Source organism: Lysinibacillus odysseyi 34hs-1 = NBRC 100172 (assembly GCF_001591965.1).
Lineage (GTDB): Bacteria > Bacillota > Bacilli > Bacillales_A > Planococcaceae > Lysinibacillus_B > Lysinibacillus_B odysseyi.
Genome location: NZ_BCVX01000004.1, coordinates 288,358 through 346,028 on the forward strand (window position 1 = coordinate 288,358; position 57,671 = coordinate 346,028).

Annotated in this window: 48 protein-coding genes and 1 riboswitch (2 of these 49 only partly in view); of the genes, 33 read left to right on the forward strand and 15 right to left on the reverse strand. The window is 41.9% G+C overall.

All coding sequences use genetic code 11. The features are described 5' to 3' along the window. The 4 genes from BOD01S_RS08655 to BOD01S_RS08675 all read left to right on the forward strand — a co-directional run. Positions 1–1,116 carry the end of a YheC/YheD family protein gene (locus BOD01S_RS08655; protein ID WP_052124939.1) on the forward strand. It extends 1,290 nt beyond the left edge of the window, so 1,116 of the gene's 2,406 nt are visible here — the last part of the coding sequence; the start codon falls outside the window, past its left edge; the stop codon is at positions 1,114–1,116. A 144-nt stretch (positions 1,117–1,260) separates the two neighbouring features. Continuing rightward, on the forward strand, positions 1,261–2,103 hold the full coding sequence (locus BOD01S_RS08660) for a hypothetical protein (RefSeq protein WP_036157052.1): 843 nt from the start codon (positions 1,261–1,263) through the stop codon (positions 2,101–2,103). Between the two features lie 641 nt (positions 2,104–2,744). Further along, on the forward strand, positions 2,745–3,242 hold the full coding sequence (locus BOD01S_RS08670; protein ID WP_036157047.1) for an RNA polymerase sigma factor: 498 nt from the start codon (positions 2,745–2,747) through the stop codon (positions 3,240–3,242). Beyond that, a complete protein-coding gene (locus BOD01S_RS08675; RefSeq protein ID WP_036157044.1) occupies positions 3,242–4,114 on the forward strand; it encodes an RsiV family protein in 873 nt (290 codons plus the stop codon). Before BOD01S_RS08670 ends, BOD01S_RS08675 begins: the two co-directional genes overlap by 1 nt. A 96-nt stretch (positions 4,115–4,210) precedes the next feature. Here the strand turns inward: BOD01S_RS08675 and BOD01S_RS08680 are convergent, their stop codons facing one another. The 5 genes from BOD01S_RS08680 to qoxA all read right to left on the reverse strand — a co-directional run bounded on the left by BOD01S_RS08680 (position 4,211) and on the right by qoxA (position 9,215). Beyond that, entirely contained in the window at positions 4,211–5,131 is a 921-nt protein-coding gene (locus tag BOD01S_RS08680) for a hypothetical protein (protein WP_036157042.1), read from the reverse strand. Between the two features lie 233 nt (positions 5,132–5,364). Continuing rightward, complete coding sequence (gene qoxD / locus BOD01S_RS08690) at positions 5,365–5,646, reverse strand: cytochrome aa3 quinol oxidase subunit IV (protein WP_036157038.1); 282 nt, start codon at positions 5,644–5,646, stop codon at positions 5,365–5,367. 1 nt (position 5,647) lies between these two features. Next, positions 5,648–6,247: a cytochrome (ubi)quinol oxidase subunit III gene (locus BOD01S_RS08695; RefSeq protein WP_036157036.1), complete on the reverse strand. Its 600-nt coding sequence runs from the start codon at positions 6,245–6,247 to the stop codon at positions 5,648–5,650. Continuing rightward, positions 6,247–8,205 carry a cytochrome aa3 quinol oxidase subunit I gene (qoxB, locus tag BOD01S_RS08700; RefSeq protein ID WP_036157034.1) on the reverse strand — a complete coding sequence of 653 codons (1,959 nt, stop codon included), beginning with the start codon at positions 8,203–8,205 and terminating at the stop codon, positions 6,247–6,249. The genes BOD01S_RS08695 and qoxB overlap by 1 nt, the downstream gene beginning before the upstream one ends. A 47-nt stretch (positions 8,206–8,252) precedes the next feature. Further along, positions 8,253–9,215 carry a cytochrome aa3 quinol oxidase subunit II gene (qoxA, locus tag BOD01S_RS08705; RefSeq protein WP_052124938.1) on the reverse strand — a complete coding sequence of 321 codons (963 nt, stop codon included), beginning with the start codon at positions 9,213–9,215 and terminating at the stop codon, positions 8,253–8,255. A gap of 1,291 nt (positions 9,216–10,506) precedes the next feature. Here qoxA and BOD01S_RS23825 point away from each other — a divergent pair. The 5 genes from BOD01S_RS23825 to BOD01S_RS08730 all read left to right on the forward strand — a co-directional run bounded on the left by BOD01S_RS23825 (position 10,507) and on the right by BOD01S_RS08730 (position 16,824). Then, positions 10,507–11,247, forward strand: a complete 741-nt coding sequence (locus BOD01S_RS23825; protein WP_052124937.1) for a 3D domain-containing protein — start codon at positions 10,507–10,509, stop codon at positions 11,245–11,247. 410 nt (positions 11,248–11,657) lie between these two features. Continuing rightward, a complete protein-coding gene (locus tag BOD01S_RS08715; protein WP_036157032.1) occupies positions 11,658–12,125 on the forward strand; it encodes an NUDIX hydrolase in 468 nt (155 codons plus the stop codon). Positions 12,126–12,383: 258 nt separating this feature from the next. After that, positions 12,384–13,598 (forward strand): serine/threonine transporter SstT, encoded by a 1,215-nt coding sequence (gene sstT / locus BOD01S_RS08720; protein WP_036157030.1) that lies wholly within the window; start codon positions 12,384–12,386, stop codon positions 13,596–13,598. A 324-nt stretch (positions 13,599–13,922) separates the two neighbouring features. After that, on the forward strand, positions 13,923–14,765 hold the full coding sequence (locus BOD01S_RS08725) for a hypothetical protein (RefSeq protein ID WP_036157028.1): 843 nt from the start codon (positions 13,923–13,925) through the stop codon (positions 14,763–14,765). 364 nt (positions 14,766–15,129) lie between these two features. Next, positions 15,130–16,824 carry a methyl-accepting chemotaxis protein gene (locus BOD01S_RS08730; protein ID WP_036157026.1) on the forward strand — a complete coding sequence of 565 codons (1,695 nt, stop codon included), beginning with the start codon at positions 15,130–15,132 and terminating at the stop codon, positions 16,822–16,824. Between the two features lie 532 nt (positions 16,825–17,356). Here BOD01S_RS08730 and BOD01S_RS08735 read toward each other — a convergent pair. Next, positions 17,357–19,348 carry a methyl-accepting chemotaxis protein gene (locus BOD01S_RS08735; RefSeq protein ID WP_036157024.1) on the reverse strand — a complete coding sequence of 664 codons (1,992 nt, stop codon included), beginning with the start codon at positions 19,346–19,348 and terminating at the stop codon, positions 17,357–17,359. Positions 19,349–19,711: 363 nt separating this feature from the next. Here BOD01S_RS08735 and BOD01S_RS22920 point away from each other — a divergent pair, with 363 nt between their 5' ends. Both BOD01S_RS22920 and BOD01S_RS08740 read left to right on the forward strand, forming a co-directional pair. Continuing rightward, complete coding sequence (locus tag BOD01S_RS22920; RefSeq protein WP_088321720.1) at positions 19,712–19,885, forward strand: Zn-dependent hydrolase; 174 nt, start codon at positions 19,712–19,714, stop codon at positions 19,883–19,885. After that, positions 19,872–20,444: a Fic/DOC family protein gene (locus BOD01S_RS08740; RefSeq protein WP_036157022.1), complete on the forward strand. Its 573-nt coding sequence runs from the start codon at positions 19,872–19,874 to the stop codon at positions 20,442–20,444. Before BOD01S_RS22920 ends, BOD01S_RS08740 begins: the two co-directional genes overlap by 14 nt. A gap of 94 nt (positions 20,445–20,538) precedes the next feature. On the opposite strand, the gene BOD01S_RS08745 is transcribed toward BOD01S_RS08740, so the two are convergent. The 3 genes from BOD01S_RS08745 to BOD01S_RS08755 are packed head-to-tail and all read right to left on the reverse strand — an operon-like array spanning position 20,539 to position 25,283. After that, entirely contained in the window at positions 20,539–22,353 is a 1,815-nt protein-coding gene (locus BOD01S_RS08745) for an ABC transporter substrate-binding protein (protein ID WP_036157021.1), read from the reverse strand. Positions 22,354–22,373: 20 nt separating this feature from the next. Next, positions 22,374–23,870: an ABC transporter permease gene (locus BOD01S_RS08750; protein ID WP_036157019.1), complete on the reverse strand. Its 1,497-nt coding sequence runs from the start codon at positions 23,868–23,870 to the stop codon at positions 22,374–22,376. 12 nt (positions 23,871–23,882) lie between these two features. After that, positions 23,883–25,283 carry an ABC transporter permease gene (locus tag BOD01S_RS08755; protein WP_036157017.1) on the reverse strand — a complete coding sequence of 467 codons (1,401 nt, stop codon included), beginning with the start codon at positions 25,281–25,283 and terminating at the stop codon, positions 23,883–23,885. A gap of 123 nt (positions 25,284–25,406) precedes the next feature. Between BOD01S_RS08755 and BOD01S_RS08760 the strand changes: the two genes are divergently transcribed. Then, complete coding sequence (locus BOD01S_RS08760) at positions 25,407–27,143, forward strand: ABC transporter ATP-binding protein (protein WP_036157014.1); 1,737 nt, start codon at positions 25,407–25,409, stop codon at positions 27,141–27,143. A gap of 407 nt (positions 27,144–27,550) precedes the next feature. Beyond that, positions 27,551–28,171: an NAD(P)-dependent oxidoreductase gene (locus BOD01S_RS08765; RefSeq protein ID WP_036157012.1), complete on the forward strand. Its 621-nt coding sequence runs from the start codon at positions 27,551–27,553 to the stop codon at positions 28,169–28,171. On the opposite strand, the gene BOD01S_RS23830 is transcribed toward BOD01S_RS08765, so the two are convergent. Further along, the gene (locus BOD01S_RS23830; RefSeq protein ID WP_280520958.1) at positions 28,168–28,299 is read right to left on the reverse strand and encodes a hypothetical protein; all 132 of its coding nucleotides are present in this window, start codon (positions 28,297–28,299) and stop codon (positions 28,168–28,170) included. The genes BOD01S_RS08765 and BOD01S_RS23830 overlap by 4 nt on opposite strands. 277 nt (positions 28,300–28,576) lie before the next feature. On the opposite strand from BOD01S_RS23830, the gene BOD01S_RS08770 reads away from it, so the two are divergent. From BOD01S_RS08770 to BOD01S_RS23255, 3 genes are all read left to right on the forward strand, one after another. Next, complete coding sequence (locus BOD01S_RS08770; protein ID WP_036157659.1) at positions 28,577–29,026, forward strand: hypothetical protein; 450 nt, start codon at positions 28,577–28,579, stop codon at positions 29,024–29,026. 122 nt (positions 29,027–29,148) lie between these two features. Continuing rightward, positions 29,149–29,784, forward strand: coding sequence for a hypothetical protein (locus BOD01S_RS08775; RefSeq protein WP_036157010.1), 636 nt, complete (start codon positions 29,149–29,151; stop codon positions 29,782–29,784). 11 nt (positions 29,785–29,795) lie between these two features. Continuing rightward, positions 29,796–29,951: a hypothetical protein gene (locus BOD01S_RS23255; RefSeq protein ID WP_169745627.1), complete on the forward strand. Its 156-nt coding sequence runs from the start codon at positions 29,796–29,798 to the stop codon at positions 29,949–29,951. On the opposite strand, the gene BOD01S_RS08780 is transcribed toward BOD01S_RS23255, so the two are convergent. Next, entirely contained in the window at positions 29,940–30,893 is a 954-nt protein-coding gene (locus tag BOD01S_RS08780; RefSeq protein WP_036157008.1) for a TRM11 family SAM-dependent methyltransferase, read from the reverse strand. The two genes, BOD01S_RS23255 and BOD01S_RS08780, sit on opposite strands and share 12 nt — an antisense overlap. Before the next feature lie 302 nt (positions 30,894–31,195). On the opposite strand from BOD01S_RS08780, the gene BOD01S_RS08785 reads away from it, so the two are divergent. From BOD01S_RS08785 to hutH, 4 genes are all read left to right on the forward strand, one after another. Further along, the gene (locus BOD01S_RS08785) at positions 31,196–31,945 is read left to right on the forward strand and encodes a metallophosphoesterase family protein (RefSeq protein WP_052124935.1); all 750 of its coding nucleotides are present in this window, start codon (positions 31,196–31,198) and stop codon (positions 31,943–31,945) included. 152 nt (positions 31,946–32,097) lie between these two features. Next, on the forward strand, positions 32,098–32,532 hold the full coding sequence (locus BOD01S_RS08790) for an SACOL1771 family peroxiredoxin (RefSeq protein ID WP_036157006.1): 435 nt from the start codon (positions 32,098–32,100) through the stop codon (positions 32,530–32,532). Positions 32,533–32,546: 14 nt separating this feature from the next. Beyond that, positions 32,547–34,544 carry an AarF/UbiB family protein gene (locus BOD01S_RS08795; protein WP_036157004.1) on the forward strand — a complete coding sequence of 666 codons (1,998 nt, stop codon included), beginning with the start codon at positions 32,547–32,549 and terminating at the stop codon, positions 34,542–34,544. 271 nt (positions 34,545–34,815) lie between these two features. Next, the gene (gene hutH / locus BOD01S_RS08800) at positions 34,816–36,291 is read left to right on the forward strand and encodes a histidine ammonia-lyase (protein ID WP_036157002.1); all 1,476 of its coding nucleotides are present in this window, start codon (positions 34,816–34,818) and stop codon (positions 36,289–36,291) included. A 49-nt stretch (positions 36,292–36,340) separates the two neighbouring features. Here hutH and BOD01S_RS08805 read toward each other — a convergent pair whose 3' ends face one another. Beyond that, positions 36,341–37,552: an NAD(P)/FAD-dependent oxidoreductase gene (locus tag BOD01S_RS08805; protein ID WP_036157000.1), complete on the reverse strand. Its 1,212-nt coding sequence runs from the start codon at positions 37,550–37,552 to the stop codon at positions 36,341–36,343. A 114-nt stretch (positions 37,553–37,666) separates the two neighbouring features. Here BOD01S_RS08805 and BOD01S_RS08810 point away from each other — a divergent pair, with 114 nt between their 5' ends. Then, positions 37,667–38,542 carry a 5'-3' exonuclease gene (locus tag BOD01S_RS08810; protein ID WP_036156998.1) on the forward strand — a complete coding sequence of 292 codons (876 nt, stop codon included), beginning with the start codon at positions 37,667–37,669 and terminating at the stop codon, positions 38,540–38,542. 13 nt (positions 38,543–38,555) lie between these two features. On the opposite strand, the gene BOD01S_RS08815 is transcribed toward BOD01S_RS08810, so the two are convergent. Both BOD01S_RS08815 and BOD01S_RS08820 read right to left on the reverse strand, forming a co-directional pair. Then, positions 38,556–39,080: a C39 family peptidase gene (locus BOD01S_RS08815; RefSeq protein ID WP_036156996.1), complete on the reverse strand. Its 525-nt coding sequence runs from the start codon at positions 39,078–39,080 to the stop codon at positions 38,556–38,558. A 246-nt stretch (positions 39,081–39,326) separates the two neighbouring features. After that, positions 39,327–39,644, reverse strand: coding sequence for a thioredoxin family protein (locus BOD01S_RS08820; RefSeq protein ID WP_036156994.1), 318 nt, complete (start codon positions 39,642–39,644; stop codon positions 39,327–39,329). A gap of 308 nt (positions 39,645–39,952) precedes the next feature. On the opposite strand from BOD01S_RS08820, the gene BOD01S_RS08825 reads away from it, so the two are divergent. From BOD01S_RS08825 to BOD01S_RS08870, 10 genes are all read left to right on the forward strand, one after another. Next, positions 39,953–42,343, forward strand: a complete 2,391-nt coding sequence (locus BOD01S_RS08825) for a 3-hydroxyacyl-CoA dehydrogenase/enoyl-CoA hydratase family protein (protein ID WP_036156992.1) — start codon at positions 39,953–39,955, stop codon at positions 42,341–42,343. A 142-nt stretch (positions 42,344–42,485) separates the two neighbouring features. Next, complete coding sequence (locus BOD01S_RS08830; protein WP_036156990.1) at positions 42,486–43,658, forward strand: acetyl-CoA C-acetyltransferase; 1,173 nt, start codon at positions 42,486–42,488, stop codon at positions 43,656–43,658. A gap of 154 nt (positions 43,659–43,812) precedes the next feature. Next, positions 43,813–45,594 carry an acyl-CoA dehydrogenase family protein gene (locus BOD01S_RS08835; RefSeq protein WP_036156988.1) on the forward strand — a complete coding sequence of 594 codons (1,782 nt, stop codon included), beginning with the start codon at positions 43,813–43,815 and terminating at the stop codon, positions 45,592–45,594. Between the two features lie 238 nt (positions 45,595–45,832). Further along, a complete protein-coding gene (locus BOD01S_RS08840; protein ID WP_036156986.1) occupies positions 45,833–46,189 on the forward strand; it encodes an arsenate reductase family protein in 357 nt (118 codons plus the stop codon). Between the two features lie 82 nt (positions 46,190–46,271). Continuing rightward, positions 46,272–46,652 (forward strand): glycine cleavage system protein GcvH, encoded by a 381-nt coding sequence (gene gcvH / locus BOD01S_RS08845; RefSeq protein ID WP_036156984.1) that lies wholly within the window; start codon positions 46,272–46,274, stop codon positions 46,650–46,652. Between the two features lie 220 nt (positions 46,653–46,872). Next, on the forward strand, positions 46,873–47,196 hold the full coding sequence (locus tag BOD01S_RS08850; RefSeq protein ID WP_036156982.1) for a toprim domain-containing protein: 324 nt from the start codon (positions 46,873–46,875) through the stop codon (positions 47,194–47,196). A gap of 12 nt (positions 47,197–47,208) precedes the next feature. Further along, the gene (locus tag BOD01S_RS08855) at positions 47,209–47,511 is read left to right on the forward strand and encodes a thioredoxin family protein (protein WP_036156980.1); all 303 of its coding nucleotides are present in this window, start codon (positions 47,209–47,211) and stop codon (positions 47,509–47,511) included. Positions 47,512–47,572: 61 nt separating this feature from the next. Beyond that, positions 47,573–47,676, forward strand: a riboswitch (SAM riboswitch). Positions 47,677–47,754: 78 nt separating this feature from the next. Then, positions 47,755–48,780, forward strand: a complete 1,026-nt coding sequence (locus tag BOD01S_RS08860; protein ID WP_036156978.1) for a methionine ABC transporter ATP-binding protein — start codon at positions 47,755–47,757, stop codon at positions 48,778–48,780. Then, positions 48,773–49,441: a methionine ABC transporter permease gene (locus BOD01S_RS08865; RefSeq protein WP_036156975.1), complete on the forward strand. Its 669-nt coding sequence runs from the start codon at positions 48,773–48,775 to the stop codon at positions 49,439–49,441. Before BOD01S_RS08860 ends, BOD01S_RS08865 begins: the two co-directional genes overlap by 8 nt. 58 nt (positions 49,442–49,499) lie before the next feature. Further along, positions 49,500–50,366 carry a MetQ/NlpA family ABC transporter substrate-binding protein gene (locus BOD01S_RS08870; protein ID WP_036156973.1) on the forward strand — a complete coding sequence of 289 codons (867 nt, stop codon included), beginning with the start codon at positions 49,500–49,502 and terminating at the stop codon, positions 50,364–50,366. A gap of 233 nt (positions 50,367–50,599) precedes the next feature. Here the strand turns inward: BOD01S_RS08870 and BOD01S_RS08875 are convergent, their stop codons facing one another. Further along, entirely contained in the window at positions 50,600–51,502 is a 903-nt protein-coding gene (locus BOD01S_RS08875) for a LysR family transcriptional regulator (protein ID WP_036156971.1), read from the reverse strand. A 118-nt stretch (positions 51,503–51,620) separates the two neighbouring features. Here BOD01S_RS08875 and gltB point away from each other — a divergent pair, with 118 nt between their 5' ends. Next, a complete protein-coding gene (gene gltB / locus BOD01S_RS08880) occupies positions 51,621–56,111 on the forward strand; it encodes a glutamate synthase large subunit (RefSeq protein ID WP_036156969.1) in 4,491 nt (1,496 codons plus the stop codon). Between the two features lie 162 nt (positions 56,112–56,273). Continuing rightward, positions 56,274–57,671, forward strand: the 5' portion of a protein-coding gene (locus tag BOD01S_RS08885; protein ID WP_036156966.1) for a glutamate synthase subunit beta. Its footprint extends 84 nt past the window's final position; only the first 1,398 of its 1,482 coding nucleotides appear in the window; it begins with the start codon at positions 56,274–56,276; its stop codon lies off the right edge, out of view.

Genomic DNA, 57,671 nt, shown 5'->3' on the forward strand with positions numbered 1-57,671 from the left:
ATCTCCATTCCTTCCTTACCTTACGAATATTATTTTATAAATAACCACTTACATCTAGGGCCGGTTATCGGGATGATTGTATACACCCGGTATATGAATGACCCTAGTCAGCAGCTGCAGCGCTTTGCCGACTATGAAAATATAAAAGGACTAATCTATCTCTTTTTCCCTAAAACAATCGACAAATGGAATAAAACGATTTCCGGTTGTTACTATGATCCTGAAAAAAACTCATTTGTAGACGGTGTCTTTCCATTCCCTAATGTTATTTTTAACCGAATTCCTTTGCGGAAATCCAGATATGATTATCTTAAGAAAGAAATAGGAGATAAAATTTTTAATTATCCTTATGGGAACACCGATAAATTTGACTTTTGGAAATTAATGTACAAACAACCTGTAATAAAAAATTACTTACCTAAAACAAAAAAACTCGAAAATGTAACCGGAGTGTTAAAAGCATTGGAATATAGTGACTCTGTCTATTTAAAGCCTGTCTCCATGGCAGGGGGGAACGGCATCTTTCACCTGAAGAAAATGGATGATGGCTATAAATGGACAGATATAGAAGGCAAGACAGTTGATGTAAAGGATAAGAAGGGGCTATCTGAAATTCTCCGAAAACAATTGATACCGAAGAAGGAGTATATCATTCAAGAGGAAATCCTTACATTTAATAAAGACCAAAATAAGCTTGATTTTAGAATTTATCTTCAAAAAGATTACTCAAAAAAATGGCGGTACTCCGGCCTTGAAACAAAGGTTGGGAAAAAAGACAGTATCATTGCAAACTCGCAGAATAGGGAGAAAATTATCCCGGGAGAACAGGCTTTACGGGAGTTTTACGGATTAAGTAAGGAAGAAGCAAAAAGAAAAGTGGAAGAGATAACGAATGTATGCATCTTGACATTGAAAGTCATGGAGGCAAAAGGGTACAAATTAGGGGACGCTTGTTTGGACTTAGTAATGGATAAGAATAAAAAGTTTTGGATATTAGAAGTGCAAATTAATTATGCTGCTGAAATAAAGGCATTTAGGGATGAAGGAGAACGCAGAATCCTTCCGTTTATCCTCCCGACTCCTTTTGAATATGCAAAAGCCCTTGCGGATTTCTAAGGAAAATAGCAATTAAAGCATTGTGATGAATAAAAGAGAAACCAGCCTGTATCCTTTTTTGCTTCCCCTGTTTTTTTGGACAGTACACGCTGCCTTTTTCCAAACATATGATATAGAACAGGGGAATTTGGAGGGAGGATGTAAATGGGTTTATATAAGAATGACGACAAACACCCGCGTGTGTTTATAAATAATGGGCAGCTGGTTGACAATAACCAAGCGGAGTATAAAAGTGATTATTTGGCGGAGTTTGTAAAGGAGCAGCAGGCATCAAATGAACTGCTTCACCGCACGATCCGGATGCTGAAGCAGAACCAGACAAATGTAACGGTCAGGCATATGAACAAATGGCGGGTCATTGACAAGCAGCTGGGAGAGCTGAATGGTCAGCATGAAAAAGTGGAGCAGCATATTATAGGCTGGCTGGAAAAGCTGGAGCATCAAAATGAGGAGCTCCAAGCGACGGTGACAGTGGAGCAGCAGGAGATTAAAAGGCTGCTGGAGCAAATGGAGCATGTAGGGGAAGTATATGCGGAGCTTGAACAGAAGATAGGGGACATAACAGGCATCAATCATCAAATGACAGATCGTCTGGATCAGCACGCATCGGTCAATGAGGAGATGATTAGTCGTCTGGACCGGTATCAAGATCTGCAGGAGGAAATCTCCCAGCAGCTTGATCAGTTTACGATCGTAACCAATGAAGTAATGAATCAGCTAAACCAGCTTGGCGGTTCACATCAAGAAGTAATGAGTAAAATGGATGAACATCATAAGCTACAGCAAACAATGGCTGATCAAGTATCTACGATTGAAGAAACACAAAAAGAACTGGTGGGGCAGGTAGAAGGCCAAGAGGGAGTAATGGACAAATTAACACGCCAAGTAAATCACTTGCGCTCTATTCTCTATGAGCGCACCAATTTCTTGGAGGAAAAGATAGAAAAGGCATATGAACAATTCAATCAAATTTACATGAAAAATTAAAGGCGGACAGAGAAATCAGAAGCCCTGTGTAACTTTATAGAAAGTTTGACTGACCTTAAGCAATTAAGGTCATTTTTTTAGGTAGAGGAGAAACTACGAGGTGAATAATTGAAGCTATTGACATGGACAATAAAAATATTTACCGCCCAAATAGAGTTACCAAGCACAGTAATCGCAATCCCTAAAGCCATGTCTGAAGTCCCCAGACACGTGGATTTTCTGCTGCACGACAGTGTTGAATGTATTGCCCGGGCAATAGTAAGGGAGCTTGGAGGCCATGATAATGTAAGACCCAATATCAGCGCTTAATCCTTTCTTAACAGTGTATATTGTAGCCGGTTTACAAAGGGATATTTCCGGTGCTTCTGGGTTAAATGGATAAAGGGTTTCTATACTTTTGAGACATAGGCTATAACGGTACTATTGTATACAGAGAAGCATCTCAAAGGGAAAGCCGATTTCATATTTGCAGGATAGTACAGAGCGTTTTGATAGAATAATCTTTTATATTACCTATAGCGGCTTTTTGAGGAGCAATCCGGCGAAGGAAAAAAATATCGTTCATTTTCAACTTTTTCGATCCAGTTATTCGTCTATCATATGTATATACAAACAAATGCTGAAAAAGGAGCCCTCAGGAGATGAAGCATCAACATGTTGAACAATTATTTGTGGCATTCATCCGCGCAAACAAAGAGCGATTTTATTTGCTCGCTTATAGCTATACAAAAAATGAACAGGATGCCCTTGATATTGTCCAGGACAGTATTCAAAAGGCACTGCAGTCCCTTCATACATTGCAAAACGAACAGCAGCTGAAAAGCTGGTTTTATAAAATTGTCGTAAGGACAGCGATTGACTTTTTACGGAAACATAAGCGCATACAAGTAACGGATGATGAGCAGCTCATGTTTTTATCGCCGCCCCAGAATGATACATATGAAAATATGGATTTAGACAGTGCACTTGATACATTGCCACCCGCTTACCGGGAAGTAATCATTCTGCGTTACTTTGAGGATCTGAAAATCGAAGATGTGGCACAGATCGTAGATGCCAATGTCAATACAGTGAAGTCAAGAATTTATAAAGCATTGAAGCTGTTGAAAATAGAACTGACGAAAGAGGAGCTGTCATAATGGATAAGTTAAAAGAGCTGGAGAAGCAATACAGGAATATCCCAATTCCGGAAAAACTGGATGCTGTAGTAGAAGCAAGTTTGAAAAAGGGGCGTAAAAAACGCGCACCAAAATGGCTGATAGGTGCGGCAGCGGCAGCCGCGATATTTACAGCAAGTGTAAATATGAGCCCGGCTATGGCAAAGGCACTAGGAGATGTGCCGGTGTTAGGAAACGTTGTAGAAGTATTAACATTTGTACAATATGAAACAGACAAGGACACGTATTCCGCTGCAATTGATGTACCGAAAATTACCGGTAATTCGGACGAGATCCGTGCCCTGAATGAAAAATATGCAGCAGAAGGAAAAGCACTCTATGAACAGTTCCAGCAGGATATGAAAGGAATGGAGCAGGCTGCTGGTGGACATTTAGGAGTAGACAGCGGCTATATTGTTGCTACAGATACAGAGCAGCTGTTATCGATTGGACGCTATGTGGTGGAAACAGTAGGCTCTTCTTCAACTGTCATGCACTACGATACAATCGACAAGCAAAAAGAAATCGTTCTGACATTGCCGAGCCTGTTTAAGGATGACCAGTATATTCAGGTAATCAGCGATTATCTTATTAAAAAAATGCAGGAAGAAATGCTGACGACAAATCAGGAAAAAATCTACTGGGTAAAAGGCGGAGGCATGCCTGAAGAAGAATTAACCGATGCCTTTACGGCCATCCGCCCGGATCAAAATTTCTATATTACAGCTGATCATAAGCTTGTCATGGTCTTTGATAAATACGAAGTAGCCCCTGGCTATATGGGCGTTGTTGAGTTTGAAATCCCGACAGATCTTATTAAGGATCTTCGGATGAGTGATGAATATATAAAGTAAGGCTAGAGCTGATAAAAGGAGGAGCAGGACGCTAGTAAGTGTCCTGCTCCTCCTTTCATATATACATTACTGTTAGTAATACTCTTTTTTAGAACCTTATAAAAAATCAGCAGGCAATAGCTCTATAAATCTATCCAACTGCTCTTGGGAAACGCCTGCTGCCTTCATAAGCTTTCCTTTTGTTTGAGCGAGTTGCTTTGTATAATCGGTGAATTGCTCCTCTTCCCAAAAGTTCCGTAACTGATCTTTTTTGATGACCCTTCTCTCTACATGAATCAGCTCGATAGTCGCTTTATTTACCGGCCAGGGGAGGCTGGGTTGCAGACTGAGTTTGATGCGGTTATCATTATGTTTTTTCTGGATAGACCTGAGCAGCACGAGTGGATCACCAATATATTTTAATAGATTGGACTGCTCAATTTCATATAATGCTAAAACATCTTCTACTTCAAAATAGTCTAGTAAACGCTGGCGGCAGTACTGGACATGCTTCTCGGATGCTTCAATCGTTTCCAACCCTTCGAATTTTTCGAGGTCAAATTTTAAATCTATTGGATACTGTAAAAGGCTGAGGATGTTTTTATCAGAAAATCCAATGGAGGATTGATGGATTTTCTTTTCCTTTTCTGCAGCATCAAGCTCGATAACCCAAAATAACTCCTTTTTTAAAAATGAATCATATGCTATCGGAGAATATAAAAAGTATGCTTTCGAGTCAATATGGGAGTAATAGGTCAGCCCGGAAAAAGAAAAGGACTTTTGAGGAAAAAGTGTTTCCTCATTAATATATATAATCAGCTCATCCAATTGTTTGTGGATTAATTTTATCGATGAAATGACGATTTGAATATGGTTTTTAAGCTGGGATGAATAATCCAGGTCACATGCTGCGCCCTTCGCAACGGGCATATGGTTTGCAATCAAAGCGAGTTCTCTTTGTCTTGATGTTAAATAAGCATCAAGCTGTGACTCTGCACTGGGATGAAGCGTAAAGAGCGGGTGAAAGAGATGATCCATACATTCAGCTCCTTTAGAAAATTCCCCTTTTCTACAACATGCCCAAAGGGGAGAAATGGTTAAACATGCAGACATAAAAAAGAGGAGACTTCTGGCGGTGCTGATAAAAATAAAAAATCCGCAGGGCGATAACCCTGCGGATAATAGTATGCGTATTTTATTTTCTAACCGTAATGTCACAAACATGCAAATTACGTTCCCAAGCCATAAAAGTCGCATGATTTATAGATTGTTTACATATCCCAAAGAAGGATAAGAAGTGTCCCTAGAATTGTGATGATTACCATCGCAAATCCATAAACGATGTTAGAGTAAATGGACCACTTGTCTTTTGTCTCACCGGCATGCATGAAGATGGCAAACTGCAGGCCAGCTTGCAGGAAAGCTGTAACTAACAGGACAATCATTCCTGTCTTCATGGACATATCCGTGAAGTGAACAAGCAATGCCAAGCCTGTTAATATAAGTGAGAAGACGAATCCCATTACTTGACCTAAAGGAAAGTATTTCGCCATATTACATCATTCCTTTCAAGTAAATGAAACTGAAGATGAAAATCCATACAACGTCTAGGAAGTGCCAGTATAGCGAGAAGATGAAAGCCTTATTCGCTGTAGCAGAATTTATGCCGCGTTTGGCAATCTGGATCATAATGAATAATCCCCAGAAGAAACCGACTGTTACGTGCAGACCGTGTGTGCCCAATGTAGTTAATAAACTTGATGTAAAGGCACTTACTGTAATACCAGCGCCGATATGCACATAGTGTACGAATTCAAAAATCTCATAGCCAAGGAAGGCTAAACCTAATGCCAGTGTGACACCCATGAATGATAGTGTCGCTTTTTTACTGCCAAGGCGCATTGCATGGACAGCAAGGCCAATTGTAAAACTACTTGTCAATAGGATGAACGTTTCAGCAAGGACCGGTGTGATTTCAAACATTTCTGCACCAGTCGGACCGCTGCCAGTACGATCTACTAATGTAAAGTACGCGGCGAATAATGTCCCAAACAGCATAATCTCCGCACCAAGGAATACCCAGAAACCAAAGATCTTTAGGTCGTTTTCCTCTGTACTATACTCTAGTGGTACTGAGTGATCTACTTTAGCCATTATTTCGCACCTCGCTTTTCATATTGTTTTTCTGTTGCTTTTACATCCTCTTCAGGAATGTAGTAACCATGATCTTTCTCGAATGAACGATGTGCCATACCAGCAAGGATGACGATCAAGCCGACGATTGCCGGAATCCACATGCTGAAGATCAGCGAGAATCCTAATAGGAAGAAGCCGCAACTCATAATGAATGGAACACCAGAGTAGTTTGGCATATGAATCTTTTTAATCTCGCCCTTAAAGATTTGTGTACCTTTTTTCTTCATATCCCAGAATGCTTCAGAAGTGCTGTCTGTTACATCCGGAGTAATGGCAAAGTTATACGCTGGAATTGGCGTATGTGTTGCCCATTCTAAACCACGTGCATCCCATGGATCTGAGCCGATGTTGCGTGGTGAGTTTTTGAAGCTGTACCAAATGTTCCAAACCAACATGATGAAGGATACAGCCATGATGCCGGCACCAACGAATGACACCATGTTCAATGTGCTGAAGCCAGTTGATTCTGAATAAGTGTACATACGACGAGCTTGTCCATCTAAACCAGTGATATACATTGGCATGAAGGCAAGTAAGAAACCAGTCGACATTACCCAAACAGTTGCTTTACCGATTTTTTCATTTAACATGAAGCCAAACATTTTTGGCCAGTAGAATGTGAAGCCGGCTAACATCGCGTAAACAACCCCAGGGATGATTACGTTATGGAAGTGGGCAACTAAGAACATTGTGTTGTGGTATTGGTAGTCTGCTGCAGACATCGCAAGCATAACCCCTGTTACACCACCAAGTGTGAATAATGGGATAAAGTGAACTGCATACAACATTGGCGTTGTAAATTCAATTTTCCCTTTATAAAGCGTAAACAGCCAGTTGAAAATCTTAACCCCAGTCGGAACGGCAATCGCCATTGTTGTAATGGAGAAGATTGAGTTTGTGAAAGCACCTTGTCCCATTGTAAAGAAGTGGTGCGTCCATACTGTGAACGCAAAGACAGAGATGACGATCATTGACCATACCATTGACTTATAGCCATATAGGTTACGGCGTGCAAATGTCGAAATAACTTCAGAGAATATACCGAATGCCGGTAAAATTAAGATATATACTTCAGGGTGACCCCAAACCCAGAATAGGTTGGCCCATAGCATATCCATACCGCCGTTGCCGATCGCGAAGAACTTCGTATCAAACAGACGGTCCATCGTACCCATTGCCAGCGCTACAGTAAGAACAGGGAAGGCGAATACAATGATTAAGTTCGCGATTAAAGCGGACCAAGTAAACATTGGCATTTTGAATAATGTCATGCCTGGTGCACGCATTTTCATGATTGTCGTAATGAAGTTAATACCTGTCATTAACGTACCGATCCCCGCGATTTGGATGGCAATCATGTAGTAGTTCGTACCAACTGATGTACTGAACTCATTGTCTGCTAATGGGAAGTATGAAGTCCAACCTGCATCAGGAGATCCCCCGACAACGAATGAAAGGTTGAATAGCATCGCACCCATAAAGAATAGCCAGAAGCTTAAGTTGTTTAAGCGTGGGAACGCAACGTCACGCGCCCCGATTTGTAACGGTACTAAATAGTTAAAGAAGAATGTAATGAAAGGCATCGCCATGAATAGGATCATGACTACCCCGTGTGTTGTGAAAACTTCATTATAGTGCTGTGCATCTAAAAATGTATTTTCCGGCATTGATAGTTGATAACGTAACATAATCGCATCAACACCACCGCGGAATAACATCAATAGGGCCATCAGCAAGTACATAATACCGATTTTTTTATGGTCAACCGTTGTGATCCATTCACGCCATAAATAGCCCCATAGCTTGAAGTATGTGATCACGGCAACCAATGCAACCGATACAAGCACAATCAATACCATCGAAACGTAAATTAGGAAACTTGGATGTGGTATCATAAAGCGCTCAAAAAATTCCATACTGTTGTAACTCCTTTCAGACTAATAAAGTCTTTCTGTTTACATCATTAATGAGAAGAATGATCTTCGTGTTCAGTGTCTTGATGATCTCCGTGCTCGTTTTGGTCCATGTTTTCATGGTTCATGTTTTCCATATCCATGTTTTCGTGGTCCATCGTATCTGAATCTGAGCTGCCATGATTATGCTCTGGCGCCGGCGAGAACTCCAGGTGTGTACCTGTATAAGTAGAACGGCCAAGGTGACCAGGCTCAAGTAGCTCTTCAAATTTCTGTTCTGTAAGTGGTTCAGCAGTATCTTTTACTTCGTCAACCCACTCATCAAATTCATCTTGTGTAAGAGCTGTTACATCAAATGTTTGTTCTGCTGTACCAGCACCGGCAAAGTTTGCGTTACGTCCCCAGTATTCGCCTACCTCATCAGCTGCTAAGTGAAGTGTTGTTACCATGTCTGCCATGGCATATTTTTGTCCACCAAGCTGAGGAATCCAGAAACTTGTAATTGGTCCGTAAGAGTAAAGCTTGAACTCAATGTTGCGGTTTGCTGGAATGTATAGATAGTTGACTGTTTCAATCCCTTGCTCTGGGTAACTAAAATGCCATTTCCAGTCCGAAGAAGATGCGTAAATGACTAATGGCTCCTCTTCCTTATAAGCATCTGGAGCGCTTTCTACTAAATAGTTACTTCCTATTGATCTTACACCTAGGAAAATAACGATGATGATCGGAATCCCGATACAAATTGTTTCCACCAGCCAGTGACCGTGGATATGCGGCGGTTCATAATCAGGGCTTTGCTTTGAAGCACGATATTTAACTAACATAAATATCAACATGGCAAATACAGCTAAGACAATTCCGCTCATCATAAAGATTAACATCATTGTGTCATTTGCCTGTACCTCTGCCTGAGGGCCTTTTGGGTCAAGCACAAGTAATGAATCACACCCGCCAAGAAGCAGCGTGCCGAAGACTATAGATGCTAGTAAAGTCCCTTTAAAATTCACTTTCATAGTTGGACTCCTTTCAATTCAATTAGATACAGCTATTTAATACCACATTTACCTATTTAAAGATTTCCAAAAGGAATATTAAAACAAAAATTGCCGATAACTATTCCCCCTGTTCCCTAGTTTTCGTTGTATGAACCTCATAATCCGGCAAAACGTACAAGAAGTAGCATGGACGATTCAAAAAACACGCCAAAAACTTAAAATCTCCGCAACAGTTTATAAGCCGATCTTTTGCTATAGCTGACAGCGGCTTATAAATAGGAAGAAGTTTTCTGCTCCGTGTCTACTGCTTTTTCCTTTGGATTTCTGCATGAGAGTCCATCGCTCTATAACGGGCAGGAAAACTAATAAATAAAATTAAAACCGGGAATAAAAATAGGTATATATGATAGTTGTGAGCGGAGGTAAATCGTTACTATAAAATCATGCTTTCTAGTCAACCAACATTCTTTTTTTCTTATTTCGAAAGTTGTAATTTAATATATTAAGCATAATTTTAGCCGTAACATTTTGCTTATCTCTGGCTCCAAGTAAATTGTAGTGAAAACCAAAATTGAAGTCAAAAAAATGTTATTCAAACTGAGGAGAAAAAAATGATGGGTGTGTAAAGTCTGTAATATAGACTTAGACATTAAAGAGAAGAATGTTGATTTTTAAGGTTTTTTAACGGTTTTTCGAGCGGAAATACCAGGCGCAAATTGTGGCATTTTTATGACGCTGAGTAAATAACGTAATAGTTCGATAATTCGGCAATTGCTTGTAAAATGGTGCATTAACAATGTTTTTCCAAAAAAGTATAAAGAGTGGATAAAGGCAGTGATTCCTTTAAGAAAGATAAAATAGTAAAGCGGGATAGAAGATGGAATAGTAGAGAAGGTGACAACCATGTTCTTCCCGCTCAGAGCCAATAATAAACATATTGACGAACAATGGTCCTGTTATTTGACGTGGGAATTAGGTATATACATTTAAAATAATAAGGATAAGAGCAGCCGAAATATAAGGGAGAAGTGTGTAAAAAAATAAAAACAAAACCGTTTCCGATTACTTTTAATAGTGAGTAAGGGAATGGTTTTTTTGTAGGGTAAAAGAGAACGTGGATATAAAGGCAATAGAAGAAATCTATTGTTTTCGTGCCCTGTTTCCTTCTAAAATTCTGTCTTCTTATTATTAAAATGAATGATAAAGATTAGCACACTCTCTTTTTTTGAAAATAAAATGTTTATTTTTTATATATTTTGGACAAATTTGGACGTGAAGCAACAAATTTCTTCAAAAGGAGGGCATTATGATGAAAAGAATATCATATTTCATCTTTGCTTTTATTGTATGTTTCACTACCATGGGAGCTCCCGCGCAGGCGTATTTCCCATCTATTGAGAATGAAAAGGAACCGGATATCGACCTTTCATATTTTACGGATGCTTTAGATGCGACTATTCCGATAGCATGGCAGCTTGATTTGGAAGAGGAGTCCAAAATGTATACAGTTGAGGAAGGCGACAATCTTTACCGCATTGCCCTAGCTCATGACATTTCCCTTGAATCTCTTATAGGATGGAATGATTTAAAGGACTATTTAATCTATCCGGGGGATGAACTAAAGGTGAGCGGTGAGGAGATAGACGGAGCAGGCTTGCAGGACACGTTTATCGCATCAGCCCCTGTGCTTCCAGCTTCTAAGTCATTGGGACAAGCTAATGAAACCGCAGCACCACCATCACCAACAGAAAAAGAAGCGGTAAAAGAGTTGACTGTGACAGCAACCGCCTACACGGCATATTGTGAAGGCTGTTCAGGAACAACAGCATATGGGATTGACCTGCGAGCTAATCCTAACCGTAAAGTAATTGCTGTCGATCCACGGATTATTCCACTGGGAACAAAAGTGTGGGTGGAAGGCTATGGAGAAGCAATTGCGGGTGATACAGGCGGTGCTATCAAAGGACATAAAATTGACGTTTTCATTCCTTCGCATGAAAATGCCATTGCCTGGGGCGTTAAAACAGTCAAGCTTAGAGTGTTGAACTGATTGGGTTTCCGAATGCCGGTTATCTTCGACGTTTAGTGAGACGGCTACGCTTTCTCACAGAGCAGTTGCTTAATAAAATGCATATATTTTGCTCTAAGCCGAAAATGACTGGCATGATCCACTTGAATTTTCTCAAGTGGATTTTTTGTGCTTTCTGCTGTCTTAAGAGGAAAGAGATAGATGAACGAGAGAAATCGCTGCATCGTAATATGAAAGAACAAAGGAAACTGTAAAGAATAAAGCATGGAGACTCGGGTGAGCGGGATAGGGAAGATTACGGTGAGTATTCTTATAATAAGGAAAGAAATGATTGGAAACAGTCACCTTTTTAGAGAGAACAGTATAGAATAGAATGTAATCTACTTTTGGATACAAATCAGTTCCTGATTATAGAAAAGGATGATCATAGCATGTCAAAACAAACAGAGTACTATAAATATTTAAGAGAATATGTAGGTACACAGCCACTTATTTTACCAGGCGCAGTCGTTATTATCCGGAACAAGGCAGATGAAGTACTTCTGCAAAAACGTCCAGAGGGAAAATGGGGGCTTCCTGGAGGTTTGATGAATCTGGGAGAGAGCTTTGAACAAGTAGCTGCCCGCGAAGTATATGAAGAAGTCGGTCTACATGTACGGAATTTGCAGTTAATGAACGTATATTCAGGCGAAAAGTATTACATGAAGGCCTCCAATGGAGATGAGTTTTACTGTGTTACGGCTGTTTTTCTCACAGATGAGGTAGAAGGCGTCCTGCAACTGGATCCTGCCGAATCTTTAGAAGGGAAGTATTTTAAAGATACAGAGCTTCCGGAACCAATGGTAGGTAGTCATCGAATGTTCATCGAGGCGTCTAGGGAAGCAAGGAAAAAAGAATAAACAGAAGATACCGAAAGTTATATCTGCTCTTCTTTTTTTGAAGAGAGAATATTTATAATGTCCTTTCAGTTAATAGTACAATTTTTCCATTCAATTGTCCGATAAATGAAATTTAAAGCACTAATATTCTGTTATATGTACATTAAATTCTATTTTAAGTACTCAATTACTGAATTCGGAATGTTTGTGTTAATATGTATTATACAAAAAAACATTTATCCGTCTTGAGAGTACAGTGAAAGACAGTTGGAGGAAATAATGAAGAATCTAGTTTCGAGATGGAACCAGATCAACCTGGTTAATCGCATCATCATTGGTATTATCATCGGGGGGATATTAGCCATAACAATCCCTGAACAGGCAAGCGGTATTTCCATGCTTGGAACGTTGTTTGTGAGCGCGTTGAAGGCGGTTGCACCCGTCCTCGTTCTATTTTTAGTAATTAATGCCCTTGCAGGACAAAAAGAGGGCAATCAAACGAATATGAAGTCCATTCTTATTCTTTATGCAATTGGCACATTCCTGGCTGGTTTTGTGGCAGTAGTAGCGAGCTATATCTTCCCGGTAACGTTAACACTGAAAGAATCGGCCAAGGAGATAGCACCGCCAAGCGGAATTGGGGAAGTGCTGGAGAAGCTTGTCTATAATATTGTGACAAATCCTGTGACTGCTATTATGGATGCAAACTATATTGGTATTTTAGCATGGGCGGTTGTATTAGGAATTGCATTAAAGAAATCAAGTGCAACAACGAAAAACGTATTGGAGAATATTTCGGATGCCATCACGAAAGTAGTCCAATGGGTAATCAATCTGGCACCATTTGGAATCCTGGGCCTTGTATTTGATGCCATTGCGACAAACGGACTGTCAGCTTTATCGGAATATGGCCGTCTATTACTTGTATTGGTAGGAAGTATGCTGTTTATCGCCCTTATAGTGAACCCGTTATTGGTGTTTATATACACAAGGAAAAACCCATATCCCCTTGTACTCACTTGCTTAAAGGACAGCGGTATTACAGCATTCTTCACACGAAGTTCTGCGGCAAATATTCCAGTGAATATTAAGCTGTGCGAGAAATTAGGATTGGATAAGGATACATACTCCGTATCGATACCGCTCGGCGCAACAATTAATATGGCAGGTGCTGCCGTGACGATTTCAGTATTGACATTAGCCGCAGTTCATACGCTGGGCATCGAGGTTGACTTTGCAACAGCTGTTATTTTGATGGTTGTATCAGCGGTTTCTGCAGCAGGGGCTTCCGGGATAGCAGGTGGCTCACTTCTGTTAATTCCCGTGGCGTGCAGCTTGTTTGGTATCTCGGATGATGTTGCCATGCAGGTTGTAGCGATCGGCTTTATTATCGGTGTTGTACAGGATTCATGTGAAACAGCGCTGAACTCTTCTTCGGATGTAGTCTTTACTGCAGCGGCTGAGCAGGCAAAAGCGCGGAAAAATAACAGATAAAAGATAGAGGGAACTGTCTGGAAAGTTTATGCTTTCCAGGCAGTTTTTTTGTGCTTCCATACTGCATTATTTATGGAGAAAACTTTTTGAACTCTCATAGGCACTACTTTTTCTCTTAATTAACTATATGGGGCGTTTAACCTGGAAGATATATTCTCTTGAACGAATGCATACGTACATAATAGACAGCGATAAAATAGAGGAATTTCCTAGAAAGAAGAGCAGGATCATTTATTAAAAAAAATAGAGGAAATTATAAGGAAAGCCATCCGGTATATTGGAGATGGATTTTTGGATGGCTATTTTATTCGAAGGAGGAATTGTATGAGAATATTAAATGGCCGGTACTTAGTAGATGGGGTGGAAACGATTGTCCATTTGAGTGAAATGAATAAACAGACTTATAAAAAGAGATTTAAAGGAAAGCTATATTGCCCGACAGGAGGATGTCCAGCGCTTCTTTCCTACAGTGGGGGAAAGAGGGCTCATTTTAAGACGTGGCGCCGCCGTCAGCACAGTGATGGCTGTATTTATAATATTAATAGAGAATTAGTTGAAATTGAGCAAAGCCTTTTGGAGGACAAAACCTTTACAATCAGCGGACATAGAAAGCAAAATGCTTTGCGGGAGGCTGCCCGGCTGTTTGGGGGGGAGGGGGCGGAAAAGGAGACTGTAAAAAACAAGACTACTACGCAACATTTACAGTCCCGGCAGAAAAACAAATATAAAAAAAGACATATCCAGATGACATTATATGATGGCGATTTTTTAGAAGATGATACATTAGTAAAGGGTAAGGCAATCCGCAAGCGGTTTGTAGATGAAATAAAGCAAAAAGATGTAGGGCAGGTAAGGCTCGTATTAGGATTTATTCAGCACGCTCTCCTTGTGGGAGAAGTGGCAGATCTTTCAATAGAACATAATGAGGCAAGGATGAAAGTTGTGTTTCCAGAAGAGTTTGTAGCGGAGCGGTTGAACAGCAGCTATTTAAATAAATTTACTGCTATTCCGAAGGCTATAGAAATAGGGAATCCATTAACCTTTGCAGGAGTCGGGAATATAAGGGTGAATGAGAGCGGCCAATGGGAGCTCGTTATTTACAGCGGTGCCGATTTTAAAATAAACAACCTGGATTTAACGGTATTTGCTAAATCATTCGCAGACTGAAAATAGGAATAGTGAAGGCGAGGGGATATAGGAAAAGAAGCTCCCATTCAAAACGAGTATTCCATTTCTTTATCTTCTTTCGACCTATTTTATTCAGATGCAAAAGACTTAAGTGTCCTTGGTAGTAATGAAAGGGATTGGAATATAACTGATTCTTTGTACCTGATTTTATATTATATGAATGATAAATATCAACAAGTTAATGTAAATGTGAAAAAAATATGGAAAATTTCTGTTTATTCAATATAATGAAAATAGACACAAAAATTCATACCTTTCTAGTTCTTCTGCAATATGTAGATGGTCTTCTATTTAGGGGACACATCTTTTTTGTTGTCATTTCATTTATCAAGGGGTGTATTTTATGAGAATATCAGTGAAAAAGAGGATATTTACCGGATTCATGATTGTTGCTGTTCTACTTATCATCGTAGCTGGAATGGCATTATTTTCTTTACAGCGTATTACGGATTCATATTCGGATGTTATCGATCAGCAAGTGGAAGTCCAAACCTATATGAAAGAAATTGTAGTAAAAGTACAAAAGCAATCATTGGCTGTACGGGGAACGATTCTAGAAGATACGATGGATCTGCGGGCAGAGTTTCGTGAAGCCACAGAAGAAATTGACGGGCTTGTGAAGGAAATGCGGGGAATGGTAACGGATAAAGAGTTTCTTCGGGCACTGGATAAAATTGAACAAAAAAACGGAGAACTGACTAATGAATATGATACATTTGTAACACGTCTACAGGACAAGCCTACAAACGACCAGAAGATGGTCATCTGGGATCAAAGATTGAAGCCGATTACAACAGGGATGATTGACGTAGCCTCTTCATATGCCGATAAAGCGGTAAAATTAATGCACGAGGCGAATAAGGAAAATAAGCAGGGGACAAATAATACTACTCTCATCGTATCGGTTATTAGCTTAATTACATTATTGCTGGCCGTAATGATTGGCTGGTTTGTATCCGGGCAGATAGCCGGTCCGCTTCAGAAGGTTACAAAGGCAACAAAGGCTATGGCAGGCGGGGATTTAACAATTGATCCCGTACAGGTGAAAAATAAGGATGAATTGGGCGATTTAGCCGAGTCATTTAATAGTATGATGCTGAATTTGCGCAGTCTTGTGAGCCAGGTACATACAAGTGCTGAGCAAGTGGCAGCCTCCTCGGAAGAATTAATGGCAAGCGCAGAGCAGACGACAGAGGCAACAAACCAAATTGCTGCATCGATCCAGGAAGTAGCCGGCGGATCTAAAAAGCAAGAAGTGAGTACAGATGAAAGCTCACAGGCAATGAATGAGATGATGGCAGGTGTCCAGTTAGTTGCTACTGCTACTGCAACCGTAGCGGATGTATCTTCTGATGCTACAAAAGAAGCCGATGAAGGAGATATCGCTCTTCAGCGGGTCGTAATTCAAATGGATAAAATTAATGAATCGACTAATGATTCAGCAACAGTTATTCAACAACTGGAAGAACGTTCTACGGCGATCGTTAAAATTATCGAGGTCATTACGGGGATTGCAGACCAGACGAATTTATTAGCGTTGAATGCAGCTATTGAAGCAGCCAGAGCGGGGGAGCATGGAAAAGGCTTTGCTGTTGTGGCAGATGAGGTCCGAAAGCTTGCGGAACAGTCAAAAGCTTCTGCTGATCAGATTGCGGGACTTATCGGGGAAATCCAGGCAGATACAAAGCATGCTGTCCGGGCAATGGAAAAAGGAACTGATGAAGTGGCTTCCGGTATTTCTGTTGTACAGGAGGCTGGGGCCGGATTTAAACGGATTCAATCTTCTATTAGCGAAATGTCTTCACAAATCCAGGAAATTTCTTCTGTTGCACAACGCATGTCAGCAAGTGCAGAGCAGGTGAATATGTCTATTGAGCAAGTAGCACATGTTGCCAAGCAGACGTCCGAAAATGCCGAGATGGTCGCGGCTACCTCAGAGGAGCAGCTTGCATCTATGGAGGAAATCACAATGTCTTCAGCTGCCTTATCAAAACGTGCTGAAGAGCTGCTGTTACAGATTAATCAATTTAAGGTGTAATAGTAAAAGGAGCTTTCTAGGGAGGATACTTTCTAGAAAGCTCCTTTTTTAGTGGAGGTATAGCTATCTCTAAACTGTAGAGTGATAAGCGTGACAATTGTCTTCTTTTATTATTTTATCATTTCTCCTGTATACATTTGGAAAATAAGGGGAAGGTGTTAACGGGAACTATATTACCCTCTTGCTCCTATAACCAAATACACCTACAAGGAGGAATCTGATGCAGCATAACAAAAAGGATAAAGAAGATTCACCTGTCACAATTATATATGCTTTACTGGCAACGATAGCAGGTATTGCTGTTGCGCTGCTCGCCTATATGTAGTAACGAGAAATAAGTACTGCTAGTGTAAGATCTATTGATTGCTTATTTCTGTGCTCCTATTCAACGGCCTGTTTTGAAAATACAGCGATCCTTATTTACTAAATGAGAAAATCATCAGCCCGAGACCCAGTTTTTATTCCTAGGACTGGCATATAGTTATTTCGAAAACATAATAGAACCCCCTGCTGCATGCAACAGGGGGAGTCGTTATTTCACCTGAAAAAGCTGAGTGGATTGCCGCAGATCAGCTGCCATAGCAGATAATGTGTTGGCCATTTGTGCCATTTCCTCCATAGAGCTGTTTTGCTCCTCAGAGGCAGACGCAATTTCCTGTGTGCTACTTGATGTGGAAATTGAAATTTCCGTAATATTCTCGATATCATCAACCATCCTGCTGGCACTCGTCTGGATACGGACACTTTCTTCATGGATCTGCTTCATATGTTCAGACACGTTGTTTACGACTTGCACAATGTCACCAAATGCCGCACCAGCAGATTCAACAAGGACAGCTCCTTCTTTTACCGCGTCGGTTCCTTCCTTCATCGCGTCAATAGAAGAATGAATCTCCTGCTGGATTTCCTTGATCAACTGACCGATTTGGCCGGAAGCTTGTGCAGACTGCTCGGCAAGCTTTCGAACCTCATCTGCTACAACAGCAAAGCCTTTTCCGTATTCTCCGGCACGTGCTGCCTCGATGGCTGCATTCAATGCCAGCAGATTTGTTTGATCGGCAATGCTTGTAATAACCGCAATTATTTTATCGATTTCTGATGATTTTGAGCCTAAGTGATTGATCGTTTTCGTAGCAACATCAGTCGTGTCTTCTACACGCTGCATATGGGTAACCGTTTTTTGGATAACGCCAGTCCCTGCAGAAGCGACCTCGACAGCATGATGGGCAATAGTATTTGTTTCATCAATATTATCTGTAATGAGTGTAATACCATGTGAAATGCCCGTCACTACAGTTTTGGCATCCTCAGTATAGCTGGCCTGCTGCTCAGCACTTGTTGCAATTGTGTGGACAGAGGCAGAAATTTGTTCTGCTGCCGCGACCGTATCAGTTGTGCCTTCCGTCAGCTGCTCTGAGGAAGCGGCGACCTGATCAGCTGTATGCTGGATATTTATGACAAGGTTTTTCGTGTTATGGACCATTGTATTGAAGTTTTCGATTAAATGGCCCAGTTCGTCCTGCGAATTGACTGTAAGGGGTTCAATTGTTAAGTTCCCTTCCGCTACTTTGTCCATACCTTCAGTAACCGTAATAATCGGTTTGACAAAATGGCGAATAACTAAATAAGAAACAGCAGCAATGATACAGGCAGCTAAAACAATGATTCCTAGTGCTATATTTTGGATTTTCTTCGTTTCGGCAATTACTATGTTTTTGGGCGTATGTATACTCAATCCATAGCCGACAGCATCAATTGGTGCATAAGCAAGTAACTGAGTCTGGTCTTGCTCCTCTACCTCTACAATGCCTGCTGAAGTCTGGCTTGCTGCAAGAAGTTTTTTCATCCCGGTATTGAGAGAGGATTCTTCTATTACCTTTCCGATATTCTCACTGTCATTATCCAATTGAATCGTACCGCTGCCATCTACCAAAGTAACTTCAGCCTGCAGCTTCTTGTCGTCAAATGTTAAATATGTACTGATCAGCTCTTCAAAATTTGCGGAGCCGGCAAGAATACCAATCACATTTCCTGATGTATCCTTGATTGGTGTAGTTACTACAACAATTCGGTTACCTGTCGCTTTGGAAATGAGGACATCTGAATAGCTTGCTTCCCCTGCCAACGTAGTAGGGTAATACGTCCGGTCACTATAGTCAGAGCCGATTGAATCTGTTTTTGTATGAGCTATCACCATCCCATCTTTATTCAATACAAACATTGTTTCAAAAACCTCTGAACGGTTATTTAATGTTGTAAGAAATGGATTTATTCGTGTTGGTTCAAGCGATTTCATAATATCACTTTCAGCAGCAATTTCCATCTCAGCAGTACGTGCCTCAAACCAGCGGGTAATATCCGCGCTTTTACCGTTGACCATTTCCTGGATTGCCGCTTTCTCCTTGTCAATTAAGGATAGGCTGTTAATTGTTTGGATGGAAACAGTAACAGCGATTAATGGAACAATCGCCAGTAATAAAATCCAAATTGTTAATTTTATACGAATACTTTTAAAATGAAACACAAAATCCTCCTCCGGAAAATAACATCAAAATAAATATATTTATGTAATCACGCGTATTAATTATAGAAGAAACAATAAGGAAATCAATACAGGATTTTTTATGAAAAGAAACTATTGGAAAAAATAAGTAAAAAACCGCTTACATACAATAGTATTATCTGAAAATAAATAAATTAGTATAAAGTATATTGTTCAAATAATAAAGTGTAGGCCTTTGTGCTTTCGTCGATTAAAAACGATAGGGGTGGATGTCAAAGGCGGGAAACGGGAAGGAGATAGTATGGATCCAAGCCTCCTCAGCAGTCAGCAAATGCATAAGTGCCTTGATTTCATGTATAATAGTAGATGTGGGAGGGAGAGAAAGTGAAGAAAATCATGATCAATTCGCTTGAATTTAAGCGCGTGGAAAAAAACCTGGCTCTTGAAAACCTGTATGTGAATGAAGAGCTCGCTTTAAAGGCTATTGAAACAGTGAATGCTGGAAAAAAAGTAACACCTACTATGATCAAAGAAGCGCTGCAACATGGAAAAGTATAATTTCGGAGAAGATGCTTCTTATTTGCTGAGCCACAATAAGCTCGGCATCCAGACGCTGGAGCAGCTAGAAGTAGCGGAGGCTTATGCGTTTATGATCCGGGCTTTGGAGATTGAAAACGGACTTTATCAAATCCCGGCGTTCACAAAGGAAGGGTTCATAGATCTCCACCGTTATTTGTTCCAGGATATTTATCACTTTGCGGGAGAGTTCCGGAAAGTCCAGCTTTCCAAAGGTACTACACGCTTTTGTCAGTTTCAATATATTGACAGAATGGCGGATGAAATATTTGGTGCATTACATACAGAGGGAAGCTGGCAGGATATCGCAATGGCCGCCAAACGCCTGGCCTATTTTAAGACAGAGATGAATATGCTGCATCCATTCCGTGAGGGCAATGGCCGCGCAATCAGGATTTTTATACATGCTTATGCGAGAACAAAAGGCTATGAATGGGATTATACCAATTTGGTAAAAGAAGAATATATAAAAGCAATGATTGAGTCTGTAGTGGATACAACGGCCCTGGAGGCTATTTTCCTGAAAACATTATATAAATAATACTGTCTGTAAGGGTGAGTGCTCTTTTACAGGCATTTTTTTATGCAAAAAGCTATAGACAATGGTTTCCCATCACCTATAGCTTTTTCATGTATTATTTGCTTTCTTTATAAGCGTTTAAAAATTCCTTCGCTTTTTCAGGATCAGCGACTAGTTCTAACCCAGTATTTATTAATGGGGATACTGTCGATACCGCTTTTAATTTATTGCCTTGGTAATAGCTGATAAACTCGTCTTGATTAATAGAGTAAAGAACCGCTTTACGTAAATCTGCCGATTTTGATACTTCGCGTCCAGATGGATTGAACAATGCATAAGAAACGGCATTGCTGTCAGCTGTCTTTAATGTCAGGTTGCTGTCGCCTTCTACAATATCGATTTTTGTTTCAGGTACTGACTGCAGAACGTGAATTTCACCATTGCGAAGAGCGGATAATGCACTGTCATTGTCCTGAATGAAACGAACACTGATATTATTGATCAATGGCTCATTTTCTGTACCCGGTGCATAAGCAGGATTTTTTACAAATGTTGCTTCATAGTCATTTTTCTTTACCATAATATAAGGACCGCTTGCCCATAGCTGATTGTTATAGGAAGCGCCTTCCGTTACAGTGGATTGGTCGCCGTATGCAATATCTTTATTCGGGTCGTAGCTTGCTACATCAAATGTATTCACCGCTGTCACTTGTGCTTCAGAGACGATTCCGCCTGATTGGTGCGCCAAGTAGTTAAGTACTTGTGGGAACGGATCAGCTGTAGTGATTTTGACTACCTGGTATTTACCTGCTGCATTATCTACATCTTTCTCATCTGTTACAACTTCTGCGATAGCTGCCGGCAGGTCATCAGAAAGGGCTTCAAGGATACTGCCGCCTTCGCTTGATGTAATTTCCTTAAGCTCGCCGATATCATCAACAACTGTTACAGTGTCGATGTTTTCATGGATAGAGTATGTGCGGTGGTCCGGTACTGATTTTTCATCCTTGGCACGCTCTAGTGAAAAGACAACATCCTCTGCCGAAACGAGGTCACCTGTATCCACTGCTGCGCCATTTTCAACTTTTGTAAAGTTAATATCATCCCGCAGTACAAAATAGTAGGATTTATTATCTTCCGAAGATGCATGGTCAATCGACAAAGAGCCATCCGATACGACTTCATCTGTATCCGTCAAGTTAACTAATCTTACATACATGTTTGTATTTAATGTATTGATAGAGCCATCATTCCCTTTAATAGGGTCAAGCGATGTCAATGAAGCGATTGCCTGGTGCAATACAAGTGTTTCCGTTGCATTTTTTGATTGATCATTAAAGGAAATCTCTTCCCATGCCTGTGCTCTTGATTTTGGCAGACGTACCGTATCAGGATTTACCTCTTTAGAATAGATTCCCTGGAACTTCTTCGAAATATAAAGCGGGGCAATATAGGCATTGTCGAATACAAGCGCCTGCTCCAGCTCTGCGTATTTCTCTTCCGCTTCCTTCCCAGTTAACGTGCTCGCTTCATCAATCAGCTTATCGACTGTTTTATCGGAAGTATCACTGTAATCACCGCCTGATTTGAACAGACCGCGGACCGCATAGTCAGGGTTTCCTGTTACTGTTGTCCAGCTGGAAAGGGCAACATCATAGTTCCCTGCATCCTTTTGTGTTGTAAAGGAACCGTAATCCGGCTGGATATTTAATTTTACTTCAAAGCCGTTTTTCACAAGCTGATCACGCAGAATATTCATATCCGCTTCGTTTGCGGCCATGCCTAAAATTTCAATGGCTGGCTGCCCGCTGTTTTGGTTATCTGTTTTTGTATCTTCCACATCTGATTTTGTTTCAACACAGCCAGCAAGCAGTACCGCTGCAGCAGCAGTTGTAACACCGGCGTAAAATAATTTATTGCGTTTTTTCATTGTAAACTCCTCCAATTGTTTTAGTTTGCTTTTGGGTCCAGTGCATCACGTAATCCATCCCCTAGGAAGTTAAAGGACAGAACAAGGAGCATGATACAAAGCCCTGGGAAGACTGCTACATAGGAATGTGTTTCCAAATAAGCACTTCCTACTTTTAAAATATTGCCCCATTCGGGAATATGAGGTTCAACCCCTAGCCCTAGGAAGCTTAAGCTGCTTGTAGAAATGACAGCACCGCCGATTGTAAGTGTCGCCTTGACAATCATCGGAGCAAGGGAATTCGGTACGATATGCTTGAAAATAACAGCAGCATCAGAAGCACCTAGGGCTTTCGCCGATTCCACGAACTCATAGTTGGAAATTTGCATCACATTCGCACGCATTGTCCGTGCATACGTCGGGATTGCTCCTACACTCAGGGCGATAATCAGGTTTGTTGTATTGGCGCCAAATGCTGCGATAATCGCGATGGCCAGCAGAATCCCGGGAATCGCATATAGCACATCGAGCAGGCGCATGATGATATTATCTGTTGTTTTTCCGTAATAGCCGGAGATTGCCCCTAGTGCTCCCCCTATAACTGCAGGGATGATTGTAGAGAAGAATCCGACAATTAAGGAGATTTGTGCACCGAATACGATACGCGAGAACAGATCTCGCCCATAATCGTCTGTACCGAGCGGATGCTCGAGAGACGGTGTTTGCAGCAGTGCACTGTAATCATTCTTCGTTGCAAAGTCATAGTCAAATGTCCAGGAGCTTGCAACAGAGAGGGAAAACATAAAAATAATAAAGAACAGTCCGAATACAGCCATTGTATTTCGTAATATCTTCTGCCACATCTTCTGCCATTTTTCTATAGTGGAAGCATCTTTATTGCGTGCCTTCTGAATTAAGCTATAGCCAAGAAGGAAGGAAAAGATATTTCCTGTTACGGTAGCCGCAACCAAGACGATGCCGGCAAAAAGCATCCATTTAGGTGCCGTAACTGGTGTTACATATTTGGCAATAAGGACGATCATTACTAGATAGACAACTGAAAGTGCGATAAAAGCACCCATCGTCAGTAAAAAGGAATCGACTACATATGGCTTGTAAATATTCAATGCCGAAACCAAAATGATAAAGATTTGCGTCAGTAACGCATAGACGGCAAAGGTATATTCAGCTGTTTTATTCTTGGACAGCAGCATAAAGCCATAGCTTGCTGCAAAGATGTTCCCGATTAGTACAGTAAAAACCAGGGGAATACCGAGTAATCTTGTAGGCCGCTTAATTTCACGGTCGCTTGCTAAATCCTTTTTTATCATCCAAGAGGACAAGGCGATAAGCCCTGTTGTCACTGCATATATACTAAAGAAAATAAGGACGACAGGGCGGCTATGTCCCGCTTTAAAATCATAGCTATAGAAAAGGAACAGAAGCGTTAAAATAGCAGAGAAAGCAAGCGTAAACTGTGCTGTTTTATATTCCTGAGTGACCTTTAGCAATAGCTTTGCATCTGAAATGAACTTCATCGCTTTGTCTCCTTAAGATTTTTTCATTTTTGCGCGAATGCGCGGATCAAAGAAGTTATATAAAATATCGATGATCATGTTCACTAGAGAGATTGTAACCGCAATATACACAACCCCACCCAAAATAGCCGGTATATCCGGGATAAATTGCTTATCGACGATATAGCTTCCAATTCCGCTAATATTGAAAACCTTTTCCGTTACAGAAGCACCGCCCAGCATCCCGCCGAATAAAAGGCCGATGACTGTAATAATGGGAATCATTGCATTGCGGATCGCATGCTTTGAAATGACTTTCCGTCCGGACAATCCCTTCGCTTTTGCAGTTATAATGTAGTCCTCATGAATCACTTCCAGCATGCTTGAACGCGTCATGCGGGCAATTGAGGCGGTAAGCGATGTACCGAGGACGATGATCGGCATGACAAGTGACAGCCAATTGTTTGGATTGTAGGTGGCTGGAAACCATTTTAAATCGATTGAAAACGTTAAAATCATGATTAGACCCTGCCAAAAGCTCGGAATAGATAAACCGATTAAAGCAATAATCATAAACGTATAATCGATAAATGAATTCGGCCGAACTGCTGAAATAATGCCAATCGGGATGGCAATGATAATCGCCATGACTAGGGAAACTAAAGCGATTTCCAATGTCACAGGGAATTTATTTAGAATGCTTTGGGCAACATCCTCTTTCCCGGCAAATGAGGTTCCTAGATCAAACGTGAACAATCCTGATAGTGAATTCCACAGCTGCTGGATGTAGGACTGATCCAAACCATAAAGCCGATTGAAATTGTCGACCTGCTCCTGTGTTGCGCCAACTCCTAAAATATTCCGGGCCGGATCAAATGGCGATAGATAAAGAATTGTAAAAACAAGTGTGGCTACTCCGATTATTACAAAAATACTTTGCACAATGCGTGTTACAATGAAGTAAGAAAACGGATTACTATAGATCGCAAGCAGCACATACATGAAAATACCTGGAATAAAAGTGAGCGCAACAAATATTGGGTTCTTTAATAGTCCAGCAAAAAACTCCTTATATGATGGTTTGTTAATTCCTTCAGCAGCAAGTTGTAATGAGGCTTCCTTATGTAATTTCTCACTTGCCAGTTCAGAAGCTATCGCTTCGAGCTCTTTTTCTTTCAACGATTGGTTGAAAAACTGTGCCTTCGCCTGTTCCTGTTTTCTAAAATCCTGAATCCACTCCGCAAAGTCGTTTGAAGAGCGTAAGTCATTTACTTTTTGCTCATATTTTCGTTTATAGGCAGGATCATTCCTCTTAAGGAAGTAAAATAAAAGCGTAAAAAGATGGACCAGGAAACCTAGCAATACTAATGCCAGGAAGTTGCCTTTTTTAGTTGTTGCTTTTTCAAAATGCCGGCTGAAAAATGCCGCTTTCATGTGAAACCCTCCTTTCCTATTATTCTTTTGTACCTGTGATATTGTATAATTCCTATCAACATAGTATAGTATGGAGGAGCAGGGATATGAAGTCAATAATTTTTCGAATAAAGGATGAATTGTATGAGTGAGCGTCTTCTTGAAATAAATGATTTGCAGGTTTCATTTATTACAGGTGAAACCGAGTTTGAAGCAGTTAAAGGTGTAAGCTTTCATATTAATAAGGGGGAAACAGTCGGCATTGTAGGGGAATCGGGTTCCGGAAAAAGTGTAACAGCGCGTTCCATTATGCGCCTTCTACCTTCGCCTCCTTCTTTTTTAAAATCTGGAACCATTCATTTCCAAGGAAAGAATTTAGTCCAGCAAACGGAAAAGGAAATGGAATCGATCCGGGGAAAAGATATCAGTATGATTTTCCAAGATCCGATGACATCCACAAACCCTACGATCAAAATTGGAGAGCAGATTGCGGAAAGCTTGATAAAACATCAAGGAATGACAAGACAACAGGCGTACAACCGTACAATCGAACTATTGAAACTTGTCGGTATTAAAAATGCCGAGGAACGCTACAATCAATATCCACATGAATATTCAGGCGGCATGCGGCAGCGTGCTATGATTGCCATGGCCCTCGCATGTAACCCATCGATGTTAATTGCAGATGAGCCGACAACGGCACTCGATGTAACGATCCAAGCACAGATTTTAAACTTAATGAAGCAAATGCAGGAGCAGTTTGGTACGGCGATTATTTTAATTACGCATGATTTAGGAGTCGTGGCAGGAATGTGTGACCGCATCATTGTGATGAAAGAAGGGGAAATCGTTGAGGAAGGTACGACCGAGGAAATATTTGCGCATGCGAAGCACCCTTATACAAAGCGCCTATTAAATGCTCTGCCGAAGCTGCATGAAAAGAAGGTGCCAAAACAGCAGCCGAATTTACCGGAGGGCATGGATATCAATACGCCGCTTGTAGAAGTAAGACATATAAAAAAGCATTTTGATTTAGGAAAAGGCAATGTTTTAAAAGCGGTAGACGATTTATCATTCGCTATTTATCCAGGGGAAACATTAGGGCTGGTAGGAGAATCTGGTTCCGGTAAGTCGACGACAGGAAGAACGATCCTGCAGCTGCACCAGCCGACAGATGGAGACGTCCTTTATAAAGGGGTACCTGTCACGCGCTTATCCAAATCGGAGCTGAAGATGATGCGCCGGCATATGCAGATTATTTTCCAAGATCCTTATTCATCATTGAATCCGCGGAAAAAAGTGTTGGATATTATCGGAGAAGCACTTGATATACATAAGCTGGCAAAGAGCCGGGAAGCGCGCCGGACTCGCGTCGAGGAGCTGCTTGAACTGGTCGGCTTAAAAAAGGAGCATGCACTTCGTTATCCACATGAGTTCAGCGGCGGTCAGCGCCAGCGGATCGGTATTGCCAGGGCCTTAGCTGTGGAGCCGAATTTCATCGTTTGCGATGAACCGTTATCGGCCCTCGATGTATCAATTCAAAAGCAGGTTGTAGAATTACTGCAGGATTTACAGCAACGGCTTGGACTAACTTATTTATTTATTGCGCATGATTTATCAATGGTAAAGCATATTAGTGACCGTGTAGCAGTTATGTATGGAGGCAAAATTGTTGAATTGGCCGAGAGTGAAGAGCTGTACAGCAATCCGCAGCACCCTTATACAAAAATGCTTCTCCAGTCCATTCCGATTCCAGATCCGGCCATTGAAAAACAGAAAAAACGTCAAGTATTATCAGAAGAAGAACTAAGCATGAAGCAATTTCATAAAGAAGATGCCCAATTGGTAGAAGTTTCGCCGGGGCACTGGGTAGCACAGTAGTAAAAACCTCCGATAGTAGACTATCGGAGGTTTTAGTATTTATTTTATTTTGTAGAGTCTTATAGATTCGGTGTTTGTTATAAATCGTCCTTTTCGTATTCTATGTTTTCGAGCTTGTTAAGAGATAATAAAGCTGCGAAATGTTTGGTGAACTAATAGGACGACTTAGTGTAAGCAGAACTTTAAAATGGAGCTACTTTTGTCAAATTATACATAATAACGAATGTATACTTAATTTCTACATATAAAAAGGGGGAACTACTGTGGAGAAATGCTGAATTTATGAGAGAATCAATAAATTCTTATATCCATAATAAAAATCTTTAAAAAGAAGCTGGAAAATAGGGGATATAATATTTTTTAAAGATTAGTGCCATATATTAATGCATAAAAGGAGATTCGTTTTAATGAATATATTAATTTTAGGCGGAACTGGACGAGTAGGAAGTCAAATAGTTACTTATGCTCTTGATGACAAACATCATGTAACTGTATTAGCCCGCAATCCGCAAAAGATTCAATTGAATCATGAAAATTTAACGGTCCTTCAAGGAAATGTTTTAAATAAGGATGATATTGTACGCGCACTGCAGGGGGTGGATGTGGTTATTAGTGCACTCAGCACAGATGGAACAACCACTCTCTCGGAAAGTATGCCGCTTATTATCGAAGCAATGGAAAATAAAGCTATCAGAAGAATTATTACTATAGGAACTGCCGGAATCTTGCAAAGCAGGATCAGCCCTGATTTATTACGTTACCAGTCAAGTGAATCTAAGCAAAAATTGACTCGTGCAGCCGAAGAACATCATAAAGTCTACAAGATGCTTAAACAATCAGAACTCGAATGGACGATTGTTTGTCCTACATATTTACCGGACGGGGAAAGGTTAGGTAAATATCGAACAGTTAGTAATCTTTTGCCGGAGGGCGGCAGTAAAATTTCAGTGCAGGATACTGCTGAATTTGCATTTAGCCAAATAAATAGCAACGATTATATAAAAATGCGTGTAGGGATTGCCTACTAATTATCATTCTCTGCACGATCTGCTATAGGAATACTCTGTTCATGTATGGAAAATAAAACAGCTGTTAAAAGAGGGTGGAACAATACTCCAGCTGTATAAAAAAAGGCAATCATGATTTTCTGCCACATAGTTGCCTTTTGTTTTCGATGAAACCATTATTCTCCGTTCCGGTCGACGCTTGTAGCGAGCACGGCTTCAGCTAATTTTTTTCGATAGGTTGCGAAAAATGGATCTTCCGTTCGTGCTGTTCCCGCAGAAGCCGAGTCCTCCACTATGAATAACTTCCATCTATTATTCACCATGCTACCATAGGAGACATACTATTTGATGGAAAGAAAGGAATGCTCTCATGGCCGGTACATTTTGCGTTATACTACAGAAGAAAGAATAGTTGGAGGGATTTATATGACAATCACGGTAAAGACACTTGAGCGTTGCAATAAAGAAACTGAGGAAACGCTCGCAGTCGAGACACCAGAATTTTTACAGCAAAAGCTCGCTTATTTAAAGGAGCATCAGGAAGAGTTTTTATATGCAGCGTCCGACGATTTCGCAAATCTCAAGATGGATGCTGTCGTCCTTGAATTTGATGAAACATTCAAAGTATACACAGCATTATTTGGCTTGCGGCTGCAGAAAAAAGTAAGTGCTCAGCTGAAAGCGTATTTACGGGACAACTTAAAGGGCATGCTTGGTTCTTCCAGTGCCATGTTTGCAGGTGACGAAGGAATTTGGGAAATTAACGTTGCCCTTGATGCGATGAAAGGTTTTAGCGGAGAGGAAACGATCCAACAGGCATATGAACTTCTACTGGGCTTTGTAACAGGGATGCTGGGAGAAATTGAAGGACAATAATAGCGTGTTTTTTAACCATGCTGGTATGCGGATGAAGAATGTTGGTTATTGCCAAAAAAACATATCCTTTATCCGTGTAAGGCCGGCATTTTTATAATACGTATAAAAAAAGGGAGGTATGTATGGGTATATCATTTGGAAAAAGGTTAGGTTGGATGCTTCCGCTCGCTCTTGTGCTTGGAGTATTATTTGCGGTGATGGATTGGCCTTTATGGATTGCTCTTACAGTATTTGTAATCTTGGCGGGGATGGAAATACCAATCATGCTTTATATATTATATGGTTCACAGAATTTAAAGCAGCTTGCCCAATATATCGACAGGCAGCAAAAAAATCCGGTATTTGTATTTTTACACTGCCTGAGGGAAGGAACGGATGAGGAGCTGCTTGAAGCAATCGATACGGTTTTAGAAAAATATAAACAGCCGAAAGTCCAGGCAGTATATGGTGCAAATAAGGCCATGATGCTGAGAGATTTTGATACAGCACATCGTTTAGCAGAACCAATTGCCTCTTCCGAAATCGGACAGTATACACTTGCATTGATTGAGGCAATGCAAGGCAACCGAGAAGCGGCTGCACGCTATTCGATTCAAAAAGAATGGATGAAGGCAAGTATTGAGGCAAATTTAGCTTTCGTTGAAAAAGACTGGCAGGTGTTTAGGCAGGATGCAGAAAAAGCCGTACGCAGTGCAAAGGGCATTCAATATTATTCGAATACATATATTTTCAAACGCATGGAGAAAGAGTGGCAATAATGCATTCCTAAATGACTGAAAAAGCTATGCAGCCAACCTTATGCAATGAAGAGCATTTCAAAAAAAGCAGCACAAAACAGCAGTCTTCCACTTATGGAAAGCTGCTGTTTTGTTTGATGGAGAACTTTTCTGCATGCCGATTAGTTATATGCAAACTATCTGCATAAAAGAATTTCTCTTGAAAAGTGCTGCTTTTTGGCAACACAGCGGTCAAATATCTCAAAGCCTGCTTCTTCAATCACACGATCGATCGGGTCGATCGTGACTACAAGCACTTGATCGGCGATTCGGCGGGCGTGCTTGAGAATCTCGGCCTGTTCACTGATGGAGGCATGCGTAAAGACGTTATATGGCAAGTCAATAATAGCCACGTCATAATGATTGACTACTTCTGAAATGGGCCCCTTTGCTACTGTACCCTTCAAACCAAAATGGGCTATATTTTTCCGCGACCCCTGGCATACGTGCCAGTTAATATCTCTTCCTTCAATTTGGATGCCCATTGAAAGTGCCTCAATCAAAACAGTCCCTATCCCGCAGCACGGATCAATGACTTTTATATTTTCGATTTGAGGTACTGCTATGTTTACAAGGGCGCGTGCCGTTCTAGTATTAAGGGCAGTGGAATATTGCTGTGGCTTGTCCTTATGCTTGCGCCACACTGATTCACTTTTTGTATACAAACCGAAATACCAAACGCCGTCCAACCAAATAATCCCAAAAAGACATTGTGGTCTATTTAAGTCAGGCTCACCCTCTAGTAAAAGGCCGATCTCCCTCTCGAGCTGCTGCCGTACATTATGCTCAATTTTTCTGTTTGCAGCCATATCCATTTTATTCAAACAGATGACTTTGTATGTTTTTTCCCCAATGGCAAGCTGTGATAGCTGCTCTTTCAAATCATCAAGTTTCTTATGCGCATATAGAACCGTTAAGCGCTCTTCGATAAATGGGCTGCGGCTTGGGTCAATTTCCGTCTCGCTGAACAGGTAATTCGCGTCAGTATCCTTTCCGAAAAAGGCGCGCATTTCCATCCTGCATACCTCATATTCATCGGGATGATGAACGAATGTATAAATATAACGATTGTTTTTTATATGTTGTATCAATATTTTCTTCCCCTAGTTTTTATAATACGAGCAGCCCCGGTTCACAGGAGGGCTCGGAAGCTTTTAAGCTTAAAGGGCTATTTTACTACACTTCTCCCGCCGTACGCCAATCTGCCATCCGGTATCTAACGGCTGGTGGGAAGATTGGATGCCAGGATGTTTAGCTCATGCAGGAATACAGAGGCTTTTAGGAGATTTCAATAGATAGACTTTTATAATTTGATAAAGTCTTTTTATATCGGTGCAATAATTAAAAGAGAGAATTCATATATTTCATTAAAAGCTATCAGAGGGGTGAGGGAATGGAGCAGGTGTTTGTGATAGGAGATATCCATGGCAGCTTTCAGGCACTGGAAAAATTATTGTCAAAGTGGGATGCACAAAAGCAGCGGCTGATCTTTCTAGGAGATTATATTAATCGGGGAAATGAAAGTTTGCAGGTTCTTCAGCGGGTGAAGGGACTTGTAGAAGATTATGGTGCTATAGCGCTAAAGGGGAATCATGAATCAATGTTTATGGAGTGGCTAAGAGAGCCGGAAAAATATGCCCTTACATTTTTAAATATAGGCGGTGTACCGACACTCCAAAGTATGAAGACCTTTGAAATGAAAGAGGATCCGACAATCGAGGAGCTGATTGCAGGAATAAGGGAGGAACATTCACAGCTTCTTATATGGATGGAAAATTTGCCGCTCTTTTACCGATGGGAACAGTATTTCTTTTCCCATGCCGGAATTAATCCATTCGTACGTCATGCAGAAGAGTCAACGGAACATGATCTGCTTTGGATACGCGATGAGTTCACTGAGTTTCCACATGAAGCAGAAGATGTTGTCGTCTTCGGGCATACCCCTACAACAAATTTGAACAAGGATTTAAGCAGTGAAGTTTGGATTTCACCGTGCCGTAAGAAGATTGGCGTTGATGGGGGAATTCTTTATCCGGACGGACGGTTAAACGGTGTTGTATTGACGAAGGGAGAGCCGTCTATTATTATCCACTCCATAATGAATGATGAGCTTTCAATTGAACAACGTTTATTAACCGGATAAGCGCAGGCCTATTCGGTTTTTTGTTATGAAGAGAACAATATGCAGTTTAAGAAGGGAAAAAAATCTAGCGGGGACTTTCATTTGTGCTTCGTTTTAGTTGGGCCTATTATGATAGTATAAATTTTTTAAGAAGAATAACGGAGGGTGCAGATATGACACAACATACATTTACATTACAAACCAACTGGGAAGGAGGACGGAATGATTCGGGAACATTACACGCAGAACGGCTGCGTACAGCTATATCCATTCCACCTGAGATGGATGGGCCGGGTATTGGAACGAACCCGGACGAAATGCTTCTCGGGGCTGCTGCAACATGCTATATCATTTCACTTGCAGCCATGCTGGAACGCTCTGCTATTCAAGCCAAGCTTTCCATGATATCGGAGGGGATCGTTGATGTCACAAACGGCGTCTTTACATATAAGGAGATTATCCATAATCTTTCTATCAAGCTAGCAGAGCATACGGAGCAGAATGAACGGATTGCCAAACGGCTCGCACATAAGGCTGAGGAAACATGTATGATTAGTAAAGCGGTAAAAGGGAATGTGGATATTAAGCTTTTATTATCATTTCGTTAAAAGGATGTGAGTGAATGAGCGGATGGCAAATGGTGTTTCAGTTGTTGCTTGCGTCCGTCCTGATTTTCTTTATCAGCGGTCGGTTAATCGGTTCAAACGTAAACTTATTAAAACGTATTTTATCGGTAGTAATAAGCGTTTCCTTTACAACATTTGTCTTTTGGTATACTTTTTTACGAAACAATTCTATTGACGGAGACGGACTTGTAGAAAATGTATTGAACATTGCCACCCTTCTATGGTTCGGCAGTATGCTACTCATTTCCATGCTATTATACTTATTTTTTGAGCTGTTTGATCCTATTGCGTTAAATGAAAATGGCAACCGGGTGAGGGGAAAGAAGAACATTTTCAAGCGGCTGCTTGGTCACTGGAGAAAGCAAAAACGTCTGCGTCTTGTTTTAAAGGTAGCTATGACAACTGGGATAACACGTACCATGAAGTATGTAAAGTACCGGGAAGATGAACGGGAGCTTGCACTTGCGCTCAGGCTGACACTGGAGCAGTCCGGTGGCATCTTTGTCAAATTTGGACAGGTTCTTTCCACAAGGAAAGAGCTATTCTCCCCGATCTTCATTGAGGAGCTGGAAAAGCTTCAGCAAAATGTCCCTCCTTTATCTAACGAACAGGTTGAACACGTATTAAGGGAAAATGTGAAGGCGCCTATCGATCAAGTATTCAGTTACTTTGAAAAGAAGCCGCTAGCTGCCGCGTCTATTGGGCAGGTGCATAGGGCTGTTTTACGTGATACAAATGAACAGGTGGTCGTCAAATTGCTGCGTCCCGACATGCGGGAGGTCATGAGGGATGACCTGGATATTTTAGTGGAGTTTGCTACATGGGTATCGAGTAAATCAACGTGGGCAAAAAGCCTCGGATTTAGAGAATTGGCACTTGGCTTTGCGGCTTCTCTTCAGGAAGAAATCGATTTTGAAATTGAAGCACGTAATATGATCCAGCTGTCAAACATTATGGAAAAATCTTCAGTAACGGTGAAAATTCCCAAAGTCTACACTACATACACTACATCGAATCTGCTGGTGATGGAATATGTAGAAGGCTCATCTGTCGGGTGTGCCAAAGAGATATTTGAGGAGCTGCATATCGATTGCTATCAGTTTGCTCAAAATTTGCTTTATGTCTTTTTAGAGCAGGTCCTTATTTCAGGAATCTATCATTCTGATCCGCATCCAGGAAATATTTATATTGAACACAATACAGGCAAGCCCGTACTGCTTGATTTTGGGGCTGTCGGCAGGTTATCTGCTGCCCAGCAGGAAGGATTAAAATCATTTTTAGGGGGGATACAGCAGGGGAATGAAGGCCTTCTATTTGATGGTATTCTTTTACTCGTAGAGAATGCCGAGGATGTAGAACGCGACGAAATAGAACAGGCAATCAGCCAAGTGCTATTAAGAATTTCCTATGTTGACCATATACCAACGGATGAATTGATTTATTCCGTATTTTCGATTGTCCGCGAATACGGTTTACAGTTTTATCCTTCAGTTAGTGTGGCCTTGCGTGCGATTGTGACATTAGACGGCACATTACGTATCATCCATCCTTCCTTTGATATTTTCAAGGAAACAAAGGCATTTTCAAATAGCTACCTAAAAAGAAGCTTGAAACAGCCATTTAAGGATCCGGTCGGTACAAAGGAATATATCGAAGAAGAGCTGGCACTTATGCTTCCGAATATCAGGAAAATTCCCCGCCGTATCGATCAGCTCATTAAAAAGGTAGAGGGCGGAAGGATTATCCTTCATCATGATATCTTTTCGGACCGGGCAAATTCCAGCTTCTTGACGCAGCTGTTTTCTCAATTTATTTTGCTGATGGTTGGTATTACATTTGGAATTATTTCCGTGTCATTATTAGCAATCTCGCAATTTATGAATACAGCCTATGCAATTTATTTGAATACAGCGGCATATTTAGGGCTATTTTTATGTGCGGTCTTGCTTGTTCGTCTATCCATACAAGCAATCCGGAATATGAAAAAGCTATAACAAGCTGAAGGGTGATGGTATGCCCTTTAGCTTTTTTACATTAAAGAAGGAAAAGTGTATACGCTTACAGAATGAAAAAGAGAGGAACCATCTTAACCAGATGAGGAAGCACCTGCTGGCAAAATTCCATCACAAGACACAAGCAGAGGGGTGCTGCGATTAATAGAAAAGGAGATATGTGTGGATATTGCCTCCTGTGTGGACGAAAAAGGAAAGGTTCTCATAACAGTATTCATCAATAAATTACAAAAAAGACATCGGGGGTAGTTGCATGATTTCTTTAAATGGTAGCCATTTAACGATTGAACAAATGAAGGAAATTCTATATAACGGTACAAAGGTACTCATAGCTGAAGAAGCGAAGGAGCGGGTAATAGAAAGCCGGGCCCGTGTAGAACGAGTTGTCAAAGAAGGAAAGACTGTCTATGGCATCAATACAGGCTTTGGAAAATTCAGTGATGTGAAAATTGAGGAGCATGAAGTGAATCTGCTTCAGCTTAATCTGATTCGTTCGCATGCATGTGCAGTAGGAGAGCCATTTCCGGAAATTGTAAGCCGTGCAATGGTCGTCCTTCGGTTAAATGCTTTATTAAAAGGGTATTCAGGCATTCGTTTGGAAGTGCTTGAACGTCTTGTGCTAATGGCCAATGAACAAATTCATCCAATCATTTTTCAACAAGGATCGCTAGGTGCTTCAGGAGATCTGGCCCCGCTTTCCCATCTAGTACTTGCTCTGATTGGGGAAGGAGATGTGAAGTGGAAGGGAGAGCGGCTAGCTGCAGCAGAAGTATGGAAACAGCTGAATCTCTCTCCGATTGAGCTAAGAGCAAAGGAGGGTCTGGCCCTTATAAATGGCACTCAGGCGATGACAGCGCAAGGGGTAGTAAATTATATTGAAGCAGAAAAGCTGGCGTATGATAGTGAATGGATCGCATCGATGACCCTAGAAGGTCTTAGAGGGATTATTGATGCCTTCCTTCCCCCTGTGCACGAGGCAAGAGGGTTTCAAGAGCAGACGGATGTCGCCAGAAGAATATGCGAATGGCTGGAAGGAAGCAAGTTAATTACACGGCAGGGGGAAATCCGAACACAGGATCCGTACTCGCTGCGCTGTATTCCGCAAATTCATGGAGCAAGTTGGCAGGTGCTTTCTTATGTGAAAGAAAAGCTGGAAATCGAGATGAATGCCGCTACAGATAATCCCTTATTATTTGAAGATGGTTCCATTATTTCGGGAGGAAATTTCCACGGCCAGCCAATTGCCTTTGCGATGGACTTTTTAAAGCTAGCTGCAGCAGAGCTGGCGAATGTTTCCGAACGACGAATCGAAAGGCTTGTCAACCCGCAGTTAAATGAAGGGCTGCCTCCTTTCCTGAGCGCTCGGCCTGGACTGCAGTCGGGGGCTATGATTCTGCAATACAGCGCAGCAAGCCTAGTTTCGGAAAACAAGACGTTAGCACATCCTGCCAGCGTTGACTCGATCCCTTCTTCAGCCAACCAGGAGGATCATGTAAGCATGGGAACAACAGCAGCAAGACATGCTTATTCTATTATTGCGAATGCAAGGCGTGTATTAGCAATTGAAGCATTTTGCGCATTGCAGGCTGTTGAATACCGAGGCACAGGGCAAATGAGTCCTAAAACATTCGGAAAATGGCAGGAGCTTCGGAAAATCGCTGCCTCTATAGAGGAAGATCGCATTTTCCATCATGATATTGAAAACATAGCGGAATATTTGCTGCCTTAATCTAAAAATGCATGAGGGTCCTGCTCCTACAGGTCCCTCATGCATTCTTTTATAATTTTACCCCGTCTTCCCGGTCCAGTGTGACAATGTGTGCATCTTCATTTTCTCTACCCATTACAAGATCAGCGAGTATTTTTGAGCCAAGCATACTGTATACTGTCCCATTTCCACCGAGCCCGAGCAGATAAAAATGATTGGGTCGTTCCGGATGCTCACCGATAAACGGAAGAGCATCTTTTGAAGTGCCGAAGGAAGCTCCGTACAGGTAATCTGCGGTTACTTCATACTGCGGAAACAGCTCCTGCAGCTCCTCCAAGAGCCTTTTAGTATGCTTTTGAATTCTTTTTTCACTTGGTGCCTTTGCTTTTTTATCATCAAGACCTCCGATGATAATCCGGTTGTCCACTGTCGTGCGCAAGTACAAATAAGGTCTGGCAGTTTCCCAAATAAGTGCCTTTTCCTCCCATCCTTCAAAATCGGGAATCGGATTTGTAACAAGCACATAGGAGCGGTTGATATTAGCACCTTTTACCTTACCGAACGGCACTTCCTCATAACCGGTTGTATAAATAATCTTTTGTGTACGGAAAACACCGGCAATCGTATGAATAGTAATTTCCTCTTTTTCATCTTCAATGACATGCACAGGTGTTTGTTCAAATACATGGAGTCCCTGCTCTTTTAATTGGGCTAGTAACTCTTGCGCAAATTTATAAGGATTAAATTCTGCATCTTGATAAGTGACAAGAGCAGCGGGTTTCTCAAACCCCATCTTTTTCTTCAGGACAAAGTTTCCCCAATAATCTACCGGGAAACCGAACCTAAGAAGTGTTTCAAATTCCTTTTGAATTTTTTTCTTATGACGTTTTTTGCTTGCATAATAAATGCTTGGGCGACGAATAAAGTCTGCTTTGTTCTGCATCGTTTGTGAAAGTTCCTCCAGCTGATCTACCGCTTTACTGCAAAGTTTATAAAACCGGACTGCATCCTTTTTTCCTATTTTTTCAATCAGCTCATGAAGCATAATATCATTCGAATATTGGAGAAGGCCTGTATTGGCAGCCGTGCTTCCTTCCCCTGGAATGTCTTTGTCCAAGATGGCAATCTTTAGTCCTTCGTCCATTAATGCCTTAGCTGTTAGGACCCCGCTCATTCCACCACCTACGATAATGACATCATAAAGTGGTGCAATCTCCGGGTTTGTATGAGTTTTTTTAGTATAAGTATCGGGCCAAAATAGTCGGCCATTTATAAGATCCATTTATATGCCCCCTTTATTTCCTATAGTTAATTATTCCCTGTCCAAACATCTTTCAATCAGTGCAGATAGAACATTTGCTATAATAGATGAATCGTAGAAAGAGAGGCTTTTAACATGACTAAACATTTACTTATTGTAGACGGTATGGCGCTGCTGTTCCGCTCCTTTTTCGCATCGGCTGTAATGAATCAATTTATCCGGCTTGAAGATGGCACTCCAACGAATGGAGTTCAGGGATTTGCAAGGCATGTACTAACAGCACAGTCTTTAATGAAGCCTACCCATATTGCCATTTGCTGGGATATGGGCATGCATACATTCCGTAATGACTTGTTTGAGGGGTATAAGTCGCATCGTCCAGCCCCTCCGGAGGAAATGTTGCCGCAATTCGACATGGCGAAGGAAGTAGCAGCAACGCTCGGATGGACAAATTTTGGGATTAAGGGAATGGAAGCGGATGATCTCATTGGCTCTATCGTCTCAAAATGGAAAAATGACGCAGCCATTACCGTTATCAGCGGAGATAAAGACCTGCTGCAATTATTAAACCCAAATACAACAATCGCTTTAACGAAAAAAGGATATACAGAATACGATGTATATACAGAAGAGCGGTTTTTAAAGGAGTATAGTATACAGCCTGCCCAATTCGCTCATGTAAAGGCATTTATGGGGGACACAAGCGATGGGTATCCCGGTGTAAAGGGAATCGGACCGAAAACAGCCCTTAAGCTTATTCAGCAATTTGGTTCCATTGAAGGCGTTCTGGAGGCGCTGCCAACATTAAAGGCTGGACAGCAAATTAAAATAGGGGAAAACGAAGAGATGCTGAGACTATCTTATCAGCTTGCTAAAATCCATTGCGAAGCACCAATCGAAAGTGAGCTTGATCATTTACTTGTGCCCCCTACGTATGAGCCGCAATTAGAAGCCTTGCAGCAGCAGGGGCTGCGCCTGATCGTGAAGCACGCAAGAACATTAGGCATATAAAAAACCGAGGGAGCTATTCCCTCGGTTCTATTTTTACAAAACTTATCACATGCCGGTTGTCATCATAGCAAATGGAACGTACTTTACTTTCACGGTCGTGTCCGCCGTTATCATGGATAATTAAATGAAGGCAATCATCTTTTATTTCATAGCCGATAAGCGGTACCCAGTGGTATTTATAAAGAGGCTTCTTCTTTGTAAACCATTGAAACGTAAAATATTGGTCGAATTTCATGGCTACAGGATTACCATGCTTTAGCTGCATAATCGCTTCAGATAAATTGCACTCATTTATAATAAATTCCTCACCAAGCTGAGAACGCAGCTTTTGAATGAAACGCCACTTAAAAAGGCCGATCTTTGTTCCACCTAATAGCTTATACAGTTCATTGATATCCTTTTTTACTACAGTATGCTGTTTAGATAAATAATTTAAAATAACGTGAGCGGTAGTTGGACCACATGCAGAATTGCGAAATTCTGGACGGACTGCATCGCTATATTGGGATTTTCCATTTACATCTAATAAAACACGCACTTTACGTCACCCCGATTTCCTTCTACTTAAGTCTATTAATACCCACTTACATAAAAAATAACCCTTTGAGCAAATCAGCTATAGAAAAAAGGCCCGCCATAGACGGGTCTTTTCATAATGAAATCCTGTATGTTTGAACAGCATAATCGCTGGCCATCTGTTTTGGAGGTCCCGAAAGTTATCGCTTACGGGAGACAAAGAGGTCTCTTTTTGCAAAGAATAAACGGCTTCATACAGGGCAGTTCATTAGCTTTGTGCTGCTAAAAAATCTGTAACCTGTTCAGGAGATTTTGCATTGGCACTGTGTAGGTGCGCCAGTTTCTCGCCATTTTGGAAAATCAGTAAAGAAGGAATACCCATTACTTGATATTTCTCGGCCAGTTCCGGGAAGTTATCGCGGTTGGCAGAATACCATACGTATTGGTTATACTCTTCAACGATTGGGTCGATGAACATATCCATACGTGTACAGTCTGGACACCAGCCAGCGAAGAATTTCACGATGACCTTTTGATCGCCGGAAATGATTTCATTAAATTGTTCCACTGTCGTAATTTCTATCATACATATCACGCTCCTTATACATGTTAGTTTACACATATTAGATGACGGGGTGAAGTTTTTTGCCTTAAAAGTGTAAGAAGGAAAGGTTTTCTGCTAAAATATAATGAATGAGTGTTCATTATTTTGTTGGTATATCAATGAAATGGAGAGAAATTTCAGATTTTTATAGAAAATGTCCTGAAAAAATGTTGCTAAAAATGACAAAATCAACTACACTAAGAACAGAAAAGCTGTTTGAAGTTTTTTTTTCGTTCAAAAATGAATGATTGTTCATTCGGTATAAAAGAGTGGAGAAGGGGGAAGTTCTCGTGACTTACAAAATTCAAAAAGCGGCCGTATTAGGGTCAGGGGTTATGGGGTCAGGTATTGCTGCGCATTTAGCGAATATCGGCATCCCGACATTATTGTTAGATATCGTACCAAAAGAAGTAAATGCTGAAGAACAGGCGAAGGGATATACTTTGGAAAGCCCGCAAGTTCGCAATCGCTTTGCAGCTGGTGCACTACAAAAGCTTCTAAAACAAAAGCCGGCACCATTGGCAGCTAAAAAGAATCTTGCGCTCATTACAGCAGGGAACTTTGAGGATGATTTTGACAAATTAAAAGATGTAGATTGGATCATTGAAGTTATTGTAGAAAACCTTGATATCAAAAAAGGACTGATGGAAAAAATCGATGCCGTTCGCAAACCGGGTACGATTGTCAGCTCGAACACATCAGGGGTAAGCATCAATGCAATGGCTGAAGGACGTTCGGAAGATTTCCAAAAACATTTCCTAGGAACGCACTTCTTCAACCCGCCACGTTATTTAAAATTATTAGAGGTCATTCCTTCTCATACAACGGCACCGGAAGTTGTCTCATTCATGCAGACATTTGGTGAAGACGTCCTAGGGAAAGGAGTAGTTGTCGCAAAAGATACACCGAACTTCATTGCCAACCGGATCGGCACATATGGCTTGATCATTACAATGAAGGAAATGCAGGAGCGCGGCTATTCCGTAGGGGAAGTTGACTCAGTGACAGGTCCATTAATCGGCCGTCCTAAGTCGGCGACATTCCGTACACTTGATGTAGTCGGCTTGGATACATTTGCGCATGTAGCGAAAAATGTATACGACAACACAACGGGCGAGGAACAGGCGGTATTTGCTGAAAACCCGATTTTGAAGAAAATGATTGAAAACGGCTGGCTTGGTGCCAAGTCCGGTCAAGGTTTCTTCGTCAAAAAAGGAAAAGAAATTTTAGAGCTTAATATAGATACATTTGAATATGAGCCCGTAAAAAAACTGAAAACACCTTCAATGGAAATGGCAAAACAGGCACGTGGTTTAGGAAATAAGGTTAAAACACTTGTCTATGCACAAGACCGTACAGGTGAATTGCTATGGAACATTTTTGCACCAACGTTGCTTTACTCAGCACAGCTGACAGGCGAAATCGCCGATGACATAATAGCGATTGACAATGCCATGAAGTGGGGCTTCGGATGGGCGCAGGGACCATTTGAAATGTGGGATGCAATCGGTGTAAAGCAATCCGTTGAAAAAATGAAGGAAGAAGGACATGAAATTCCGTCATTTGTCCAAGGCCTTCTTGATAAAGGGCTAGAATCTTTCTACTCAGAAATCGATGGTGAACTTGCCTATTATAACGGCAGCGAATATGTAAAAGTACCAGTAAACGAAAAGGCAATTGATTTAAAACGCTATAAGAAAAAGCATGGGGTAATCAAATCAAACGCTGGAGCGAGCCTGATTGATTTACAAGATGGTGTTCTATTACTGGAATTCCATTCACAGTCAAATGCGATTGGCCTTGATATTATCCAAATGCTGAATGCCGCAATCGATGAACTTGAAAATAATTCAGCCTATAAAGGGCTTGTTATTGGAAACCAGGGCAAAAACTTCTGTGTTGGAGCAAACCTTGGCATGATCTTAATGGAAGCGCAGGATGATAACATCTTTGAGCTTGACTATGTAATCAGTGCATTCCAAAAAGCAATGCGCCGCATCAAGTATGCAGCGAAGCCGGTTGTTGCAGCACCGTTCCAAATGACACTTGGCGGTGGAGCGGAGGTATGTTTACCAGCTGCTCACATTCAGGCTTCTGCAGAGACGTATATTGGTTTAGTAGAAGTAGGGGTAGGGGTTATTCCAGGTGGAGCAGGTAACCTTGGTCTTTACGAAAAATTCCTAAAAGGTATGCCAAACGGAGTAGATGTAGATTTACAGGCTGTTGTAAACAAAGTATTTGAAACAATCGCCATGGCAAAAGTATCGACTTCCGGTGAAGAAGCGCGTGAAAATAACTTCCTGGACTTTGCTGATGGTGTTTCTGTCAACCCGGATCATTTAATTTACGATGCGAAACAGGCAGCTATTGCATTATACGATGCAGGCTACAAGCCGCCAGTGAAAAAGAAAATCAAAGTGGTCGGTGCACCAGGATACGGAACGCTATTGCTGGGAGCACAAGGTATGTTCGATTCTGGCTACATTAGCGAATATGACCTTTCAATCGCCAAAAAGCTTGCATTCGTCCTGGCAGGCGGACTCGTACCATACGGAACAGAAGTGGATGAAGAGTACATTCTAGGATTAGAGAAGAAGGCTTTCCTGGAACTGGTACAGCATCCAAAAACTCAGCAGCGTATGCAGCACATGCTGGTTAAGGGGAAACCGTTACGCAACTAATCTGCAGGTAAACGTTCGCATATTGCGTTGCTGGTTCAGCATATCTGCTTCTGCGAACGTTTCCTTTGCAGTCTAAAATAATCATACGAGTTTAATAGAAAATGATGAATAGCATTCAGCTAAACAAGGGGGAGACATCACTATGCGTGAAGCCGTTATTGTGGCAGGTGCACGAACGCCAATCGGAAAAGCGAAAAAAGGTTCACTTGCAGCAATGCGTCCGGATGATTTCGGTGGCATTGTTGTAAAAGAAACATTGAAACGAGCAGGCTATGAAGGGGCAATCGATGATTTAATCATGGGTTGTGCAATGCCTGAAGCAGAACAAGGAATGAATGTAGCGCGTTTAATAGGAGCGCTTGCCGGTCTTCCGGATTCTACTCCTGCCATCACAGTCAACCGTTTCTGTTCATCAGGTCTGCAATCGATCGCCTATGCTGCAGAGCGTATTATGCTTGGACATTCGAAAGCAATTATTGCCGGCGGCGTAGAATCAATGAGTATGATTCCGATGACAGGCAATACAGTACGATTAAATCCGAAGCTGGCAGAAGAAGCTCCGCAGTATTACATGGGAATGGGGCACACGGCAGAAGAAGTAGCACGCCGCTATGAAGTAAGCCGTGAAGACCAAGATGCTTTTGCAGTTCGTTCACATGAACTGGCGGAGAAAGCCATTAAAGAAGGAAAATTCAAGGATGAGATTGTACCTATCGAAGTAACGCAGCATTTTGTCGGCAAGGATAATAAGCCTGCCTCACGCACATTCACTTTCGATACAGATGAAGGTGTACGCCCTGGGACAACAGTGGAAGGGCTGGCAAAGCTTCGCCCAGCCTTCAATATTAAAGGGTCTGTAACAGCAGGGAACGCTTCTCAGACTTCAGACGGTGCAGCAGCAGTGCTTGTAATGGACCGGGAAGAAGCAGAAGCGCAAGGTATGAAGCCAATGGCGAAGTTCCTAGGATTTGCTGTTGGAGGGGTACCACCGGAAGTTATGGGAATTGGACCGATTGAAGCGGTACCAAAAGCATTAAAGATCGCTGGTTTGACACAGGATCAAATTGATCTTTGGGAGATTAATGAAGCATTTGCTTCTCAATCGATTCAAGTCGTTCGCCACCTTGGCATTGACATGGATAAGGTGAATGTAAACGGCGGTGCCATTGCACTTGGTCATCCGCTTGGTGCAACGGGTACAATCCTGACGCTGAAACTGATTCATGAGCTGAAGCGCCGTGGCCAAAAGTACGGTGTAGTAACAATGTGTATCGGCGGCGGTATGGGTGCTGCTGGGGTGTTTGAAGTACTTTAATTGTTAGAACAGCTTTCGGGAAGTGCATTCTAATTGCCTCCGAATGGGCTTCCCGGGCTTTCTATATATAAGGCATACAAATTATTGGGCTGCAAATTCGCCAATGCAGCCGGTTATATAGGCGAACCAACACATTTAGGGGAGGATGTTCATAATGGAACAAACAACAAACATTATTAAAGGCGGCGGCTTTTTAATCGAAGACGTAGATATCAATCGAGTTATCACACCAGAGGATTTCACAGATGAGCAAAAAATGATTGCACAAACAACAGCAGATTACGTACAAAATGAAGTACTGCCGGTTGTTGAAAACCTGGAGAACCATGAATTCGAGCATTCTGTACGTTTACTAAAAAAAGCGGGTGAATTAGGTTTACTTGCAGCTGACGTACCGGGAGAATATGAAGGTCTAGGGCTTGATAAAATTTCCTCAGCATTGATTGCTGAAAAAATGTCTCCAGCGGGCGGCTTCTCTATTACACATGGTGCACACGTAGGGATCGGTTCTTTGCCAATCGTTTTATTCGGTAACGAAGAGCAAAAGTCAAAGTACCTTCCAAAGCTTGCTTCCGGTGAGCTGATTGCTGCTTATGCATTAACTGAGCCAGGTTCAGGTTCGGATGCATTAGGTGCAAAAACGACAGCTAAATTGAATGAAGCAGGCACTCACTATGTATTAAATGGTGAAAAGCAATGGATTACCAATGCTGGCTTTGCGGATGTATTCGTTGTCTATGCGAAAATTGACGGCGATAAATTCACGGCGTTTATCGTAGAGCGTTCTTTCCCAGGTGTATCCGTAGGGCCTGAAGAAAAGAAAATGGGAATCAAATCGTCTTCTACTCGTACATTGATTTTAGAAGATGCACAAGTACCGGTAGAAAACTTGCTTGGTGAAGTTGGCCGCGGTCACGTGATTGCCTTCAATATTTTAAACATCGGCCGTTATAAATTAGGAGTTGGTACTGTAGGAGCTTCTAAACGCGCTTTAGAGCTTGCTGTTCAATATGCTAACCAACGTCAGCAGTTTAAAACGCCATTATCAGGCTTCAGCCTAACAAAAGAAAAGCTGGCGACGATGGCATCTCATTTATATGCATCTGAGTCGTTAAACTACCGTACTGTAGGATATTTCGAAGATACGCTAAGCCAGCTGTCTCCTGAGGAGCAAAAAGATGGCCGTGCCATTGCAGCTGCAGTAGCGGAATATGCAATTGAGTGCTCTATTGCCAAAGTATTCGGTTCTGAGACATTAGACTATATCGCGGATGAGGCTGTACAATTACATGGTGGTTACGGCTTCATGGCAGAGTACGAAGTAGAGCGTATTTACCGTGACTCCCGTATTAACCGTATCTTTGAAGGAACGAACGAAATCAACCGCATGATCGTACCTGGTACATTCATGAAGAAAGCATTAAAAGGTGAGCTGCCGCTTCTTCAAGTAGCACAAAACCTGCAAAATGAGCTCCTTATGATGATGCCGGAAGAAGTGGAAGATGCTCCATTAGCGCAGGAGAAATACTTGGTGAAAAACGCGAAGAAAATCGCTGTTCTAGCAGCAGGTACAGCAGCACAGGCATTTGGTGCTAAATTAGATAAAGAGCAAGAACTGCTTGTAAATATCGCTAATATTGCCAACCAGTTATACGCTATGGAATCAGCAGTGATCCGTACACAAAAAGCAATTGAGCGTGACGGTGCTGAAAAAGCGAAGCAAAAGATTCTTTACACAGAAATTTTCTGTCAGGAAGCATTCGCAGAAATCGAAAAAGAAGCAAAAGATACACTGCTTGCTTCAGTAGAAGGCGATGCTGGTCGTATGACATTATCTGCGCTGCGCAAATTAACACGCCATAATCCTTACAACCTAATCCCTAAGAAGCGTGAAGCAGCTGCTAAGCTGATCGAAGCGGAAAAATATATCGTTTAATAGGTTATAGAGTCTACCCTGCTGCTGCAGGGTGGACTTTTTGTATGGGGATATTTCTACCTATGGCAATTTTAGCGGATAAACATACCTTATTTATAATATCCAAGCGGGGAGCCCCAAAACCTCCATAACTGGTAAACAATAAAGCTAGCGGAAGCGGATTTGCAATTTTTCGCTTTTCTGGTTCATTTCCTTTACAATGGGAAAGGACAAATTTATATAAAAAGGGGCAACATTCATGGCACTTACAGTTATCCAATATCCTAAATGCACAACATGCAGAAAAGCGGTCAAATGGCTAGAAGAAAACGGTCTTGCGTTTGAGTCCGTTCATATTGTAGAGCAGACGCCATCAAAGGAGCAATTAGCAGCGCTATATAAAAAAAGCGGCCTTCCATTAAAAAAATTTTTCAACACATCCGGCAATAAATATAAGGAGCTGAACTTAAAGGACCGGCTGTCAGCTATGTCAGAGGAAGAACAATTGGACTTACTGGCTTCTGACGGCATGCTGATTAAGCGCCCGATTGTTACGGACGGTCAAAAAGTGACATTGGGATTCAAGGAGTCTGACTTCTCGGAAACATGGAAATAAACAGAATGCGAGCTTGTTTTTGCTATAGAAATGTGTCAAACTGAAAAGGATTATTGATACATTTCGTTGGAGGGATTTATTCATGAGTATTCCTAAAGATCTGCACTATACGCAAGAGCATGAATGGGTAAAAATTGAAGGTAATAAAGTACGTGTTGGTATCACGGACTTTGCACAGCATGAATTAGGCGATATCGTATTTGTTGAGCTTCCAGAAGTAGGCGATACAGTAACGTTTAATGAACCGTTTGGTAGCGTAGAATCAGTAAAAACAGTTTCTGAACTATACTCACCAGTATCTGGTACAGTAGTAGAAGTGAATGAGGAGTTATCTGATAACCCTGAATTCGTTAACGAATCTCCATATGAAAATGCTTGGATGGTTGTTGTTGAACTTTCGGATGAATCGGAAGTAGAGAAACTATTGTCTGCTGAAGCATATGAAGAACTGATCGCTGAATAATACAAAAGCGCCTGAATCTAACTGTAGATTTTGGCGCTTTTTTTTCAAAGGCCTCAATTTGGATAAACTGACATGAGTAGGCATCTACGTCTACTGTAGAAAAGCAGGCGGTCTGCCATCACTAAGCGCGGCTCATACACGCTAGGGGAAGGCTTCCGCAGCTTGTCGCAGGTAAGCAGACGCGAATATGCTTTGCATAAATGCGGGAGGGAAGCAGTGAATGATTGAAAAGTGTATAATTGTAGAAGGCCGTTCTGATAAGTTGAAAATTGAGCCTCTACTGGCTGAACAGGTGTTGATCATTTGTACACATGGTACGAAAGACGAGGAAGCGTTCATTGACTTGCTGGAGCCGTATGAGTATTGTGAATTCTTTACCTTTTTTGACCGGGATAAATCCGGTGATTATTTGCGGAAAATGATGCGCAGAACTTACAGTGAGGCAGTACAGCTGGAACTTCCGGCCCCTTTTACCGGTGTTGCGGAGGCACCAAGCATGATTATACGTCAAATTCTACAGGCGGCTAAATTTCAAGTGAAATAGGATGATTATTGAATGAAGGAATGGACCTATAAGGAATGGCAGGAAGCGATGAAAAAAGAGCGCGTAGCGGCCTTTTATTTATATACGCCAATGTGCGGCACATGCGCTGTAGCATCTAAAATGATGGCAGTTATGGAAGAATTGCTGCCGGACGTAGCAATTGGTAAGGGAAATGTAAACTACCTGGAAAACCTGGCGATGGAATATGAAGTGGAAAGTGTTCCTTGTCTATTAATTGCTCGGGATGGGGAATACGCCCAAAAACTGTATGCATTTCAATCCGTACCCAACTTGTATGAAATATTAAAAAAGTGATTGACGAGCAATTGTAGAACATGGTACAGTAACAAGCATAAAAATAAATTTCATAACGTTACTCTTATAAAGAGCGGTGGAGGGAAGTGCCCTATGAAGCCCGGCAACCAGTACATTTGTAAAAAGGTGCCAAGTCACGCAAAGCTATGCTTTGGAAGATGAGAGAACGGTTACGTATAATTTGTACGAAAACCTTTCTGCTTATCATAGTGGAAAGGTTTTTTTATGCAGAAGGAGTCAAATATGATTGAGTTACGTAATATAACAAAAGTTTACAAAACAAAAAACGGCGAATTGACAGCCGTAGACAATGTAAGCTTATCGATTGAAAAAGGGGAAATATACGGCATTATCGGGTACAGCGGTGCAGGTAAAAGTACAATGATCCGTCTGCTGAATGGCCTGGAAAAGCCGACGACGGGCTCGGTCCTAGTAAACAGGGAGGAAATCTCAGCAATCTCTGGTGGAAAGCTTCGTGCAGCACGCCATAAGATTAGTATGATCTTCCAGCATTTTAACCTGTTATGGTCCCGAACAGTGGAAGAGAATATTGCTTTTCCATTGGAAATCGCAGGTATGTCCAAACAGGAGCGTACAAAACGGGTAGCAGAGCTTATTGACTTAGTCGGTTTGACAGGACGAGGCAAAGCATACCCTTCTCAATTATCAGGGGGACAGAAGCAGCGTGTCGGGATTGCACGGGCGCTTGCCAACAATCCGGAAGTACTGCTGTGCGATGAAGCAACCTCCGCCTTGGATCCAGAGACAACAGATTCAATCCTTGAGCTTTTACTGGATATCAATAAACGTTTAGGATTGACAATTGTACTTATTACACACGAAATGCACGTTATACGTAAAATTTGCCATCGTGTAGCTGTTATGGAAGCAGGGAAGGTTGTAGAGACTGGAAAGGTATTAGACGTCTTCCAGAACCCGCAGGCGCCGATTACGAAAAGGTTCGTCTCGCAAGTGTCAGGTACAAATGAAACAAAAGAATCAATTGAGCAGATTCTGGAAAACTATCCTTCCGGTAAGCTTGTGAAAGTAACGTTCGTTGGACAAGCTACAGAACAGCCTATTATTTCTCATTTAATTAAAGAGTACGGAGTGGATGTCAATATTGTACATGGAACAATTTCCTATACAACAAGCGGGCCATATGGGACATTGATTGTGCATATAGACGGAACAGAGGAACAAGTACAGACGGTGCTCCACGTACTGGCGAAACATGAATTACAAACGGAGGTGATTGAGCATGCTTAGTCAATTATTTCCGAATGTGAACTGGGAGAAGATGACAGAAGCTTTATACGAAACAATGTATATGACAGCTGTTTCTACAATCATTACATTTATTTTAGGGTTGGCAATTGGTATTTTGCTGTTCTTAACAAGCCCTTATCAATTATGGGCGAATAAAATCGTGTACTTTTTAACAGGATCTGTAGTAAATATTTTCCGTTCGATTCCCTTTATCGTCCTGATTATTTTACTCATTCCATTTACGAAGTTTTTAGTAGGTTCCATCCGTGGGGCGAATGCGGCATTACCGGCACTTATCATCGGGGCTGCTCCGTTTTATGCCCGGATGGTATTGATTGCTCTGCGTGAGATTGATAAAGGCGTTATCGAGGCAGCGCGCTCAATGGGTGCGAAAACATCGACAATTATTTTTAAAGTGTTAATGCCGGAAAGTTTACCGGCCCTTATTTCAGGGATTACGGTGACAGCGGTCGCACTTGTAGGTTATACAGCGATGGCGGGTATTATCGGGGCAGGCGGTTTAGGGAACCTAGCATATTTAGAAGGATTCCAGCGAAATCGCCCTGACGTAACACTAATGGCGACAATTCTCATATTACTTGTCGTTTTCATTATCCAATACATTGGTGACTTCATTACATCAAAAATTGATAAACGTTAATTTGTGCGTCCGCGCACCTATCATATAAATCTAATAAGAGAAGGCAGGTTTTCAGATTATGGCATTTCTAACGAAGAAAAAAGTATTGGCTTCTACATTGGTATCGGCATCTGTATTAGCATTAGCAGCGTGCGGTTCAGATGAGGAAGGCAAAAATACAGGCAGCTCGGACAAGAAAGGTGAAGAAGAATCATCTACATTAGTCGTTGGTGCATCTAATACACCACATGCGATTATTTTAGAGCAGGTGGAACCGATTTTAGAAGAGCAGGGTATTGATTTAGAAATTGAAACTTATCAGGATTATGTATTGCCGAACCAAGACCTTGAAAGCGGCGAGATTGATGCAAACTACTTCCAGCACATCCCTTATTTTGAAGCGCAAAAAAAAGAGTTTGGTTATGATTTTGCCAACGCTGGCGGTATCCATATAGAGCCGATCGGTATCTACTCAAAAAAATATAAATCACTTTCAGAATTGCCGGAAGGAGCTACAATTCTTTTATCAAATTCTGTAGCTGACCATGGCCGTATGCTGTCTTTACTTGAACAAGAAGGCTTGATCAAGCTGAAGGAAGGCATTGATAAAACGGAAGCAGAACTTTCCGATATTGTGGAAAACCCTAAGAACTTTAAATTTGATGCAGAGACGGAAGCTTCATTGCTTTACCAAATGTATGAAAATGAAGAAGGCGATGCGGTATTAATCAACTCAAACTATGCAATCGATAATGGTTTGAATCCGTTGAAAGACTCCATTGCTATCGAAAATTCAGAATCACCATATGTAAATATCATTGCGGTACGTGCAGGTGATGAGAATGATAAAAAAGTCAAGGCATTGGTAGAAGCTTTACATTCAAAAGAAATTCAAGAATTCATTCTAGATGAGTGGGGCGGCTCTGTCGTACCAGTCACTGAATAAGTAGATGAAACCCAAGATCGTTTTAGATCTTGGGTTTTTTGTGAATTCAGCAATATTCCCCGGGAAATCGACAGCATTAGAGGAAATCGCTGATAAAATGGCAATATCGCTGATAAATACCCGAAAACCGCCGATAAATCTCCATGATACGCTGATATTCTGACCGAAATCGCTGATATCTATCAGAATGTCCGTACGAACAAGCTGTCTCCCATAAGTGGAGTCGGCTTTTTTTATTGGAATTGGGATAAACGGGAGAAAAAGTTTGTTACGAAATCAAGAAATACTTTTTCGGAGGCAGCGAGCTCCCTGTTTGTTGGTGAAATAACCCCTACTGTACGGCGGATTGCAGGAATAGTGATCGGCATTTTTACTGTAAAGCGAGGGGTAGAATCATAAAGGGAACTCTCAGGCAGCAATGTTACCCCAATGCCTGCTGCAACAAGTCCTTTCAAAGCATCCATATCTTCCCCGACAGATGTAATTGCCGGGATGAATCCAACTGATCTGCATGCTTCGACAGCTACTTTATGGAGAATGTATCCTTCTGGGAAAAGGACAAAATTTTCATTTCGTAAATCGACGAGATTAATCTGTTCATTTTTCGCCAGCGGATGATTAGCAGGAAGGAGTGCATAGATATTTTCACTAAACAGAATGGTTGTATTAATTGTTTCATCCTTTGGAGGAAGGGGCCCTAAAAACGCCAGATTTAGTTCGCGGTTTTTTACCGAGTCAATTAAAAACTTGTATGATCCTTGACGCAGATGGAATGATACATCCGGATATTCCTTTTTAAAGGCAGAGATGACAGTCGGTAATACATAACTTGCTAAACTAGTCGGAAACCCGATTTTTATCGTTCCCTTTGCCGGATCTAAATACTCCTCGACTTGTTTAGCAGCGAAATCAATTGCCTTAAGCGCGGTAATAGTGTGCTCCAAAAAGGTTTTACCAATTGGTGTTAACCTAACATTGCGTCCAATTCTTTCGAAAAGCGGAGTACCTAACTCTTCTTCCAGGTTGGCGATTTGCCGGCTAATAGCTGACTGCGCTACGTGAAGATGCTCTGCAGCCTCAGAAATATGTTCGCGTTGTGCTACTTCTACAAAATAGCGTAACTGGCGTAATTCCACTGTTTTCACCCCATCTATCTAAATATTAGATTAATTACATCCAAACTATATATTGTTTATATTATTTCGAAAACTTTAAAATGTAAATACGCAATTGAAAGATTTGGGGGGAATTTACATGGCTTTTCATCAATATCCAGAAGCGCAAGGTCTTTATTCACCGGAGTTCGAGCATGACGCATGTGGAATTGGAATGTATGCGCATATGAAGGGACAGCCGTCACATGAAATTGTAAAGAACGGTTTGGAGATGTTATGTCGCCTGGAACACCGCGCAGGACGTGGAGGAGACGGTAAAACAGGTGACGGAGCAGGCATTATGGTACAAATTCCGCACGCATTTTTCAAGTTAAACTGTACGGAACTTGACCTGCCTCATAAAGGAGAATATGGCGTAGGGCAGCTCTTCTTTACTAAGAAAGAAGAAGAGCGCCTGGCGATTGAAGCAAAATTGAACGAACTCATCAAAGCAGAGGGGCAGTCATTAATTGGATGGCGGCTGGTACCGACAAATGAAGACAATTTGAGTGACATTGCAAAATCCTCAGCACCCATTGTGCGCCAGGTGTTTATCCGTAATCATACAGACGGCAGATTAGCCTTTGAACGGAAGCTGTATATTATCCGTAAGCAGCTGGAACAGTGGGCGGACGCACAAGGATATGAATTCTATTGCCCTAGCCTTTCAAGTGAGACAATGGTTTTTAAAGGGTTATTGGCTCCGGAAGAGGTAAGTAGTTTTTATGAAGATTTGCAGAATGAAAGCTTTATGTCGGCATTTGCCCTTGTTCACTCCCGCTATTCGACGAACACATTTCCATCTTGGAAGCGTGCGCACCCAAACCGCTATATTATCCATAATGGAGAAATTAATACGCTACGCGGTAACATCAACTGGATGCGTGCCCGTGAACAGCAATTTGTCTCTGAAGCATTCGGAGACGATTTACAAAAGCTACTCCCTATCATTGATTCGACCGGTTCTGACTCTTCCATGCTGGATAATGCATTTGAATTTTTTGTATTAGCTGGACGTTCACCAGCTCATGCAGCGATGATGCTCATACCGGAGCCGTGGACGGAAAATCCTCGTATCGATAAAGGGCGTAAAGCTTTTTATCAATATCATGCAGCCTTAATGGAGCCATGGGATGGACCTACAGCGATCTGTTTTACTGACGGCAAGCAAATCGGAGCTATTCTCGATCGCAATGGATTGCGCCCAGGCAGACTATATGTGACAAAAGACAATCATGTTATCTTCTCTTCTGAAACAGGGGTGGTAGATATACAAGAGGATCAGGTAGTCATGAAAGACTGCCTAAGCCCAGGGCGCATGCTGTTAATCGATCTGGAGCAAGGCAGAATAATTTCTGATGAAGAACTAAAGGCTGAAATGGCTGCACGAGAACCTTATCAGAAATGGCTTGAAGAAAACATGCTGAAACTGGAAGTGCAAAAGGAAGAAGCAGAGATTGTAAGTGACTTGACGCTTCGTCAAAAGGTTTACGGCTATACTTTTGAAGATGTGCAAAAATATATCGTTCCGTTAGCAAAAGAAGGAAAAGACCCTTTAGGCTCTATGGGGAATGATACGCCGCTTGCTGTCTTGTCAGACCGGCCGCAGTCACTGTTTAACTATTTTAAACAGCTGTTCGCCCAAGTAACAAATCCGCCGATTGATTCGATCCGCGAGCATGTTGTCACTTCCACAATGACCTTGCTTGGAAAAGAAGGAAGCCTGCTCCATCCAACGGCAGAAAATGCAAGACGCATTATGCTAGAGACACCTATTTTAACAAACAGCGAGTACAAACGCTTATTAGAGAACAAAAATAAAGACTTTCAATCGTTCGTTATCTCACTTTCATATACAAAAAATATGGAAGACGAACTAGATCGCATACGTCAGCAGGCAGGAGCCGCTATAGAGCAAGGTGCATCCTTGCTTGTGCTTTGTGACAATGTAACACAACCCGCTGCACCAACAGTACCTGTACTTCTCGCAGCAAGCAGTCTACATCAGTTCTTGGTACGAAAGGGACTACGTACAAAGGTGAGCCTGATCGTTAATAGCGGCGAAGCGCGGGAAGTGCATCATTTTGCCGCTTTAATCGGCTTTGGCGTAGATGCCATCAATCCGTATCTTGCCTACGCTACAATACAGGAAGCGATCGAAAAGGGAACCTTGCAGGCTGACTACCAAACTGCTGTAAAAAAATATCGTAAAGGAGCAACAGAGGGAGTAGTGAAGGTAATGTCAAAAATGGGGATTTCTACTGTGCAGTCATACCGAGGAGCACAGGTGTTTGAAGCAGTAGGAATTAGTAAGGATGTAATCGATGAACACTTCACAGGTACAGCCTCCCAAATTGATGGCATTGATTTAGAGACAATTGGAGAAGAGGCAAAGCGACGCTATGAATATGCGGTAAAGGCAATGCGTGCTGAGCTGGAATCCGGATCTGATTTCCAATGGCGGTCAGATGGGGAGCACCATGCTTTCAATCCAAAAACAATCCATACATTACAATGGGCAGCACGAAAAAATGATTACGGTTTATATCGTATGTATGCAGAAATGGCAAACGAAGAGCGAATCGGCTTCTTGCGGAATTTATTTGACTTTAAGGAGGCAGAACGCAAAATCCCATTAGAAGAGGTAGAACCGGTGGATGCTATCGTTAAGCGCTTTAAAACCGGTGCGATGTCCTTTGGCTCCTTATCGAAGGAAGCCCATGAAACATTAGCGGTTGCAATGAACCGTCTAGGTGCCCGCTCTAATTCCGGTGAGGGGGGAGAAGACCCAGCACGATTTATACCGGATGCAAATGGGGACAGTCGCCGCAGTGCGATTAAGCAAATTGCTTCGGGACGTTTCGGTGTGAAATCACATTACCTTGTAAATGCTGATGAACTGCAAATTAAAATGGCGCAGGGGGCAAAACCAGGCGAAGGAGGGCAATTGCCGGGTAATAAGGTCTATCCTTGGGTGGCAGAAGTACGTGGCTCTACACCAGGGGTTGGATTAATTTCACCTCCGCCTCATCATGATATTTACTCCATTGAGGATATGGCTCAACTAATTCATGACTTAAAGAACGCTAATCGTTATGCACGGATTTCCGTCAAGCTTGTAGCGAAGGCTGGTGTAGGTACGATAGCCGCTGGTGTTGCTAAAGGATCAGCAGATGTTATTGTGATTTCGGGATACGATGGAGGAACAGGTGCTTCACCGAAAACCTCTATTAAACATACAGGACTTCCATGGGAGCTGGGGCTTGCAGAGGCACATCAAACATTAATGTTGAATGGTCTCCGTGATCGGGTTGTCCTGGAAACTGACGGGAAATTAATGACAGGAAAAGATGTGGTCATGGCAGCTCTCTTAGGAGCAGAGGAGTTTGGATTCGCCACAGCCCCGTTAATTGTTTTAGGCTGCGTGATGATGAGGGCATGTCACCTGGATACTTGCCCGGTAGGCGTGGCGACACAAAACCCGGAACTTCGCGCCAAATTCATGGGCAGTGCCGACCACGTAGTAAATTATATGCGATTTGTAGCAGAAGAAATGCGTGAATATATGTCAATATTAGGTTTCCGTACCGTAGAGGAAATGGTCGGAAGAACAGACGCCCTGGTGATTTCTGAACGCACGAAGCAGCACTGGAAGGCAAGTCAGCTGGATCTGACAGCTCTTCTTCACCAAATGCAGGGTCCACGTACGAAACAGCGTGAGCAGGATCACGGTATAGCGGCAAGCTTTGATCTAGTACATTTGCTGCCGGCCGTAGAAAAAGCGATTGAAGAGAAGGAAAAGATGGAGCTTTCATTTCCTATTAAAAATACAGATCGCGTAATGGGAACAATTGTCGGAAGTGAAATTTCCCGTAAATACGGAGAACAGGGATTGTTGGATGACACGATTAACCTCACATTTACTGGCCACGCTGGGCAAAGTTTCGGTGCCTTTATCCCACGAGGAATGACGATGAAGGTTATAGGTGATGTAAACGACTATTTTGGAAAAGGGTTGTCTGGCGGTAAGGTTATAGCTGTGCCGCCGATCAAGGGGGACTATGAGAGGAATATCATTGCGGGCAATGTATGTCTGTACGGTGCAACAGACGGTCACGCATTTATTAATGGCCGGGCAGGACACAGATTTGCTGTACGTAACTCAGGTGCTCGCATCGTGGTGGAAGGAATTGGCGATCATGGCTGTGAATACATGACAGGCGGTCGTATTGTTGTCCTGGGCGATGTTGGCCAAAACTTTGGCGCAGGCATGTCGGGGGGAGTTGCATATGTCTTGCCAACAAATGCAGCTGCATTTAAGGCACAGTGTAATATGGAAATGATCGAATTTGCGAAGTTGGAGGAGAAAAGTGAAATCGAAGCAGTTCGTCATATGATTATTCAGCATCTCGAACAGACAGACAGTACGGCAGCACGCAATATATTAGCCAATTGGGAAGAAGCAGTACCGAAATTTGTGAAGGTTGTACCGACGGATTACCAGGCAATGATAAATAAAATCAATTTCCACAAGCTGCAAGGACTGACGGATGAAAAGGCAGCAATGAAGGCATTTGTGGAAACAACATGAGACAAAGAGCTAGCCATTTCGAAATAGGTAAGCTAATAACACTTTGCTCTTCGTAAAGGCAAAACATTGTGATAAATATTCTTCTAACAACAAAGGACTGGGCCATAAGCAAGTAAAGCCTTTAGACATGCAAATGTGTTCATAGTAAGAGGAGGAGTCTAGATGGGTAAACCGACTGGATTTATGGAATACAAACGAGAAAAGACGAAGGAGCAGCCAACGCTAGAAAGAGTTTCAAACTGGAAGGAATATGCTTCTAGACTGTCGGATGCATCACTACAAACACAGGGGGCACGCTGTATGGACTGCGGCACGCCTTTCTGTCATATGGGAGTTGAAATTCGTGGGACAGCTGCAGGGTGCCCCATCAACAATGTCATCCCCGAATGGAATGATCTGGTATACAAGGGGCAGTGGAAGGAAGCATTAGATCGGCTGCATATGACAAACAACTTCCCGGAATTTACAGGGCGCGTATGTCCCGCACCTTGCGAGGGCTCCTGTACATTAGCCATTACAGATCCAGCAGTAGCAATTAAATCGATTGAACGTACAATCATTGATAAAGGCTTTGAAAACGGCTGGGTTGTTCCGCGGATCCCTCGTCATAGAACAGGCCGGAAAGTTGCTGTCATTGGATCAGGCCCTGCAGGATTAGCAGCGGCCGATGAATTAAATCAGCTTGGACATAAAGTGACTGTATTTGAACGTGCAGATCGCCCGGGCGGATTGTTAATGTATGGTATTCCTAACATGAAGCTTGAAAAAGAAGTGATAGAGCGCCGGGTCAATCTACTAGCGTTAGAAGGAATCGAATTTAAATGCAGCATAAATATAGGGGTGGATATTCCAATAGAGGAGCTTCGGTCCCAGTATGATGCAGTTATCCTATGTATCGGTGCGCAGAAGCAGCGCCTGCTGCATATGGAAGGGGCTGATGCTGAGGGAATTCATCTGGCTATGGACTACTTGACAAATGTGACAAAGAGCCTGCTCGACTCAAACTTTGAAGATGGCAAAGCTTTGAATGTGGAAGGGAAGGATGTCATTGTTATAGGTGGCGGAGATACGGGGGCTGACTGCGTAGCGACAGCCATCCGTCAAAATTGTAAATCCGTCTATCAATTTGGTAAACATCCCGCGCTGCCAGTCAGCCGTACGGAAGAGAATCCATGGCCTAAAGATCCGAATGTCTTCACATTGGACTATGCGTATGCAGAGGTAAATGATGTAAAAGGATATGACCCGCGTGAATATTGCATTCAAACGCAAAAAATTGTGAAGGATGAAAATGGTCATATAAAAGAGCTTCATACGATTCAAATGGAAAAAATCCTTGGTGAAGACGGCTTTCATTATTTCAAGGAGCTGCCAGGGACAGAACGTGTATGGCCGGCCCAATATGTATTTGTTGCAATCGGCTTTGAGGGAGTTGAAAAGTCGCTGCCTGAGCAGTTTGGAGTGGATGTGGCAAATAATCGTATTCGCGCCTCAGTAAAGGACTTTGAAACAAATATTCCCGGTATATTTGCTGCAGGAGACGCACGCCGTGGTCAAAGT

Coding starts and splice junctions, on each gene's coding strand:
- BOD01S_RS08775 (WP_036157010.1), top strand. CDS start 29,149: ATGGGTATATCATTTGGAAAAAGGTTAGGTTGGATGCTTCCGCTCGCT.
- gltB (WP_036156969.1), top strand. CDS start 51,621: ATGGCTTTTCATCAATATCCAGAAGCGCAAGGTCTTTATTCACCGGAG.
- BOD01S_RS08695 (WP_036157036.1), bottom strand. CDS start 6,247: ATGGCTAAAGTAGATCACTCAGTACCACTAGAGTATAGTACAGAGGAA.
- BOD01S_RS08770 (WP_036157659.1), top strand. CDS start 28,577: ATGACAATCACGGTAAAGACACTTGAGCGTTGCAATAAAGAAACTGAG.
- BOD01S_RS08750 (WP_036157019.1), bottom strand. CDS start 23,870: ATGAAGTTCATTTCAGATGCAAAGCTATTGCTAAAGGTCACTCAGGAA.
- BOD01S_RS08790 (WP_036157006.1), top strand. CDS start 32,098: ATGACACAACATACATTTACATTACAAACCAACTGGGAAGGAGGACGG.
- BOD01S_RS08850 (WP_036156982.1), top strand. CDS start 46,873: ATGATTGAAAAGTGTATAATTGTAGAAGGCCGTTCTGATAAGTTGAAA.
- BOD01S_RS08830 (WP_036156990.1), top strand. CDS start 42,486: ATGCGTGAAGCCGTTATTGTGGCAGGTGCACGAACGCCAATCGGAAAA.
- BOD01S_RS08835 (WP_036156988.1), top strand. CDS start 43,813: ATGGAACAAACAACAAACATTATTAAAGGCGGCGGCTTTTTAATCGAA.
- BOD01S_RS08870 (WP_036156973.1), top strand. CDS start 49,500: ATGGCATTTCTAACGAAGAAAAAAGTATTGGCTTCTACATTGGTATCG.
- BOD01S_RS08715 (WP_036157032.1), top strand. CDS start 11,658: ATGTCAAAACAAACAGAGTACTATAAATATTTAAGAGAATATGTAGGT.
- BOD01S_RS08740 (WP_036157022.1), top strand. CDS start 19,872: ATGGAAAAGTATAATTTCGGAGAAGATGCTTCTTATTTGCTGAGCCAC.
- BOD01S_RS08765 (WP_036157012.1), top strand. CDS start 27,551: ATGAATATATTAATTTTAGGCGGAACTGGACGAGTAGGAAGTCAAATA.
- BOD01S_RS08760 (WP_036157014.1), top strand. CDS start 25,407: ATGAGTGAGCGTCTTCTTGAAATAAATGATTTGCAGGTTTCATTTATT.
- BOD01S_RS23825 (WP_052124937.1), top strand. CDS start 10,507: ATGAAAAGAATATCATATTTCATCTTTGCTTTTATTGTATGTTTCACT.
- BOD01S_RS08675 (WP_036157044.1), top strand. CDS start 3,242: ATGGATAAGTTAAAAGAGCTGGAGAAGCAATACAGGAATATCCCAATT.
- BOD01S_RS08865 (WP_036156975.1), top strand. CDS start 48,773: ATGCTTAGTCAATTATTTCCGAATGTGAACTGGGAGAAGATGACAGAA.
- qoxA (WP_052124938.1), bottom strand. CDS start 9,215: ATGAAAGTGAATTTTAAAGGGACTTTACTAGCATCTATAGTCTTCGGC.
- BOD01S_RS23830 (WP_280520958.1), bottom strand. CDS start 28,299: ATGTGGCAGAAAATCATGATTGCCTTTTTTTATACAGCTGGAGTATTG.
- BOD01S_RS08795 (WP_036157004.1), top strand. CDS start 32,547: ATGAGCGGATGGCAAATGGTGTTTCAGTTGTTGCTTGCGTCCGTCCTG.
- qoxB (WP_036157034.1), bottom strand. CDS start 8,205: ATGGAATTTTTTGAGCGCTTTATGATACCACATCCAAGTTTCCTAATT.
- BOD01S_RS08810 (WP_036156998.1), top strand. CDS start 37,667: ATGACTAAACATTTACTTATTGTAGACGGTATGGCGCTGCTGTTCCGC.
- BOD01S_RS08860 (WP_036156978.1), top strand. CDS start 47,755: ATGATTGAGTTACGTAATATAACAAAAGTTTACAAAACAAAAAACGGC.
- qoxD (WP_036157038.1), bottom strand. CDS start 5,646: ATGGCGAAATACTTTCCTTTAGGTCAAGTAATGGGATTCGTCTTCTCA.
- BOD01S_RS23255 (WP_169745627.1), top strand. CDS start 29,796: ATGACTGAAAAAGCTATGCAGCCAACCTTATGCAATGAAGAGCATTTC.
- gcvH (WP_036156984.1), top strand. CDS start 46,272: ATGAGTATTCCTAAAGATCTGCACTATACGCAAGAGCATGAATGGGTA.
- BOD01S_RS08785 (WP_052124935.1), top strand. CDS start 31,196: ATGGAGCAGGTGTTTGTGATAGGAGATATCCATGGCAGCTTTCAGGCA.
- BOD01S_RS08745 (WP_036157021.1), bottom strand. CDS start 22,353: ATGAAAAAACGCAATAAATTATTTTACGCCGGTGTTACAACTGCTGCT.
- BOD01S_RS08670 (WP_036157047.1), top strand. CDS start 2,745: ATGAAGCATCAACATGTTGAACAATTATTTGTGGCATTCATCCGCGCA.
- BOD01S_RS08805 (WP_036157000.1), bottom strand. CDS start 37,552: ATGGATCTTATAAATGGCCGACTATTTTGGCCCGATACTTATACTAAA.
- BOD01S_RS08755 (WP_036157017.1), bottom strand. CDS start 25,283: ATGAAAGCGGCATTTTTCAGCCGGCATTTTGAAAAAGCAACAACTAAA.
- BOD01S_RS08855 (WP_036156980.1), top strand. CDS start 47,209: ATGAAGGAATGGACCTATAAGGAATGGCAGGAAGCGATGAAAAAAGAG.
- sstT (WP_036157030.1), top strand. CDS start 12,384: ATGAAGAATCTAGTTTCGAGATGGAACCAGATCAACCTGGTTAATCGC.
- BOD01S_RS08730 (WP_036157026.1), top strand. CDS start 15,130: ATGAGAATATCAGTGAAAAAGAGGATATTTACCGGATTCATGATTGTT.
- hutH (WP_036157002.1), top strand. CDS start 34,816: ATGATTTCTTTAAATGGTAGCCATTTAACGATTGAACAAATGAAGGAA.
- BOD01S_RS08820 (WP_036156994.1), bottom strand. CDS start 39,644: ATGATAGAAATTACGACAGTGGAACAATTTAATGAAATCATTTCCGGC.
- BOD01S_RS08680 (WP_036157042.1), bottom strand. CDS start 5,131: ATGGATCATCTCTTTCACCCGCTCTTTACGCTTCATCCCAGTGCAGAG.
- BOD01S_RS08725 (WP_036157028.1), top strand. CDS start 13,923: ATGAGAATATTAAATGGCCGGTACTTAGTAGATGGGGTGGAAACGATT.
- BOD01S_RS08660 (WP_036157052.1), top strand. CDS start 1,261: ATGGGTTTATATAAGAATGACGACAAACACCCGCGTGTGTTTATAAAT.
- BOD01S_RS08840 (WP_036156986.1), top strand. CDS start 45,833: ATGGCACTTACAGTTATCCAATATCCTAAATGCACAACATGCAGAAAA.